Origin of the sequence: Methylorubrum salsuginis, from assembly GCF_900114375.1 — a bacterium.
Lineage (GTDB): Bacteria > Pseudomonadota > Alphaproteobacteria > Rhizobiales > Beijerinckiaceae > Methylobacterium > Methylobacterium salsuginis.
On sequence record NZ_FOSV01000007.1, the window covers coordinates 110,575 to 168,245 of the forward strand.

A 57,671-nucleotide genomic window follows, 5' to 3' on the forward strand; every position below is an offset into this window, starting at 1 on the left:
CCGCGATTCAGGCGCTGGCGAGCCTGCCCGTTGCGCCAAAGGGGGGACGGCGGTGATCCGGCTTCTCAACGTGCTGGCGATCGCCGGCCTGATCGGCTCGGCGATCTACGCCTACTCGATCAAGTACGACACGCTCTATCAGGCCGGGCAGGTCTCGAAGCTCAAGAGCGCGCTCCACAAGGAGCGGCAGGCCATCGCGGTGCTGCGGGCCGAGTGGCAGTTGCTGACGCGGCCGGACCGGCTCCAGGCGGCGGTCGAGCGGCATCTCGCCCTCGAACTGATCGGCGACGAGCATCTCGCCCGCCTGTCCGACCTGCCGGCCCGCCCCGACCGCGGCGACGAGATCGGCCGGCTGCTCGCCTCCACGGCGACGCCGACCGCGACGCCCAAGGACAAGCCGCTGACGCCCCGCGACGAGCCGCGCACCACCGGCTCCGTCGCGACCCGCACCGTCTCCACCCGCCCACCTGCCACGAGGTAGCGTTCGCCGTGTCGCACGACTCTTCTCAGGAGCCGTCCACCCAGGAGACGGCGATGCCCGATCCGGCGCTCGAGGCGCAGCCGGTCGCGATGCAGGAGGATGCCGGCCCCGAGCGCGTGGTGACGAGCGAGCCGCCGGCCTCGGCGCTCACCCGCTTCACCCGAACGATGTTCCGCCTCGCCATCGAGCGCTCGCATTCCCGCGTCGCCATCGTCGGCCTCGCTTTCGCGGCGGTGTTCGGCGCGATCTCGATGCGGCTGATCGTGGTGGCGGCGACGCCCGCCAACAACAGCGACGACCACCGCGTGGCGGCCGCCGCGACGACGGCGGTGCGGCCCGACATCATCGACCGCAACGGCGAGATGCTGGCCACCGACATCCGCACCGTCTCGGTCTTCGCCGAGCCCATCCGCATGGCCCGCACCTTCGACCGGGACGAGGCCGTGGAACTCCTCACCGCGGTCCTGCCCGAGCTGAACGCCGCGGAACTCCGCGCGAAGCTGTCGTCGAAGAAGGGCTTCGTCTGGATCAAGCGCGAGATCACGCCGAAGCAGCAGCTCGAGGTCCATCGCCTCGGCATCCCCGGCGTCGGCTTCCTGCCCGACCACAAGCGGGTCTACCCCAACGGCACGGCGGCCGCGCACATCCTCGGCGTGACCAACCTCGACAATGTCGGCATCGCCGGCATCGAGAAGTACATCGACACGCAGGGCAATCGCGCGCTGAACGAGTTCGGGCTGGCCACCAAGCAGACCGACCTCAAGCCGGTCCAGCTCTCGCTCGACCTGCGGGCCCAGTTCGCGGTGCGCGACGAGCTCGTGAAGGGCGTCGAGCACTTCAAGGCCAAGGCCGGCGCGTCGATGATCATGGACGTCAACACCGGCGAGATCATCGCGCTCGCCTCCTACCCGGACTTCGATCCGAACGAGCCGAAGGACGCGCTCTCGGACGACCGCATCAACCGGATGAATGTCGGCGTCTACGAGATGGGCTCGACCTTCAAGGCGATGACGCTGGCCATGGCGCTCGATTCCGGCAAGTACAATGTGAATTCCACCTTCGACACCCGCGGCGGCGTGCTGCATTGGGGCCGGCAGAAGATCCACGAATATCACGGCACCAACCGCGTCATCACCATGCCGGAGGTGTTCACCCACTCCTCCAACATCGGCTCGGCCAAGATGGCGCTCGGCGTCGGCGTGCCCGGCCACAAGGCCTTCCTGAAGAAGATGGGCCTGCTCGACCGGCTGCGCACCGAGCTGCCGGAATCGGCGATGCCGATCATTCCGCCGCGCTGGACCGAGATCAACACCATCACCATCGCCTTCGGCCACGGCCTCGCGGTCGCGCCCCTTCAGGCGGCGGCGGCGGTGGCCGCCATCGTCAACGGCGGCGAGCTGATGACGCCGACCTTCCTCAAGACCACCGAGGAGGAGGCGCATGCCAAGGCGACCCGGGTGATCAAGCCCGAGACCAGCGAGGCGATGCGCTTCATCATGCGCCTCAACGCGGTGGAAGGCTCGGCCAAGAAGTCGGCGGTGCCGCTCTACTATGTCGGCGGCAAGACCGGCACGGCCGAGAAGGTCATCAACGGGCGCTACAACAAGAACCGCCTGTTCACGACCTTCACCGCCGCCGCCCCGATGGACAAGCCGAAATATCTCTTCGTCACCATCATGGACGAGCCGCAGGGCCTGCCGGAAAGCGGCGGCTACGCCACCGCCGCCTGGAATTCCGGCGTGGTGACGGGCAAGATCATCGAGCGGACCGCTCCGGTGCTCGGCCTGCCGCCGAAATTCGAGGCGCCGGCCAAGCCGTTCCCGCTGATGGTGAAGCTCGGCGCGTACCACGCGACGCAGTTGGGCGGGCCGTAAGGACGGGCTTGGCGCCCTCCCTTGTCCCCGCATACGGGGAAGAGGGGTGGCGGCGACCCGGTCCGTCTGGTCGGACACCGAATGACACGCGGAACCCTCGCATGAGCCAGCCCACCCTCGGCCACCTCTTCGGGGAAGCCGGCATCGATCGCGCCGATCGGGCGGTCGCCGGCCTGACAGCTGACAGCCGCAAGGTCGTCCCCGGCGGCGTGTTCGTCGCCGTGCCCGGCACCCAGGCCGACGGACGGCTTTTTGCCGCCCAAGCCGCCGAGGCCGGCGCCGTCGCGGTCGTCGGCGAGGGCGAGCGCCCGGCCGATCTGCCCGAGGCCACCGCCTGGATCGCCGTGGCGGATGCCCGCCGCGCCCTGGCGCTGGCCGCCGCCCGCCTGTCGGGCCGTCAGCCCGAGACCGTGGTCGCCGTCACCGGCACCAGCGGCAAGAGCTCAGTCGCCGACTTCGTGCGCCAGATCCTGTCCCGCATCGGCCGCGACGCCGCGAGCCTCGGCACGGTCGGCATCGTGACGAACCGCGGCGCGTCCTACGGCTCGCTGACAACGCCCGATCCGGTCACCCTGCACGAGACCCTGGCGCGGCTCGCCGAGGAAGGCATCACCGATCTCGCCATGGAGGCCTCCTCCCATGGCATCGAGCAGCGCCGCCTCGACGGCGTCGCCCTGACGGCCGCCGCCTTCACCAATCTCGGGCGCGACCATCTCGACTATCACCCGACCGTCGAGGACTATCTCGACGCCAAGCTTCGGCTGTTCACGACGCTTCTGCCCAAGGGCCGCCCGGCGGTGATCAACGCCGACGGCGCCTATGCCGAGCGTGTCGTCGGCACCGCCGATGCCGCCGGCCACGCCATCCGCACCACCGGCCGCAACGGCGATTTCATCCGCGTCCTCGACGCCCGCACCGAAGGTTTTTCGCAGGCCCTCACGCTCGCGCACGGACGCGACACCCACGAGGTGCGGCTGCCGCTGGTCGGCGGCTTCCAGGTGGAGAACGCGCTGGTCGCCGCCGGCCTCGCCCTCTCGACGCCGGCGGGTGAGAAGGACCCGGCGGCGGTGTTCGCCGCGCTCGACCATCTCACCGGCGTGCCGGGCCGCATGGAGCGGATCGGCGAGGCCAACGGCGGCCTGTGCCTCGTCGATTACGCCCACAAGCCCGAGGCGCTGGAGCACGTGCTCACCGCTTTGCGCCCCTTCGCGACGGGCCGGCTCGTCGTGGTGTTCGGCTGCGGCGGCGACCGCGACCGGGGCAAGCGCCCGATCATGGGCGACATCGCCCAACGGCTCGCCGACCGCGTGATCGTTACCGACGACAACCCCCGCACCGAGGAGCCCGCCAGCATTCGCGCCGCGATCCTGGCCGCCGCGCCGGGCGCCGAAGAGATCGGCGACCGGGGCGAGGCGATCCGCGAAGGCGTGCGAGGCTTGAAACCCGGCGACGTGCTGGTGGTGGCCGGCAAGGGTCATGAAACCGGCCAGATCGTCGGCACAAGCGTGCTCCCGTTCTCGGATCACGAGGTTTTACGCGCCGCGATCGTCGAGGTGAACGGATGAACGCCCCCCTCTGGACCCCGGCCGCCCTCGAAGCCGCCACCGGCGGCGCGCTGCACGGCGCGCCGCGCCCGATCGGCGGCGCCTCGATCGACACCCGCACGCTCCAGCCCGGCGACCTGTTCTTCGCCATCCGCGGCGAGGCCCGCGACGGCCACGACTTCGTGCGCGGCGCCCTCGACAAGGGCGCGGGCGCCGCGGTGGTCGCGCAATCACGCGCCGAAGAATTTTCGGCATTCGGACCGGTGCTGGCGGTGCCGGAGACCTCCGACGATCCCGTCCTCGACGCGATGCGCGCCATCGGCAAGGCCGCCCGCGCCCGCACTGGGGCCGCCATCGTCGCGGTCACCGGCTCGGTCGGCAAGACCGGCACCAAGGAGGCGCTGCGCCACGTGCTCGGCGCGCAGGGCGAGACCCACGCCTCGGTCGCCTCCTACAACAACCACTGGGGCGTGCCGCTCACGCTGGCCCGCATGCCGGAATCCGCCCGCTACGGCGTGTTCGAGATCGGCATGAACCACGCCGCCGAAATCCTGCCGCTCACCGCCCAGGTACGGCCCGACGTGGCGCTGATCACCACGGTCGAGCCCGTCCATATCGAGCACTTCCCCTCGCTCTCGGCCATCGCCGACGCCAAGGGCGAGATCTTCTCCGGGCTCGCGCCCGGCGGCGTCGCGGTGATCAACCGCGACAACCCGAACTTTGCGCGCCTGCTCGCCCACGCCCAGGCCTCGAAGGCGGGGCGGGTCATCACCTTCGGCGAGCACGAGAGCGCGGATGTTCGGGCGCAGCGCATCCTGACGCGGCCCGACATCTCGGTGGTCGACGCGACCGTGATGGGCCTGCCCGTCACCTACCAGCTCGGCACGCCGGGCCGGCATGTCGCCATGAACTCGCTCGGCGTCCTGGCCTGCATCCACGCGCTCGGCGCCGACCTCGCCCGCGCCGCCCTGTCCCTGGCAAGCCTCAAGCCCCCGGTCGGGCGCGGCGAGCGCACCGCGCTCAGGATCGCCGACGGCGACGCCTACCTCGTGGACGAGAGCTACAACGCCAACCCGGCCTCGATCCGCGCATCGCTGGCGACTCTTGCCGGCATCGACACCGGTTCCAAGGGCCGCCGCATCGCCGTGCTCGGCGACATGAAGGAGCTGGGCGAAGCGGGCGAGCGCCTGCACCGCGAACTGGCGGACGCCGTGCGGGCCAACGGCATCGACCTCGTCTTCACCGCCGGCCCGCTGATGCGCCACCTGTTCGAGGCGCTGCCGATGGAGAGCCGCGGCGTCGCCGCGCTCACCGCCGACGAGGTGACCGATGCCGTGGTCGCGGCCCTGCGCCCCGGCGACGCCGTGATGGTCAAGGGCTCGAACTCCATGCGCATGGTCCGGATTGTCGAAGCGGTCAAAGCCCGCTACGCGCTGCCCCCGGACCAGCGCGAAGCCTCGCTCCAGGCGGTTCGCTGAACGCCATCGACGGTCGGGCCTTCTTGGCGCCCGCCCAACCGTGAGTCCGGAGGCGCGCCCCGCGCGGCCGAACTCGAAACCGAACCTGGCCGCGCGCGGACGGAACCGATGCTCTATCTCCTGTCGGAACTGAGCGGCACGCTCACGCCCCTCAACGTGTTCCGCTACATCACCTTCCGCACCGGCGGCGCGCTGTTCACGGCGGGCTTCTTCGTGTTCTGGTTCGGGCCCTGGATCATCTCGCTCCTGCGCATCCGCCAGGGCAAGGGTCAGCCGATCCGCGAGGACGGGCCGGCGACCCACCTGACCAAGCGCGGCACGCCGACCATGGGCGGGCTGATGATTCTGGCCGGCGCCATCGTCTCGGTGCTGCTCTGGGCGAACCCACGCAACCACTATGTCTGGGTGACGCTGGCCGTGACGCTGGGCTTCGGCGCGATCGGCTTCTACGACGACTACCTCAAGGTCACGAAGCAGTCGCACAAGGGCTTTTCCGGCAAGTTCCGGCTCCTGCTCGAATTCGCCATCGCCGGCTCGGCCTGCCTCCTGATCTCGATCTACTCGCCGGCCTCGCTCCAGAATCAGCTCGCCTTCCCGGTCTTCAAGGACGCGCTGCTGAACCTCGGCTGGTTCTGGGTGCCGTTCGCCGCCTTCGTGATCGTGGGCGCGGGCAATGCGGTCAACATCACCGACGGTCTCGACGGCCTCGCCATCGTCCCCGTGATGATCGCCTGCGGCACCTTCGGCATCATCGCCTACCTCGTCGGCAACTCCTTCACCGCAGGCTACCTTCAGGTGAACTACGTCCGCGACACCGGCGAACTCGCGGTCGTCTGCGGCGCGGTGATCGGGGCGGGGCTCGGGTTCCTGTGGTTCAACGCGCCGCCCGCGCAGATCTTCATGGGCGATACCGGCTCGCTGGCGCTGGGCGGCCTGCTCGGCTCGATCGCGGTCGCGGCCAAGCACGAGATCGTGCTCGCCATCGTCGGCGGCCTGTTCGTGCTGGAGATCCTGTCGGTGATCATCCAGGTGCTGTCGTTCAAGCTCACCGGCAAACGCGTCTTCCGCATGGCGCCAATCCACCACCATTTCGAGCAGAAGGGCTGGAAGGAGCCGCAGGTCGTGATCCGCTTCTGGATCATCGCCGTGATCCTCGCGCTCGTGGGGCTCGCCACGCTCAAGCTGCGCTGAGCTGTGATAGGAGGCGCGTCGCGCCGTCGTGAAAGGCCGATCGCCATGACCCCCGCCACCACCTTCGCCGGCCGGAAGGTCGCCCTGTTCGGCCTCGGCGGCTCCGGGCTCGCCACGGTGCGCTCGCTGCTGGCGGGCGGGGCCGACGTGCTCGCCTGGGACGACAACGCCGCCAGCCGCGACCGCGCGCGCGATCAGGGCATCGCGGTCTCCGACCTGCGCGAGGCCGACTGGTCCGGGTTCGACGCCCTCGTCCTGGCCCCGGGCGTGCCGCTCACCCATCCCGAGCCGCACTGGACCGTGCCGCTGGCGAAAGCCGCCGGAATCGCCATCATCGGCGACATCGAGATCTTCTGCCGCGAGCGCGCGGCGCGCGCGCCCGGCGCGCCCTTCGTCGCCATCACCGGCACCAACGGCAAGTCGACCACGACCGCGCTCACCGCCCACGTCCTGCGCGAGACCGGCCGCGACGTGCAGATGGGCGGCAATATCGGCACCGCCATCCTCTCGCTGGAGCCGCCGGCGGAAGGCCGCGTCCACGTCATCGAACTCTCGACCTTCCAGATCGACCTGACGCCCTCGCTCGCGCCCTCCATCGGCGTGCTCCTCAACCTCACGCCGGACCATCTCGACCGTCACGGCACCATGGAGAACTACGCCGCGATCAAGGAGCGGGTTGTGTCGAGCGCCGGCCTTGCCGTCATCGGCGTGGACGATGCCTATTGCGCAGCCATCGCGGCCCGGCGCGGCGAGCCCCGCATGCGCATCCATGTCGAGGGCCACGGCGAGGAGGCCGGCGACCTGATCGTGCAGGGGCCCCGCATCCTCGATTCCGACGGCGCCAGCCTCGCCGATCTCAGCGGCATCGGCTCGCTGCGCGGCGCCCATAACGGCCAGAACGCGGCCGTGGCGGTGGCCGTCGCCCGCGCGCTGGGGATCGAGGGCGCGGCGCTGGCCACCGGCCTCAAGAGCTTCCCCGGCCTCGCCCACCGCATGGAGGGCCTGGGGCGCCGCGGCCGGGTGCTGTTCGTCAACGATTCCAAGGCCACCAACGCCGACTCGACCGAGAAGGCGCTGCTCGCCTTCCGCGACATCCACTGGATCGTCGGCGGCAAGGCCAAGGAGGGCGGGATCGAGCCGCTGAGCCCGCTCTTCGACCGCATCGCCCACGCCTACCTGATCGGCGCCTCGAGCGACGCCTTCGCCGCGACGCTGGAGGGGAGGGTGCCCTTCACCCGCTGCGGGACGCTGGAGGTCGCGACCGAAACGGCCGCGAAGGCGGCCGCCGCCTCGGAGGCGCCCGAACCGGTGGTGCTGCTGTCGCCGGCCTGCGCCTCCTACGACCAGTTTCCGAACTTCGAGGTCCGCGGCGACCGCTTTCGCGCGCTGGTGCAGGCGCTGCCCGAAGCAGCGACCTGAGTGTTCGAGGCTTCCCGGCATCGCGCAGCGGAGCCGAAGCGATCAGGACGCGACGTTTTCCGGATCACGCATGACGGCGTCGCCCGTCCTGTTTTCCTCGGCACGCCTCGTTCGAACCGTACAGAGCGCTGGATTGCTTCGGCTTCGCCTCGCCGTGACGACGGGGGTAGCCGAGGCGATCGGCCGGACATCGCGGCGCTGCCCGGACCTTCGCCAAAGCAAATCCGGCTTTCATCCCCCGAACTTCACCGAACAGTGCATTTTCTCCGCGGGTTGCGAGAGTACAGCATCAGCACATCTCAAACGGGATTAAGACCGTCCCTCAATAAAATCTTACGGAATAATGCATCCAACCTGAGCGTTGGCATAAGAGATCGGGCATATTCCGCCCTGATCGTTCCATGCCGCATCAGGACGAGGATGATGTCTTGAAACGATTCCGGCTGCCCGCCTGCCTGCTCGCCGCCACGATCCCCAGCCTCGCCGCCGCCCAGAGCGGCCCGGTCTTCTCCGCCAACCCGACGAAGCCCCGCTTCCTCCTGCACGAGGCGCTCGGCAGCCCGGCCAACCTGCGCATCAGCGGCTCGTTCCGGCCGCGCGCCGAGGGCATCGCGAACCAATTCCGGCCCGAGACCTTCGCCCGCAACGACATCCTCAACTCGTATCTCACCACGCTCTTCGTCGAGTACGAGACCGGGCCGCTGCGCATCGGCGGCGAGCTGTTCGACAGCCGCGGCTATTTCCAGCAGCGCAACTCCTCGGCCTTCACCACCGAGATCAACGCGCTCGAACCGGGCCAGGCCTACCTCGCCCTCGACCTTGCCGACGGCGCGGGCGAGGGCACCAAGAGCAGCCTTACGGTCGGCCGCTTCACCAAGAACATCGGCTCGCGCCGCCTCGTCTCGCGCCAGCAATTCCGCAACACCATCAACGCCTACACGGGCATCTCCTACGACTGGCAGAACGCCGCCAAGGACCGCCTCACCGTGCTGTGGACGATGCCGCACACCCGCCTGCCCGACGACGCGCAGGGCATCCGGAACAACGACATCGCCTTCGACCGCGAGAGCCTCGATCTGCAGCTCTTCGGCGCCTCCTACACCAAGGCGGGCGTGCTCGGCGGCACCTTCGAGATGTACGGCTACGGCCTGCTGGAGCGGGATTCCGGCACCGGCCTGCGCTCGGTCCAGACCCGCGACCGGCGCCTGTTCACCCCCGGCCTGCGGCTGGCCCGCGCGCCGAAGCTCGGCGCCTTCGATTACGATCTGGAGGCGATCTACCAGACGGGCAAAGCCCGCGAGACGGCGGCGGCCACCGACCGCACCGATCTCGACGTGTCGGCCTACTTCCTCCACGCGGAGGTCGGCTACACCTTCGACGCGCCGTGGCGGCCACGGGTCGCGCTGCAATACGACCATGCCAGCGGCGACGGGCGAAACCCCAACCGCTTCAACCGCTTCGATACGCTGTTCGGCGCCCGGCGGTTCGAATACGGCCCGACCGGCCTCTACGGCCCGGTGCAGCGCGCCAACCTGATCTCGCCGGCCCTACGCCTCGAAGTAACGCCGAGCCCGATCTGGGACGCCTTCGTGGCCTACCGCCCGCTCTTCCTCGAAACCCCCACCGACAGCTTCGGCGCGACGCTGGTCCGCGACCGCACCGGCCGCTCGGGCCGCTATGCCGGCCAGCAGATCGAAGGCCGCATCCGCTACTGGATCGTCCCCGACGCGATGATTCTCGACACCGGCGTCGCCTACCTCATCAAGGGCGACTTCTTGCGAAATGCCCCCAACGCGCCCGACACCGGCAACACCTTCTACGGCTACCTGAACACGACGCTGTTCTTCTGACGGGATCCCAAAGGACTACGTCCTTTGGCGGGGCACCGGGGCACAGCCCCGGTTTCCCTTCCAAACCAGGGCTCCGCCCTGGACCCGCGAAAGGACGTCGTCCTTTCGAAACCTGGGACTGGCCGAGGCGACTACTCGTCGTCCGCGGCGTCCTCGGTCTCGGCTACGCCGCGGAAGCCGGTGGCCAGGACGTAGAGTTCGCTCGAATCGGCGCGGCTCGCCGCCGGCTTCACGTGGCGGACCACGGCGAAGTCGCGCTTGAGGTCGGCGAGCAGGCTCCCCTCGGTGCCGCCCTGGAACACCTTGGCGAGGTAGGCGCCCCCCGGCGCCAGGATCTCGCGGGCGAAGGCCGCCGCGGTCTCGGCCAGCCCGATGATGCGCAGGTGGTCGGTCTTCTTGTGGCCGGTGGTGTTGGCCGCCATGTCGGACAGCACGAGGTCGGCGGGTCCGCCCAGCAACTCGATCAGGCGCTCGGGCGCGGTGGGGTCGAGGAAGTCGCCGGTGATGAAGGTCGCCCCCGCCATCGGCTCGATGTCGAGCAGGTCGATGCCGACGACCCGGCCGGTCTCGCCGACCGTCTTGACGGCGACCTGCGCCCAGCCCCCCGGCGCGGCGCCGAGATCGAGCACCTTCTGCCCCGGCTTCAACAGCTTGAAGCGCTCGTCGATCTCCACCAGCTTGAAGGCCGCGCGGGAGCGATAGCCCTCGCGCTTGGCGCGGGCCACGTAGGGGTCGTTGAGTTGGCGCTCCAGCCAACGCTTCTGCGACAGCGTGCGCCCGCGCCCGGTCTTCACCCGCTGCTTCAGGTCGCCGCGCAGACCGCCCGATCCGCCTCGCCGGTCGCTCATGATGTTGGTCCTCTCACGGGGCCGTGCCTAGCGGAACGCGACCGGAGCGGAAAGGACGCTCAGCGATACCGCCCCCGGCGCCACACGCCGTCCTCGCGCATCATGTTCATCAACAGCCCCTCGCGCAGGCCCCGATCCGCGATGCGCAGGCGCTCCGAGGGAAACACCCGCCGGATCGCCTCCAGGATGGCGCAGCCGGCGAGCACGAGGTCGGCGCGGTCGCGGCCGATGCAGGGGTTGTCGACCCGCTGATCGAGGCGGGTGTCGAGCAGGTCCTCGATGGCGTCGCTGACCTCGAAGTCGCTCATCCAGAGACCGTCGACCCGGCGCCGCTCGTAGCGGGCGAGCCGCAGATGCATGGCGGCGAGTGTCGTCACGGTGCCGGACGTGCCGAGCAGGTGGAAGTAGGGCGCGGTCGCCGCCGCCGCCGCGCGGATGGCGAAGGGTGAGATGAGGTCGCCGACCTCCTCGACCATGCCTTCGAAGGTCAGCCGCGTCACCTCGGTGCCGCCGTGGCGCTCGGCCAAAGTCACCACGCCGACGGGCAGCGAATCCCAGGCGCGGATGCGGAGCGTCGGGTCGGTCGAGGGGTTGGCGGCCGCACCGTCGAGCCACGCGATCTCGGTCGAGCCGCCGCCGATGTCGAAGATGACCACCGATTCGGCGCGCGGATCGGCGAGCGCGGCGCAGCCGGTGACGGCGAGATAGGCCTCGGTCTGGCGATCGACGATCTCGAGGTCGAGCCCGACCTCGGCGCGCACGCGGGCCACGAACTCGGCGCCGTTGACGGCGAGGCGGCAGGCTTCCGTGGCGATCACCTTCGAGCGGGTGACGCCGCGGGTCTTCATCTTGGCCTTGCAGATGCGCAACGCCTCGACGGTGCGCTCGATCGCGGCCTCGGTCAGGCGGTTGGAAGTGCCCAGCCCTTCGCCGAGGCGGACGATGCGCGAGAATGCGTCGATGACGCGGAAGCCGTTGGGCGTCGGCTCGGCGACGAGCAGGCGGCAATTGTTGGTGCCGAGATCGAGGGCGGCATAGGCGTCGCGACGCCCGTAGCGGGTCGGATAGGACTCGATCGGCCGGCCGCCCACGACCGTGCGGGCGCCGTCCCGCGGGTCTTGCGGGTCGGCGGCGGGGCGGGCCGACACGGCGGCGGCGCTCTCATCCCTCATGGACGCGGCCGAGCTTCCTGAACGCACGCGGACACGGCAGCAGGCCGCACCATCGTGGCCTCGAAGCTACAGGCGTTGCCCGGCAACTGCAAAGGCTCGATCGCGACGCCCGCAGAATTTGCGTGATCGTCAGGGCGCGCCGGTGATGGGATAGCGCCGCCCCTTCCATACCGCGACGCCGGCCCGCGTCGGGCGCAGCAGCGCGTTCCACTGGATCGCCAGCGCCGTGCAGATGGCCGCCGGATGCAGCGGCACGGTGGTGGCGGGCTCGCGCACCACCAGGGTGATCGCGGCGCGCGTGGCCAGCGAGAGCAGGGCGGCGCCTCCCGCGACCCAGGCCGCCGAGGCGTTACCGACGACGAGCGCCAGGAGCAGCACCAGCCACGGCAGGACGTGGCCGCCGAACAGGAGAACCGTCCAGACCGGCAGGGCGCGCGGCGTGGCCATGCCCTCGCGGGCGTTCTTCGAGAAACCGGCCCAGCTCTGCGGCCCGTCGCGGTACATCCGGCAGGTGGCCAGCGCGTGGCCGGCGACGAGGTCGGTGCGCAGGCCCTGGCCGCGGAACAGGCGCGGCAGGCGCACGCCGTCGTGCAGCGAGGTGCGGATCGTCGCGTGGCCGCCGGTGGCGCGGTAGGCTTGCGTCCGCATCAGGATCATCTGCCCGCAGGCCGCGCCCAGCGACGGATCGGGCAGGAGGCGCATCAGGGCCATCGGCAGATAGCCGATCAGCAGGAAGTTGATCATCGGCACGGTCAGGCGCTCGCCGAGGCTCTCCATGACCTGCCGCGGCACGCCGCTGACGAGATCGGCCTTCGCGCGCGCCGCATGCGCCGCGAGACCGGCGGCGGCGTTGGGCTTCAGCGTCACGTCGGCGTCGAGGAACAGGAGATGGTCGCCGCGCGCTTCGCGGGCGAGCACCGCGCAGGCGTGGTTCTTGCCGGTCCAGCCCTCGGGCAGGTCGGGCACGGCGACGAGGCGCAGGCGCGCATCCGTCTCGGCGATGCGGCGGACGAGGGCCGCGGTCTCGTCGGTGGAGTGGTCGTCGCCGACCAGCACCTCGATCGCGATGCCGGCGCTGGCAAGCGCCGCCCGCACCGTCCCCTCGATCACCCCCGCCTCGTTGCGGGCCGGGATCAGGATCGAGACGAGGCCGGGCGCCTCCGGCTCCGGCTCGGGGGTGCGCAGGAGCGAAAGGTTCACCGCCGCGAGGCAGGCCGGCAGGGCGGCGAGCGCGAGGGTCAGCAGAGCGAGCGCCAGGATCATCGGTCAGGCTCCTGTCGGGCGGCGCGGTGCCCGGATTCGAAGCGGCGCCCGGTCAGCATCGCCCCGAGCCGCCGCCAGCCGTCATAGATGCCGCCGACGCCGCGTTTCCCTGAGACCAGCGTCTCGAAGCGCGCCGGATCGCGGGCGATGACGTCGGCGGAGAGCCGGTCGAGGGTGTCGGTCAGGGCGGCCTCCATCCGGGCGAGGCGCTCCGGCCGGGGCAGGGCGAGGAGGTCGCCCGCCCGGATCGGCGTGCCGAAGGCGCAGAACGCTTCCGCGCCGCGCTCCTCCCAGAAGGCGTATTCGAGGGCGAGCGGCAGGACCAGGGCGTCCGGCGCGATCTCGGGCAGCCGGGCGATCCCACCCTTGAGGCCGAGCGGGCGGGTTCGCACGTCGGCGAAGCGCCCCTGCGCGGTGATCCACAGGGCGCGGCCCGGCCCCGACAGCACGGCGCGGGACGCGGTCATGAACTGCGCCGCGCCGCGGCGGCTCTCGGGATCGACCGGGAAGGCGCCGATACGCTTGAAGATGCCGTAGCGCTTGAGCATCGCCTCGTCGAAGGGGGCGTAGCAGGCGCGGTCCGGAAAGAGGCGATCACCGATGACGATGAGGATCGCGGCATCCCACCACGCCGGATGGTTGCAATAGACCACGAGCGGCGTGCCGGCCTCGACGGACGCCGGCACGCCCCAGCGGGCGAGCCGCAGGGCGTTCATATGGCGGCGCACGAACCGGTCGAGGTAGCCGGCCATGAAGCGCCAGACGAAGGCCGAGCGCTCGGGGAGTTCGAGTGGGATGGGCGGAACGCCTCGTCCGGTCACGCGCTGGCGCGCAGCTCCGGCTCGGCCCGGCCGCGGATGTCCCCATCGAGGGCATCGGCGGCGATCCAGCCCGACATCATCACCATCGGCATGCCGGGGCCGGGATGGGCCGCACCGCCCGCGAGGTAGAGGCCGCGCACCTCGCGCGAGCGGTTGCCCGGCTTGAACGCGCCCATCATCCGGCCGTGCGAGGCGAGCCCGTAGATTGCGCCGTTCAACACCTTGTAGCGGTCGTGAATGTCCTGCGGGGTGAGGTGGCGCTCGACGACGATGCGCTCCTCGATGTCCGGCATGCCGCCGGTGCGCTTCAGCTTCTCCAGGATGGTCCGCCGATAGGCCGGAAACATCTTGGACCAGTCGTGGTGCGGGCGCAGATACGGCGTGTGGACCAGAACGTAGAGCGCCTCGCCGCCTTCCGGCGCCACGCTCGGATCGGTGGAGGAGGGGGCCGCCAGATAGGCGGTCGGGTCCGGGGCGGGCTCGCCCTTGCGGTAGATGAAGTCGAACTCCTCCTCCGGGTCGCGGGAGAAGACGAAATCGTGGTGGGCGAGATGATCGTAGCGCTTGTTGAGGCCGAGATAGAGCACCACGCCGGAGCAGGCCGGCTCGAAGCTCTTCTTCTCGTAGGTCTTGCCGACCTCGCCGCCGACGAGTTCGCGGTAGGTGCGCACCGAATCCATGTTCGAGATCACGGCGTCGAACGGCGTGGTGCCGGAGGCCGTCTTCACGCCGCGGATCGCGCCGCCCTGAATGTCGAGCCCGGTCACCTCGTCGGAGGATTTCAGCGTCGCGCCGAGTTCGGTCGCGAGCTTCATCAGCCCCTCGGCCACCGCGCGGGTGCCGCCCATCGGATACCACACGCCTTCCGCCGTCTGCATATGGGCGATGGCGCAGAGGACGGCGGGTGCACCGTAGGGCGAGGAGCCGACATATTGCACGAAGTGGTCGAGCATCTGCGCGAGGCGGGCATCCTTCACCTTGCCGCGGATCGTGCTCGCGACGGTGGCGTGCATGCGCAAGGACAGCACGTCGCGCAGCGTGCCGGGGTTCATGTTGGCCCGGATGTCGATCGTGTCGAACAGGTCCTGCACCGCCTTCCAGAAGAAGAACCGCTCCGAGACGCCGTGCAGATGCTCCGAGACCGCGATGAACTTCTTGTAGCCGTCACCGATGCCCTGGCCCGGGGCGAAGCGGTCCATGGAGGCCGCCATGGCGTCCACGTCCTCGATCAGGTCGATGCGGGAATTGTCGTCGAAGAAGCAGCGCCATTGCGGGTCGAGGCGGCGCAGGTCCATGTAGTCGTGGACCGACTTGCCGGCCTCGGTGAACACGCGCTCCAGCACGCGGGGCACGGTGAGGATGGTCGGGCCCATGTCGAAGCGGAATCCGCCCTCGTGCAGCACCGCGGCCTTGCCGCCCATCCAGGCATTCTTGTCGTAGACGGTGACGCGGTGCCCGCGGGCCGCCGTCACGCAGGCGGCGGCCAGACCGCCGAGCCCGCTGCCCACCACCGCGACCGAGGAACCCTGGCTCATCGAAACTCATCCCCGCCGGGGCTGAGGCGCCGGCTTACACGGCAAAGCTAGATGCGGGATGCGGCGGGTCAACGTGCCACCCGGTCGCGCTGCCCTCGGAAAACCCCTCAACGTGTGGACAGCTGCGCCAGGAAATTACCGATCTCCCGGCGGCGCCGGCCCGGATCGAGCAGATCGGGTCCGAGACCGTGGCGCCACGCGAGGCGGCTGCGGGCCGGCGTATCCTCCTGGCCCAACGCCCGCACCTCGTCGGCGTAAGCCGCGACCGCGGCCTCGTCGGCGGCGAGCCCCGCCTCGACCACGGATTCGGCGCTGAGCGTCAGCATGGCGGCGAGTTCGTCGGGATCGACCTCGGGATGGTACTGCGTGCCCCAGAACAGACCGGCGTCGTAGCGGATCTCGATGGCCTGCACGTCGAGCACGGCGTTGGCGGCGAGCACGCGAGCGCCGGGCGGGGGCGCCAGCACCGAGTCGGTGTGGATGGCGGGCGCGTCCCAGGCCGGCCCGCGCCCCGCGAGCAGGGGATGATCGGCGCCCTCAGGCGTCGGCGCAAGGCGCCGGGCAAAGCCGTATTCGGGCCCGCGCGGGTTCGGGCCGACCGTGCCGCCCGCCACCGCGGCGGCGACCTGAATGCCCCAGCACGAACCGAAGATCGGCAGACCGGCGGCGAACGCCGCGCGCATTAGGTCGAGTTGGCGCTCGACGGCGGGCCCGCCCTCGGTCAGGCGCAGGGTCGAGCCGGTGACGATCAACCCGTCGGCCTCGTGCAGCCCGAGGCCCTCGGGCAGGCAAAAATCCGCGTCGGCGGGCGCGATCAACACGCACTCGGCGTGCGGGGCGAGATCGGTCACGACATCGGCGAAGGATTCGGCGGTCGTCCGGCCGAGCATGTCGCGCCGCGTGGCGCGGCCGTCGCGGTCGTTCCCGTCGGCAATCAGCAGGCGCGGCATCGCGTCCTCGGTGCGGTGAACCCGAGCGCGGCGAAGCCCGGACCGGGGCTGTGCCAGATTCTTCCGATCCGGTCGCGGGGGCGGGGGGCCGCGGGACGATCCGCCTCAGCGGGTCCGCCGCCCCACCAGCCCCAACGCCGCCGCGAGCCCGGCCCCCGCCAGCCCGGCGAGCACCGCCCAGGCCGGCCACGCGGCGGCGGCGCCTTCGCCGAGCGCGGTCTGGTAAGCCTCGATCGCCCAGGCGTTGGGGGTGAGCCAGCCGGCCTGTTGCAGCCAGGGGGGCATGAGGAAGCGCGGCACCATGCTGCCGCCCACCGCCGAGAGCAGCAGCACGCCGAAGGTGGCGGCGAGATGCGCCTGCTGGCGCGTCGAGGAGAGGGCGCAGGCCGCGAGCGCCAGCCCGGCCGCCATGGCGGAGACGAGCGCCGAGGTGACGAGCCAGCCGAGCCAGTGACCGGAGACATCGACGCCGTGGAGCAGGGCGGCCGCCGTGAAGATCAGCCCGGCCTGGACGATGCCCTGCAGCAGCAGGAACAGGAATTTGCCGAGCACGATCACCCGCAACCCGCCGGGCCCGGCGGCGAGGCGGTCGGCCAGCCCCCCCTCGCGCTCGTCCACCAGCGAGAGGGCGCCCTGCATCGCGGCGAACAGCAGGAACACGGCGGTGATGGCGCCGGCATAGTAGCTGATGCGCTCGTTGCCGCGCCCCGAGGCGGCCGAGCGCGTCTCGACGAGGTTGGCGAAGGAGAACGGCTCCTTCTTGGCGCGCTGCTCGGCAAACGCCTCGTCGAGGAAGGCGCGCTCGTCGGCGCCGATCTTTCCCGAACGCTCCACGTCGGCGACGATGCGCGAGAGCACCACGTCGGGCAGCGCGCCGTTGAGCGCGCGCTGGAGCTGTCCCAGCGCGATCGGGCTCGCCAGCGCACGGGCCGGGCTCTCGACCAGAATCACCGGCTGGTCGGCGGGCGCGTTTCCGCTCTGCGCCGCGAGCTCGCCCCGCAGGACGAGCGCGACATCGACCTCGCCCCGGCGGACGGCCGCGACCACGCCTTCGACATCGGCGGCGCGCAGGCGCTCGACCCGCAGGCTCGGCTCGGCCTCCAGGACTGCGGCGAGGCGCTGGGTGGTGGCGGTCCGGGCGAGGTCGGCGAGCCCCAGATGGATGCGGACACGGTCGCCCAGCGCCCCGGAGAAGATCGCGGCGAAGATCGAAAAGATCACGGTCGGTAGGACGAAGGCCATCGTCAGCGCCGCGCGGTCGCGCAGCAGCGAGAGCCACATCACCCGGAACGCCGCCGCGATCACGCCGCCGCCTCCAATGCCCCGAGGGCGTCGCGGTAGAGGGTTTCCAAGCCGGGGCGGCGCACGCGGATCTCGGCGGCGGGCACGCCCCGTCCGCGCAGACTCGCGAGAAGCGCCGCGCCGTCGAGGCCACCTGCGGCGCCGTGGTCGGCCCGCCAGAGCCGGGAATCGCCCGCTTCCGGAGCGAAGCCGGCTTCGCGCAGCGCGCTTTGCGCCGCCGGGCCGGGAGCCGCCTCCATCACCGCCTCATGCTCCGGGGGCGCGGCGGCGAGCGGGCGCATCAGCGCGGCGAGATCGCCCTCCAGCCGCAGGCGGCCCTCGCTGAGGATGGCGACGCGGTCGGCGAGGCGCTCGGCTTCCGTAAAATCGTGAGTGCTGACGATGACGCCCGCCCCCGCGGCGCGCAGCCCCGCCAGCACCGCGTGGATCGCGGCGCGGGCGTCGAGGTCGACCCCCTGCGTCGGCTCGTCGAGCAGGATCAGATCGGGGGCGGCCAGCAGGCTCGCCGCGATGTTGGCCCGGCGCTGATAGCCGCCCGACAGCGTGGCGACCGGGCGCCCGGCCACCGCTTCGAGGGCGCAGCGGGCGAGCACCGATTGGACCGCCTCGCGGCGGGCGGAGCGGGACAGCCCGGCGAGGCGGGCGAACACGTCGAGGTTCTCGGAGACGCTCAGGCGCGGGTAGAGCGCGATTTCCTGCGGCACGTAGCCGATATGCCCGCGTACTGCGCGATCCCCGTGCGGGTCGCCGCCGCGCACCCGAATGCCCCCGGAATCCGGCGCGAGCCGCCCGGCGAGCAGGCGGATCAGGGTGGACTTGCCGGCGCCGTTCGGCCCGAGCAGGGCCAGGGTCGTGCCGGCCTCCACGGTGAGGTCGAGGCCGCGCAGGGCCGGCCGGCCGCGGAAGGCGAGGGCGGCCCCCTCGACGCGCACGAGGGGCGGTGGGACGTTCACGGAGTGGATCAGCGCCGGGGCAGGGCGCGGGCGAGGCGCACCCGCAGGGCGCTGCCGGGCTCGGCGAGGGTGAAGGCGGCTTGCGAAAAATCCGGCCGGGCGCGGCGCCCGACGGCACCGGAGAAGCCGTAGGGCTCCAGCGGCAGGCCGAGCTGTGTCCGCCCGAGGCGTCCGTCACCGTCGAGGTCCTGGAACGCCGCCACCGCCCAGGTGCCGGCGGGCACGTCGCGGAACAGGAAGCGCTGGGCGCCGCCCTGCGCCGGGGCGTCCTGGCCCTGGCGGCAGCCGGCTTCCGTCAGGCTGCCCTGGCAGAGGGTGACGTAGACCGCGCCGGCACCCGGCTCGGCCCCCTCGACGATCACCTCCACGCTCGCGGCGGAGGCCGGACCGGCGAGCACCAGCCCGGCGATCAGGACGACGGCCGCACGCATCAATGCGGCTCGCCGGTGGCGAGCGGCGAGGTCGAGGGCAGCTCGGCCAGGATGGCGGGGGCCTTCTCGCGGGCCAGATCCTCGATCAGCAGGCGGGCGGAGATGCGCGCGCCCTCGTAGATCACCGGCAGGCCCGAGCCCGGATGCGTGCCGCCGCCGACGAGGTAGAGCCCCGGCCCGAAACGGTTGTGGGGGCGGAACCACAGCATCTGCAGCAGGTCGTGGGCGAGGTTGAAGGTCGCGCCTTCGTGCACCGCGAACTCATCCTGCCAGCCGCGGGGATCGATGACGCGCTCGTAGCGGATGCGGTCCTCGATGTCGTGCAGGCCGAGCAGCTTCAGCCGCTCCAGCACCAGCTTGCGATAGGCCGGGCCGACGCTCTCCCAATCGACATCGGATTTGAGGTTCGGCACCGGCACCAGCACGTAGAGGGCGGTGTGGCCGGGGGGCGCCATGCCGCCGTCGGTGAAGCCCGCATGCTGCACGTAGATCGAGGGCTGCATCGGCAGGATGCCGCCGGTGATCTCGTTGATGTTGCGCTCGTATTCCTTGGACAACAGGATCGTGTGATGCCCGAGGCTCTCGGGCATTTTCCCCTCGATGCCGAGATAGAGCATAAAGGTCGAGCAGGAGAGGCGGGCCTTGTCGATCTTGGCGTCGCGCCAGCGCGGGCGCCGCTCCTCCGGCACGAGGTCGCGGATGGTCTTGGCGAAGTCGCCGTTGATCATCACCGCGTCGGCCTTCAGCGTTTCGCCGCCGACGACCACGCCGCAGGCGCGCTTGCCCTCGAACAGCACCCGCTCGACGGATGTGTTGAGGCGGATGTCGACGCCCATGCGGCGGGCCAACCCCGCCATCGCCTCGGAGACCGCGCCGCAGCCGCCGACCGGGTGATACACCCCGTGCTCGTATTCGAGGAACGAGAGGATCGTGAACAGGCTCGGGCAGCGGAACGGGCTCATCCCGAGATATTTGGTCTGGAACGAGAAGGCGAGGCGCACGCGCGGGTCGGCGAAGTAGCGGCGCAGATCCTTGTCGACGCTACGGCCGGGATGGAGATGGGGGAGGGCGGCCAGCATGGCCGGGCTCGCCATCGACAGGAAGTTGTCGAACGGCTGCTCCAGCACCGGCTTGAAATAGTCGAGCTTGGTCCGGTTCTCGGCGAAGAACTTTTCCACGTTCTCGGCGTCGTCGGGCGCGAGGCGGGCGATCTCTTCCTTCAGCCGGGGCACGTCGCCGGTGGCGCGGATCTGGCCCGAGATGCCGTCCTCGCCCTCGAAGACGAGGTTGTATTGCGGATCGAGGCGTTCGAGCTTGACGTGGTCCTCCAGCCGCTCGCCGCAGGACTCGAAGATGTCGGCCAGGATCTGCGGGTAGAGGAAGAAGGTCGGGCCGATGTCGAAGCGGTAGCCGCCCGGCGCCTCGACGGTCTTGGTGCGCCCGCCGACGACGGAATCGCGCTCGATCACCGTGACGTGCAGCCCCGCCTTGGCCAGCAGCAGCGCGGAGGCGAGCCCGCCGGGGCCGGCCCCGACGACGACGACGCGGCGCCCGGTGAGCGCCCGCAAACCTTCCCGCGACTGAAGCAACGCCCCGAGGCTCCCATTCTGGTCCGTGTGCCGGCCAATCTTGGCCTTAACCGCGCGCCCGGCAAGAGGTGCGGATTGTCGCGCGCAGTCTCGCCCTCAGGCGTTCTCGCCGGAAGCCTTAACGGCGGCGCAGCGGCACCACCGCGGCGGCGCCGATCTGGGGGCCGGTCTCGGCGTCGAGATCGGGTACGGCGATGATCGGCGAGCCGCGCAAGTCGCGCCGCATCACGATGGCGCCGCGCTCTTCCAGATAGGCCAGCATCCGCCGGGCGCGCCCCGCCGAGGAAGTGCCGTAGGCCTGGGCCAGCGAGGCATCGGAGGGGCAGGGCGCGCCCTCGAGGGCGGTGCGGGCGATGAGCAGGAACAGTCCGGCAAGGTCGTCGGGCAGCCCTGTGGCAATCGCTTGCGCCCGGTCCCATTCCGGCCCCTCGGCGATGGCGCCGCCGACACCGGCGCGGGCCACCGCGAGGCGGCGCTTGAACTCGGACAGGCTCATCGCCTCGCCGCCGATCCGGCGGATGCGGCAGCGTACGGTGAAATCCTGATAGAGCGTCGCCGGGGTGCAGGCGGCGGCGTCCGAATCGGCCAGCACCGAGGCCAGAACCTCGGCCATCGCGGCCTCGCGTTCGGCCGGATCGAGGGGTTCCGCTTCCGAAAAATCCTCGCGCAAAGGCGGGCGGTAGCTCGCGAGCTGAACCAGCACGTCGGGGCTCGCGGGCCGGGCGGGCTTGGGCCGCGGCGCGGGGAGGGGTCTGGCTTCCTCGCCGGGCGCGGCGGTGAGGATCAGGGCGCGGGCGGCCTCGCCCATCTCGGGCAGCGGCAAGAGGGCGGGCGCCGAATTGCGGCTCTCGGTCTCGGTCGCGCCGACCGCGATCGGCAGCGGGCGCTTGGAGATCGCCGGCCCGAGGCCGACGAAGTGGCCGCGGGCGAGGTCGCGGAACATCTCGGCCTGGCGGCGGTCGAGGCCCAAGAGGTCGGCGGCCCGCGCCATGTCGATGTCGAGGAAGGTGCGGCCCATCAAAAAGTTCGAGGCTTCCGCCGCGACGTTCTTGGCGAGCTTGGCGAGCCGCTGCGTGGCGATGATGCCGGCCAAACCGCGCTTACGTCCGCGGCACATCAGGTTGGTCATGGCGCCGAGCGAGAGGCGACGGGCCTCGTCGGACACCTCGCCGGCGGCGGCGGGGGCGAAGAGCTGGGCCTCGTCCACGACGACGAGCATCGGATACCAGAGCGAGCGGTCGGCATCGAACAACCCGCCGAGGAAGGCGGCGGCGGCCCGCATCTGGTCCTCGGCATCGAGCCCTTCGAGCGACAGCACCACCGAGACCCGGTGCTCGCGCACGCGCGCGGCAATCCGCAGCAATTCGCTCTCGTTGCCGTCGGCCTCGACCACGACATGGCCGTAGCGCTCGGCGAGCGTGACGAAATCGCCTTCCGGGTCGATGATCGCCTGCTGCACGAGGCCGGCGCTCTGCTCCAGCAGGCGGCGCAGCAGGTGCGACTTGCCAGAGCCGGAATTGCCCTGGACGAGCAGGCGGGTGGCCAGCAGTTCGGTGAGGTCCATCACCGCCGGCCGGTCGCCGGCCCGCCCCAGGTCGATTTCGTAGCCCATTCGCTTCCCCGCTGGCGGCGCCCCGCTCCCTTAACACGCCGGCTTAACGATCGGTCGCCAGGGGAGGGCGGTCGTCCACAGGCCGGCGTCATACCCATCGGCGATGATCCTGACGCATCGCCGATGGCCCCCGCGACGGCGGGGCGGCGGGCGTCCGCCGGACGCACGGAGCAGGACCATCGGTCCTGTTCCGGGCTGCTTGGTATCAGATGCCGGCCAGCCGCTCCGCCGCCAGCCGATGCAGCGCGATCGCCCCGGCGGTGGCGACATTCAGCGAATCGAAGCCCGGCGCCATGGCGATGCGGATGCGGCGCGCCCGGGCCATCACGCTCTCCGGCAGGCCCGGCCCCTCGGTGCCGAGCAGTAGCAGCGCGCGGGGCGGGGGCTCCAACGCCTCCAGCGTCTCGGCCCCGCCGGGCGTGAGCGCCAGCGGAGTGAGGCCGTGGCGCTCGGCGAGGTCGATGAGGGCGGTGCCGCTCGGCGCGCGGGCGAAGGGCACGGTCAGCGCCGCGCCGGCCGAGACACGGATCGCCTTGCGGTAGAGCGGATCACAGGTTTCGGCGTCGAGCAGCACCGCGTCGGCGCCGAAGGCGGCGGCGTTGCGAAACAGGCCGCCGACATTGTCGTGGTTGGTCAGCCCGACGAGTCCGAGAACGAGCGCCGGGGCAGGGGCCGGCGGGATCAGCGCGTCCGGCGCAGGGTCGGCGCCGCGCAGGCCCACCGCCAGCACGCCGCGGTGGATCGGAAAGCCCGTCACCGCGCTCATCACGTCCTTGCCGGCGAGGTAGACCGGCAGATCGTCATCTCGCAGGAACGGCGCCAGACCGGGCCAGCGCTCGGGTGCCAGCAACACCGATTCGGCCCGGAACCGCGCGCCTCCGGAAAAGAGCAGCCGCAGGGTCACCTCGCCCTCGACGATGAAGCGGCCCTGGCGCCCCACGAGATCGCGCTCGCGCATCGCGCGGTAGGGCGCGAGGCGCGGATCCTCAGGATCGTCGAGGGAAATCGGCGCGGGCAAACGCTCAGGCCGGGCGGCCGCCGCCCATGCGCATGGCGAGCGGGTCCGCCTCCTCCTTCTTGGGCACTTTCACCAGGGCCTCGCCGTCGAGCACGACCTCGGCACCGACGGAGCAGGTGCATTTCAGGCGGGCGCGGCGGCGTTCGGGGATCAGCTCGGCCACCTCGACCTTCACCTCAACGGTGTCGCCGATGCGCACCGGCGCGCGGAAATTCAGGGTCTGCGAGATGTAGACCGCGCCCGGCCCCGGCAGGCGGGTGCCGAGCACCGCCGAGATCAGGCCGGCGGTGTAGAGACCGTGGGCGATGCGGGTGCCGAACGGGGTGCGGGCGGCGAAGTGCTCCGAGAGATGGATCGGGTTGCGGTCGCCGGTGATCTCGGCGAAGCCCACCACGTCGGAGGAGGAAATCTCCTTCATCAGGATCTCGGTCAGCCCGACTTCGAGATCCTCGAAATAGAGCACGCGCAGTTCGGGCAACATCTGGAGCCTCCCCAAAGTCCGGCCATGGTCCGGAGAACCGCGCGACGGGTCGTGCGGCAAAGCTTTCGCCTCGCACAGCTGCGGGCGCAAATCCAGATGCCCGTATGGCGGAGGCCACCCGCGCCGGTTCGCCCCCCTCGACAGCGGCCGGGCTCCGGGGCAAGCAGCGGCTCCTTCCGTCGCCCACGAGAAGCCGCCTCGTGCCTCGTCCGATCCCCACGCCGTCCTTGCGCCCGGTCGTCGCCCGCGTGGCGGCGCTCAACCTCGGCTATTTCGGGGTCGAGATCACGGTGGCGCTGGCCATCGGCTCGGTGGCGCTGATCGCCGACAGCCTCGACTTCATGGAAGACGCGGCGATCAATCTGCTGATCTTCGCCGGCCTCGGCTGGAGCCTGCGCAACCGGGCGCGGCTGGGCACGGCCCTCGCCTTCATCATCCTCATGCCCGGCCTCGCCACGGCTTACGCGGCCTACGAGAAATTCGCGGACTTTTCCGCCCCCGCCCCCCTGCCCCTCACACTCACCGGGCTGGGGGCGCTGCTGGTCAACCTCACCTGCGCCCTGATGCTCGCCCGCCACCGCGACGGCCATGGCAGCCTGACGAAGGCCGCCTACCTCTCGGCCCGCAACGACGTGGCCGCCAATATCGCGATCATCGTGGCGGGCCTCATCACCGCCGCGACCCTCTCGCCTTGGCCCGACCTCGTCGCCGGCCTCGGTATCGCCGTGCTGAATGCGGATGCCGCCTTCGACATCCTCAAGGCCGCCCGCCGCGAGCGGCAGGCCGCTGCGATCGAGCCTCGCGCCTGACCTCTTCGACGGACCGTTTCGTGCTGCGCCTCTTCCCCCTCTCCGACCTCCACCTCGAACGCCGCCGGCCCGAGGCGATCCCGCGGCCCACCGTGCCCTTCGACGTGCTGGTCTGCGCCGGAGACCTGCACGAGGGCCATCCCGAGAGGGGCGTGGACTTCCTCGTCGCGCTCGCCGAGGGCCGGCCGATCGTGCTGGTGCCGGGCAATCACGAGCATTACGCGCCGACCGGGGACGAGCGCACCGCGCCGGAACTGCTCGCCGCCCTCGAACGCGCCGTCGCCGCGCGCAACGGGGAGGGGGCGCGCATCCACCTGCTGCAGGGCGGTCAGGCGACGGTGATCGAGGGCGTGCGCTTCGTCGGCACGACGCTGTGGAGCGACTGGTCGCTCGCCGGCCGCTGGCTCACCGCCGACACGCCCGAGCGCCCCGCCGACCCGGTCGCCTATGCCGCCGCGCGGATGACCGATCCGGTCACCGGCTCGCGGGAATACCGCGGCTCGATCCGGAAAGCGGACCGGACGGCGTGGTCGCCCGAAGACGCCATGGCGGCGCACAGGGCCGAGAAGGCGGCCTTCCTCGAAGGGCTCGGCGCGCCCCATGCCGGCCCGACGGTGGCGGTCACGCACCATCCCCCGAGCCCGCTCGCGGCGGATGCCTTTCGCGACGCGCCGGGCGTGCCCTGGTGGGTGCCGGCCTTCTACGCCACGACCGTGCTCGACGATCTTGCCGAAGGCGAGCGGCCCGACCTCTGGTTCTCGGGCCATTTCCACGCGGGACACGACATGCGGATCGGGCGCACGCGCTGGATCGCCAACCCGGTCGAGGGGAAAACGTTTCGCGACGACGTCATCGCCGAGGTCGGCTGAAACCCGGATGCCGTTCCGCGCGTAGGGTTCTCCGGCCCGCTCTTGCAGGCCGCAACGACAGGAACCCGGAGATCGTCCCGTGAACGCCTTCATCGCCGTCGTCCTCGTCTGCGCCAATTCCGTGCCGCAGGAGGCCTGCACCGACGACCGGGCGAGCGAGGTGCGCAAGGTGCGCGTCGCCAACGAACTCGGCTGCACCAACGGCTGGCAGGAGATTATCGCCCGCACCGATCTGCGCGACGAGGTCGGCAAGACGAGCTACCTCAAGACCGAGTGCCGCCGGGTGAAGGAAGCGCAGTAGGTTTCGCAGGGCCAGCACTCGCGGCGACGGTCCGGCTGCCGGCCTCGAGCGACCGGCCAAACGGCCGCTCCTTCCGCGAGCGATCGGGGTATCGGTCGCCTCCGACAAAGAATCTGCTATTCAGGCGCTCACGGCCCCGTGTGGCCGATCCGATCGTGCCGTTCGAGAGTGAGATGCGCCCGAAGTCCGGTTCCGGCCTTGCCGCCATGCCCGCCGTTCTCGGGCTGCTGGCTGCCCTCGCCGCCGCGCCGGCGCAGGCCGCCACGCCGCCGGCGCAACCAGCGGAGGGGCCGGGCGGGGTCGGCGACAAAACCGCGACGATCGCCAAGCGGGCGGTCGGCAAGGCGAGCGCCGCCTCCTTCGTGTTCCACAAGGCCGGTCCCGCCCCCTCGGGCGGACGGCCGGTGGCGGTGTTTCTCCATGCCTGGGGCGCGCCCAATCCGCAGGCCTACGGCGCCTGGATCGATCATCTCGCCCGCAACGACTGGCTGGTGCTGTTCCCCCGCTTCCAGGAGGTGAACCGCACAAAGCCCTCCGATGCCCCGGCCATCGCGGCGCGCCTCGTGAAATCCGCGCTCGCCGACCTCGCCAACGATGCGGATGCCAAGCCCGACACCGGCCGGATCGCCCTGATCGGCCATCTGGCCGGCGCGCCGCTCGCCGCCCACATCGCGGCCGAGGCCGCGCAGAACGGCCTGCCCGCCCCGAAACTGGTCTTCGCGGTGATGCCCGGCGGCATCGCCCGGGACGCCAAGTCCCGCGGCATCCCGCTGGGGGAGCTGAACACCATCGATCCCGGCACGATGCTGGTCACGATGATCGGCGACAAGGATGCACGGGCCGCCGACGCCGCCGCCCGAAAGATCTTACGCGACGCGACCTCCGTGCCCTCGGAGCGCAAGCTGTTCGTGCGGGCGCTCTCGGACGATCACGGCTTCCCGGCGCTCACCGCGACCCTCGCGGCGCCCGCGGGGCTCGACGCGGCCTACGATTCGGGGGCGATCAAACTGCCCCCGGACCCGCCCGGCGAGAAGCCGCCGCCGTTCCGCTGGTCGGCCGACATGGCGCTGTCGGGCGAACAAACCCAGCTCGTCGCGCAGATCAACAACGCGCGCGCCGACAGCCTCGACTTCCTGGCCTTCTGGCGCAGCTTCGACATGGCGGCGGCCGCCGCCTTCACGGGCAAGGACGCCGCCAGCCTCAAGGCCAACCCGGCCTTCAGCGACATGCAGCGCTGGAGCGACGGCTGGCCGGTGAAGCGCCTCGGCGTCGAGGTGCCCAAACCCCACGCGCCCCCGAGCCCCGACGCCGCCGCGCGGCGCTGATCCATTCCTATCGCAAACGAGTTCCTGGTTGCCGATGAAGCTGTTCCACTCGCACTCCTCGCCCTTCGTCCGGAAGGTGATGGTGGTCGCCCACGAACTCAGGGTGGCCGAGCGCATCGAGTTGCTGCCGAGCAAGGTCCATCCGGTCGAGCGTGACCGCTCGGTGCTGGCGCAGCATCCGCTCGCCCAGGTGCCGACGCTGATCGACGACGAGGGCCGGGCGCTCGCCGACAGCCGGGTGATCTGCGAGTATCTCGACGCGTTCGCCGACGGCAGCCTGTTTCCCCGCGAGGGCGCGGCGCGCTGGCGGGCGCTCAACGAGCAATCGGCTGCCGACGGCGTGCTCGATGCCGCCCTGCTGATCCGCTACGAGCTGACCGCCCGGCCGGAATCCGAGCGCTCCGCCGCCTGGATCAAGGGCCAGAGCGCCAAGATCGAGACCACCTTGGCGTGGTTCGAGGAGCGGGCCGGGGAGCTGGGCGGGCGCGTCGACATCGGCACCATCGCGCTGGCCTGCGCGCTCGGCTACCTCGACCTGCGCTTCTCCGACATCGCGTGGCGCGACGACGCCCCGGAACTGGCCGCATGGTTCGCGACCTTCGAAGAGCGCCCCTCGATGGTGGCGACCCGCCCGCCCGCAGGCTAGAGGATCGTTCTGGATATCGGATCCAGGACGACCCTCTCCGTGATTGTGCCGCATCGGCTTTGTCCGAAAGCCGGTTCCCACCTTTCGGGCCGATGCTCAAAGGCGGGGTGATGCGCGGCGGCAACGGCGAATCCGGCCCGGCCCTTGCTAAGCTTTGCCGGCTCTCGCCGGACGCTTCGTCATGCCCGATTTCGTCGCCGCCCTGTTCGCCTCCGCCCTGTTCTGCCTCGCGCTGCTGGCCCTCAACGCCCTGACCCGCCTGGCCCTCCAGGCGCATCTCGCGCCGGATGGCTTCGCGGAGGGCGGGTTCCTGCAATATGGCGGCGCCCTGGTCCTGGCTGGCGCCGCCTACCGCCGGGCGGTTCGGCCCCGCGGCGCCCTCGACAGGGAGTGACCGCGACGCCGGTTCGGGCCCCCGAGAGAAATGTACGGAAAGTTACATTTTTCCCGGCACAAGCGGGCTCCCGGCACGTTCCTTCAAGACATTCACGAACCTGTGAGGTTCCGAAATGTCAGATCAAGCCATGCCTTTCACGATCTCCGCCGCCCTGCACGGGATGCCGCGAACGGCGACCCGTTGCAATCCGGCGAGCGCCATATGCCTCGCCGACGATTGGGCCGAGGATGGATGTTCGGACATCCGGATCTCGGACCGGGAGGGCATCCCGCAATCCCTCGCTTCCTTCAGGTCCAAGCTGCCGTTGCGCAGGCGGATCGAGCGGCGCCGGCTCGGGCTCTGGATGCCCTGACGCCGAACAGTCCCGACGACCTATGTCCTGACGGAGCCGCCGACCGCGGCGGCACGCGTCACCACGAAGTCGAGCCGGAACAGGATCAGGCCCTGAGCGTCGGTGACCTCCATGCGCCATTCCTCGCCCAGCGAGACGAGGTCGGCCTCGTCCTCGAAGAACTGCCCGGTGAGCCGGACCGCCATGCGCCGCGCCTGGGCGACGTCGGCGAGTTCGATCCCGTCCGTGTCGATGATCGAGCGGCCGTCATGAATGTGGAAATGGTATCGCGGCATCGCGCGCAAGGATCCCGGAGCGTCTGAGGCGGGAGCGCGCAGGCTCTCACTCACAGGCATGCCGAGCCTTGATCCTGCGATTGTCCTCTATCGTACAGAACCGTCCGCCGATCCGCTGTCACCTTTGATGGGTCGGCCCCCTCGTCCACCGAGCCGACGAAAAAGGCGTGCCCCGCTTCCGGGACACGCCTTTCGCGACCGTTCGCGCCGCGAGGCGAGCGGCTAAAGCATCGTCCCGGATATCGGATCCGGGACGATGCTCTCCGTTATCGTGCCGCATCGGCTTTCTTCCGAAAGCCGGTCCCCACCTTTCGGGCCGATGCTCTAAAAGTAAGACTTCAGCACGCCGCGACGGCGCACGTCGAGCGTGGCGCAGTGGAACGAACCGCCGAACGGGCCGTAGCTGAGGAACGGCGCCGGGATCGGGTCGAAGCCCCAGTCCTTCAGCGCCTTGATCAGGGTCGGCTGGCTCTGATCGACGACGATCTTCTTCTCGTCGATGGCGAGCACGTTGATCGAGGTCCAGGGCGAGCACATCGAGATCTTGCTCATGAAGCCCGAGACGGGGTCGGGGCGCGGCGCGATCAGCACGTCCCACTTCTTGAGCACGGCCGGCAGCTTCTCGACGTCGATGTAGTCGGGATTGACCAGCACCTTGCCCGGCGCCAGCGGCATGAACGACGAATCGATGTGCATCGGCTGCGGGCAGCGGCTCTCGATCTCGTGGATGCGGAAGCCGGGGCCGAGATGGCGGCGCAGCCACTCGATGCCCATCAGGTTGGTCACGTTCGAGCGCGTCACGAACAGGTCGCGGCCGCAGCGCACGAAGTCGGCGGCGTCGAACACCGGCTCGAACTCGTTGACCGTGAACTGCATCGGCTCGCCGGCCTTCAGGTTCGGCACCCGGTAGTCGTAGTTGTAGAGGTCGTCGGTCAGCTGCGGACGCGGCGCCGAGGTCCAGCGCGCGCCGGCGCGGAAATACTCCTTGAAGAGCGAGCGGTAGGCGTCGCCCTCGAAGTAGCGCGAGCGCCAGCACATCGGGCTCTCGATGATCTCGTCGCCGATGACGAGGTACGGGTCGCGCGGGCAGGCGACGCAGAAGCCCCGCGAGGTCCAGCGCGGCGCCTTGAACTTCTTCGAGAAGTCGACCGTGTCGGGGCGGCGCACCTTCACGCCTTCGCCCGCCAGGATGTTGATGAAGTTGTCCAGCTCCTGTTGAGCCAGCTTCTTCATGAACTTCGGGTATTTCCAGCCGGAGGCGAAGCGGTAGAACGGCTGGGCCGCCCGCGGCAGGTTGAAGATCACGGTGAGGTGGTGGGTCGGGATCGTGGCGCCGTCGAGCGAGCCGACGATCACTTCCTCCAGCGGGTCCCACTCGTTCCAGGCCATCACCGGGCTGCGGGGGGCCGGAACACCACCTTGCACACCACCCTGCGCGTTCTGACCGGCATAGCCCCGCGTCGACGGGTCGTCGATCAGGGCGGATTCCGCCGTGATCTGCGGCTCGCGATCCATTCTCGGCTCCATAGAAGCGGCGTCCGGCGACAATCGTCGCTGATGTCCACCGCGGGCGCCGCTTTGCTCCCCGGTGTGTCAATCGGGTGATAGACAGGGCAGGGTAAAGCTGCAACCTGCCCAGACCCTTCCCGCTGCCGCCACGCTTTCGAAGTCCGGGCGCGGTGGGATTTCGACAACACAAGCCCCTCGACGAAGATCCGCGAAGGTCGAAAGAGGCTGATGAAGCGTCTTACCACACTGGCGTCGATCGCAGGACTGGTCACGGCGCTCGCGCTGTTCCTGTCCTCCGGCGTGACGGATGTCGCCGGCGCCCTCGTCGGTGCGGGCTGGGGCGCGCTCGCCGTGGTCGTCGCCCGCTTCGTCGCGGTCGCCTGGGCGGGGTTCGGCTGGCACGTCGTGTTCCCCCGCGGCGCCGGGCCGACGCTCCGCGACTGCATCCAGCTCCGTTTCGTCCGCGAGGGCATCAACACGCTGCTGCCCGTGGCCCAGGTCGGCGGCGACCTGATCGGCGCCCGGCTGCTGACGCGACGCGGCACCCCCGGCGGCATGGCCGGCGCCAGCATGTTCGTCGATCTGATGACCCAGGCGCTGACCCAGCTCCTGTTCACGGTGGCCGGCCTCGCCCTCCTCATCCATTTCACCGGCGACGGGCCGGTGGTGCGCACGGTGGCCGGCGGCGTCGTCGTCGCGATCCCGGCGCTCGCCGCCTTCTACGTGATCCAACGCCGGAGTGGGCACCGCCTGATCGAGGGCGCGCTCTCGCGCTTCGCCGCCGCCCGCGAGTGGCGGGCGCTGGGCGCCATCGACGTGCTCTACGACAACCTGCGCCGCCTCTACGCCAACCACGCCCGCGTCGGCGCCGCGATCCTGATCCACCTCGTCGGCTGGATCATCGGCACGCTGGAGGTCTGGGTCGCGCTCAACGCCATGGGCCACCCCGTCACCTTCGTCGAGGCGCTGGTGATCGAGAGCCTCGCCCAGGCTGTGCGCGGCGCCGCCTTCGTTGTCCCCGGCGCCATCGGCGCGCAGGAGGGCGGGCTGATCGCGCTCTGCGCCCTGTTCGGGATTCCGGCGGAAGCCGCGCTCGCCCTCTCCCTCGTCAAGCGCGTCGCCGACCTGGCGGTCGGCCTGCCGAGCCTCGCCCTCTGGCATGGGATGGAACGCGGAACGGAAGCCGCCCCGACCGACGCCGTGAGCACCGGGCTCGCCGCGATCCGGACTCGGCTCGGCCGCCGCCCGCGGGACGCCGCGCATTCGAGCCCGTTGCCGGCCCCGCTCGCGGCTCCCCTTGCCGCGCCACGGGCGACCGCCTACGGCTTCCCCGCCGGCCGTCCGGCCGTCCTCGCCCCCGACAACGAGCCCGGAGCCTTCCAGAAGTGCGCCTGAACCGCCGCACCCTTCTCGCCGCCGTCGCGGTCTTCGCCCTTGCGGGAGCGCCGCGCGACCTGCGGGCCGCCGAGGACCCCGCCGTCGCGCCGATCACCAAGCTCTACGCCAAGTTCGAGGAAGCGCTGAAGAACGGCGCGGGCGACCTCAAGACCCGGCTGGCCACCGTCGGCGACACGCTCGCCGCGACCTTCGACACCAACGCCATGGTGGCGACCGCCGTCGGCCCGAAGTGGAAGACCTTCAAGCCGGAGCAGCAGGCGGCGCTGACCGAGGCGTTCGGCAAGTACTTCGTCACCCTCTACGCCAACCGCCTCTCCCAGGCCGCGGGCGGCAAGTTCGAGATCAAGCCGCAGAGCGAGGTCCGCGGTCCCAACCGCATCGTCGCGACGCGCGTCTCCAACAAGGACGGCGACGATTCGGACGTCGATTACGTCGTCAACGCCGACAACCGCGTGCAGGACGTGCTCCTCAACGGCAATGTCAGCGAAGTCGCCTCCATGCGGGCGGGCTTCGCCGAGCCGCTCAAGACCGGCGGCGCCGAGGGCCTCGTGAAGTTCATGCGCGAGCGCACGGACGGCATGCTGGCCAAGGGTGCGAAGTAACCGGCAGCACGTCAAGCCGGCGCCCGCCGGAGACCGAGCCTCGCGGCTCAATCCCCAAAAACTCCGCTCCGGCGGCCCGACAACAAAGACAAGAGCGACGGCGCGCCATGGACCTGACCGAGATGACGGCCTGGATCTCGTCGCTCTTCCTCGTGCCGGCGCTGGCCGGTTGCCTCTACGCGCTGCTCGCCGCCGTGCTCGCCGGCCGCTTCGCCGCCCGCGAGGCGCCGGCGCTGCCCGCCGACGCCCCGCGCCCCGGCGTCAGCATCCTCAAGCCGCTCTGCGGCATCGAGCCGGACCTTTTCGAGAATCTCGAGACCTTCTGCCGCCAGAGCTATGCCGGCCCGGTCCAGATCGTGTTCGGCGTCCAGAACGCCGCCGACCCGGCGATCGCGATCGTCGAGCGCCTGCGCGCGGCCTATCCGGCCCTGCGCCTCGATCTGGTGATCGATGCGAGCCAGCACGGCTCGAACCGCAAGGTCTCCAACCTCATCAACATGTCGAGCCTGATCGCCCACGAAACCGTGGTGCTGGCCGACAGCGATATGTCGGTGCGGCCGGACTATCTCGAGCGCGTCGTCGCCGAGCTGTCGCGCCCGGGCGTGACCGGCGTCACCTGCCTCTATCACGGCGAGCCGGCGGAGCGGGGTCTCTGCGCCCAGCTCTCGGCACTGGCCATCGACGTGCAGTTCGTCCCCAACGTTCTCGTCGGCACCAGCCTCGGCCTCGCCAAGCCCTGCTTCGGCTCGACCATCGCCATGACCCGCGAATCGCTGGAGCGGATCGGGGGCTTTCGCGCCTTCAAGGACGATCTCGCCGACGACTACATGATCGGCGAGGCCCTGCGCCGCGACGGCGGCACGGTCGCGATCCCGACCTTCACCATCGGGCATGCCTGCGTCGATACCGAGCTGTCCGGCCTGTGGCGGCACGAGCTGCGCTGGAACCGCACCATCCGCAACGTCGATCCCGCGGGCTATGCCGGCTCCTTCGTCACCCACGCCTTCCCGCTGGCGCTCGTCGCCGCCCTGATGCCGGGCGCCGGCAACGCCGCGCTCGCCGTGGCCGCGCTCGCGCTCGCCTGCCGCGTCCTGCTCTGCCTGCGCATCGAGCGCGCCTTCGGCCTCGCCCCCCACGCCTACTGGCTGTTGCCGATACGTGACATGCTGTCCTTCATCAACTTCACCTGGAGCTTCGTCTCGGGTGCGGTGACATGGAAAGGTCACGATTACCGTGTGGTTGCGGACGGTACGCTGATCCCGGAACACGGCCTCGGTCACGAGACCGGCGCCACCTCCGTCTGAGCTTCGCTCAAACTCACCGTTATTGCTCAACGCCCGAGCCTTGAGGCCTTGAACCCCATGCGCACGCTCTTCCTGCAGGCCCCCACCTTCGACGGCTTCGACGGCGGCGCGGGCTCCCGTTACCAGGCCAAGCGCGAGATCAAGTCGTTCTGGTACCCGACCTGGCTGGCCCAGCCGGCCGCCCTGGTGCCGAACTCCAAGCTGATCGACGCCCCGCCCCACAACATCAAGCTCGACGAAGTCGTGGCCCAGGCCAAGGATTTCGACCTCGTGGTGCTCCACACCTCTGTCCCGTCCTTCAAGTCGGACGTGAAGTGCATCGAGGCGCTGAAGAAGGCCAACCCGAAGCTCATCGCCGGCCTGATCGGCGCCAAGGTCGCGGTCGATGCCGCCGGCTCGATGGCCCAGGCCCCGGTGGTCGACTTCGTCGCCCGCAACGAGTTCGACTTCACCGTCAAGGAAGTCGCCGAGGGCGTGCCGATGGCCCAGATCAAGGGCCTGTCCTATCGCGACGAAAACGGTGTCGTGGTCCACAACGAGGACCGCGAGATCATGACGGACATGGACCAGCTGCCCTTCGTCACGAGCGTCTACAAGCGCGACCTCGAGATGGAGAAGTACTTCATCGGGTACCTCAAGCACCCCTACATCTCGTTCTACTCGGGCCGCGGCTGCAAGAGCCGCTGCACCTTCTGCCTCTGGCCGCAGACCGTCGGCGGCCACACCTACCGCACCCGCTCGGTCGCCCACGTGATCGAGGAGATCAAGTACTGCCTCAAGGAATTCCCCCAGACCAAGGAATTCTTCTTCGACGACGACACCTTCACGGACAACCTGCCGCGTGCCGAAGAGATCGCCCGTGAACTGGGCAAGCTCGGCGTGACGTGGTCGTGCAACGCCAAGGCCAACGTGCCGCGCGAGACCCTGAAGGTCCTCAAGGAGAACGGCCTGCGGCTCCTCCTCGTCGGCTACGAGTCCGGCAACCAGAAGATCCTCAACAACATCAAGAAGGGCATGCGCGTCGAGGTGGCGGAAAAGTTCACCAAGGACTGCCACGACCTCGGCATCGCCATCCACGGCACCTTCATCGTCGGCCTGCCCGGCGAGACCAAGGAGACGATCCAGGAAACGATCGCGTTTGCCAAGCGCATCAACCCGCACACCATCCAGGTGTCGCTGGCCGCGCCCTATCCGGGCACCTTCCTCTACAAGCAGGCGGTCGAGAACGGCTGGCTCGATGTCGAGAACGCCGAGCTGGTCGATGAGAACGGCGTCCAGATCGCGCCGCTCCACTATCCCCACCTGTCGCACAACGAGATCTTCTCGGCGGTCGACGAGTTCTACAAGAAGATCTACTTCCGCGCCCCGAAGATCGCCTCCATCGTCAGCGAGATGGTCCGCTCGCCCGACATGATGAAGCGCCGCCTGCGCGAGGGCGTCGAGTTCTGGCACTTCCTGCGGGATCGCAAGGCTGCCGCGTAACGCTTGCTGCGAGGCGTTCGAGAAACGAAGAAGGCCGGGCCGCGAGCCCGGCCTTCTTCGTTTCCAGGGCGCCGCCCTGGACCCGCGAGAGGGCTTGCCCTCTCGACACCCGATACGGGAGTTGCGCTTGAAGCGATTGGTCGTCACCGCCGACGATTTCGGCCTGAGCCGCGAGGTCAACGAGGCCGTCGAGCAGGCGCACCGCGACGGCATCCTCACCGCCGCGAGCCTCATGGTCTCCGCCCCCGCCGCTGCCGACGCCATCGAGCGCGCCCGGCGTATCCCCTCGCTCCGGGTCGGCCTCCACCTCGTGCTGGTCGAGGCATGGCCGACCTTGCCGCCCGCGCAGCTCCCCGATCTCACCGATGCCAAGGGCCTGATGCGCGCCGATATGGGTCGCCTGGGCTTCGACCTCGCCGCGAAACCCGCCGCACGCCGTCAGCTCGCCGCCGAGATCACCGCGCAGTTCGAGGCCTACCGGGCGACGGGCCTCCCCCTCGATCACGTCAACGCCCACAAGCACTTCCACGTCCACCCGCTCATCGCGGGCGCGGTGCTCTCCATCGGCAGCCGTTACGGCATGCGGGCGCTGCGCGTCCCGCGCGAGCCCCGCGACCTGCTGCGCCGCGCCGAGCCCGGCGCTCGGCCCCGGCCCGCCCTCGACATCGCCCCCTGGTCGGCGCTGCTGGCTGTGCGCGCCCGCCAAGCCGGCCTGCTCATCCCCGACCGCACGCTCGGCCTCGCCTGGTCCGGCGCGATGACGCCGGCCCGCGTCGCCGGCCTCCTGCGCCACCTGCCGGATGGTCTGACCGAGCTCTACACCCACCCCGCCACGGCGGGCGGCTTCCCCGGCGAGGCCCCGGGCTACGCCTACGCCGCCGAGCGCGACGCCCTCGTCGCCGCTGAATCCGTGGCCCTCGCGGCCGGGCCGGACATCACCCGCGGCGGCTTCAGCGACTTCGGCTGAAGTGCAAGACGGCCACATCGGACGCGGCCGCGCCCAACTTCAAGCCCCCCTACAAAACACAACCGAATCTGCAATATTTTACTGATTTTAATTGATATCGCTGTCGCCACATCAATATCACAGGTGTTTAAAAGCCTAACTACCTTGCCTCCGGCACAAGGAAGTTCACCGTTGCCCCGGACATGTTCGGCATCGGGGAACGATCGGAACGGAGGGCGCAGCGGGACGCCCACGTCCTGCAAGCCGGAGCGAGCGCCGGAGCGCGACAAGGTCTCACTGGGACAAAGTCAGACCGATCCACCTTAATATTCTTATTAATCCATCCCTAAACAAACAATGTCTGGTTCATTACGTAAAGTTCACGCAACACCGGCCGGGGAGCGACGTTCTTCCCACAGAGCCGAGGCCGACGATCACGAAGTTGGACCGCCGAAGCCGGACAGGCTCTCATCAGGAGATCCGGTCATGAAACGTCACACGCTCCTTGCCAGCATCCTCGTCGCCACCACCGCCCTGGGCGGAGCGGCTTTTGCGGCCGAGCACACCGCTCCGCCCGCCGCCGCCCAGGCCCCCCTCACCGAAACGCCGGCCCAGAAGGCGGTGGATCGGGACGTCATCAAGCTCTCCGCCGACGGCGCGGCGGCCCTGCGCGACATCGGCAGCACCCGGCTCGCCCTGTTCGAGGCCAACCCGGCCCAGGCCAAGACGCTGATCGAGCGAGCGCGAACCGCGCTGGACAAGGCCGGAACCGACGACGCCGTCTTCACCAAGGCCGAGGCCGCGCTGAAGCAACCGGCGGGCGCCAAGGCGCCGGAGCAGGCCGACACCAAGGCCGTGGCGTGGCTGCCGGTCGACAGCCAGATGACGCTGGGCGAGGACTTCGTGGCGACGCCGCAGAAGAATGCCGCCATCGCCGAGGCCAACCGGAGCCTGAAGGCCGGCGACCAGAAGGGGGCCGCCGAGAAGCTGCGGCTCGCCGGCGTCGACGTGAACACCACAGTCGCCGTCCTGCCGCTCGCCAAGACGACCGAGGACGTGCATCGCGCAGCCGGGCTGATCGAGCAGGGCAAGTACTACGAGGCCAACGCCGTCCTGAAGCAGGCCGAGGGCCGGATGCGCTTCGACGTCGCCGACATCGTGATGGTGCCGGACAAGCTCGCGGCGAACCAGAAGGCCCTGCCGGCGAAAGCGGAGGCGGCGCAGCACGACCGGAAGGCTCAGGCCATGGCGGCCCCGTCCGACACGGGTCCGGCCGCCACCGGCTCGCACGCGACCCCGGACAACGCTAGGGCCGCAACGACTCAGCCTGCCCCGAATACGGGCAAGGCGCCCTCGTAAGCGCCGCGCCGGCCTGAACGAAGAAGCCCGAAGGCCTCATCGGCCTTCGGGCTTCTTCGTTCGGACGCGTCGGCGTTTCGGGAAAAGCCTACTTCACCGCCGCCGTCTCGCGGGCGACGGTGCCGCCGGGCGGGAGGGCCGCCGCGTCGCCTTCGGGGCGGTTGGCGTCGGGCTGCTTCGGCGGAGGGCCGAGGAAGGCCGGCACCACGAAGAAGGCCGCCAGCAGGGTGAAGAACAGCGACAGGGCAAGCAGTTCGCCCATGCTCGCCGTGCCCGGATGGCTCGACAGCATCAGCGAGCCGAAGGCGGTGCCGGTGGTCAGCGCGGAGAAGAAGATCGCCCGCGTCAGGCTGGAGGCCAGCATGTCGACGACGCCCGCCCGCCACGCGATCACGTAGTAGATGTGGAAGGCGACGCCGACCGCGAGCATCAGCGGCAGGGCGATGATGTTGGCGAAGTTCAGCGGCATGCCGATGACCTTGAGCGCCATCAGGGTCCACAACGTCGCCAGCACCAACGGCCCGAGCGTCATCGCCACGTCCCAGGGTTTGCGCAGAGCCACCGAGAGGATGATGAAGATCAGCACGAGCGCGGTGATGCCCGCCTGCACGAAGGCGCCGAGGATCGTGTAGCTCGATTCCGTCGTGGCGATCGGCGCGCCGGTGGCGTGCGGATCGACCGTCTGCACCTCCTTGGCGAAGCGGCGCAGCACCTCGTCGTTGTTCGAATCGCCCTTGGGATGCACCTCGATGCGGGCGCGGCCGTCGGCGGTCACCCACTCGGCCTTGAGCTGCTTGGGCAGGTTGTCCAGCGTGATCTTCTTCGGATCGAGCAGGCCGGAGAGGCGGCTCATCAGCGTCTTGAGATCGGTGGTGAGCGCCACGCTCGCGGCCTCGCGCTTCTCGGCCGGGGCCGAGGCGAGGGTCTCCAGGGTGGCCGAGAGCCGATCGGCGGCCTTGTTGCCGGGCTCGGAGCCGCCCGCGATGGTCTTGAGCGCCGCTGCGGTCTCGCGCAGGGCCTTCACGTTGTCGGCGTCGGTCGGCGGCGGCGGGCGGCGCGACGGGTTGAGCGCGGGCGCGAGCAGCTGCGCCGTCTCCTGGATGGTGGCGAGCTTCTGGTCCTGGTCGCGCGGCACGAAGGTGTCGATCGAGTGGACCTCCGCCACCGTGTCGAGCTTCAGGAGCCGCTGGCTGAGCGCCGGCACGGCGGCGACGTCGGGCGCCAGCACGTCGATGGTGTTGGGGCTCGTCGCCGGGTCCTTGATCAGATCGAGATAGGTCGCGATCGACTCCACCTTCGGGCTGCGCAGGTGCATCGGGTTGGAATCGAACGGCAGCTTCAGCAGCAGCGGGATGCCGGCGACCGTGATGAGGCCGACGAAGATCAGCACCCATTTGCGGTGCTCGATGATCCAGTGGTCGACGCCGGCCATCCACGTGGTCTCGACCGCCCGCTTCTCGCCGCGCGGGTTGAACACCGCGATCAGCGCCGGCAGCAGGGTCAGCGAGAACAGGTAGGCGACGATCATGCCGACGCCGGCGATCAGGCCGAGTTCGGACACGCCGCGGAACTTGGTGGGCAGGAAGGCGAAGAAGCCGGCGAGCAGCGACACCGCGGCGAGCGTCAGCGACCAGCCGACGCCGCGCGAGGCGGCGCGGATCGCGGTGTCGCAATCGCCGGTCTCGTAGCGGTCGGCGCGGTAGCGCACGGCGAACTGGATGCCGAAATCGATGCCGAGCCCCACGAACAGGGCGGCGAAGGCCACCGAGATCGGGTTCAGCTCACCCACCATCGCGAGGCCCAAAGCCGCGGTGACGACGAGGCCGGCAAAGGTGGTGATCAGCACCGCGACCACGAGGGGCGCCGAGTGGAGCGCGAGCGCCAGGAACAGCACAATCGCGGCGGTGGTCAGCGAGTAATTGAGGAAGGCGTCGTCGGCGAGGGTGGCGAACTCGTCGTCGGCCACCGCCACCGGGCCGGTCAGGCGGATGCGCAGGCCGTGGGCGGAATCGATGTTCTGCTCGGCGGCAATCCGGCGGATCAACTGGGTCGCCTCGCGGCCGGGTTCCAGCGCGTTGTAGTCGAGCACCGGCTGGATCATCACGAACTTGCGGGTGTCCGTGACCTGGGTCTTGCCGCCGGCCAGCAGCGTCTGCCACGACATCCGGGCGCGCTCGCCCGCGAGCACCTTGCGCAGGGTGTCGTCGATCTGCGTCATCGGCTGGGCCAGGTCGTCGATCTTGGCGTCGCCGCTCTTCACGCCCTTCACGCCGAGCGAGAGCACCCGCATCACGCCGCGTAAGGACGGGTCGGCGGCGAGCGGCCCGAGCAGGCCCTGCTGCTCGATCAGCCGCTGCGTCGTCTGCTCCAGTTCCTGCTGCGACATCAGCAGAAGGCCGTTTCGGTCGAAGAACGGGCCGCCGTCGGGGCGGTAGACCGTCTCGATCTCCGAGCGGTGGGTCTTGAGGGCGTCGGCGAAGCGGGCGGCGGCCTCCTCGGCGATCTCGGGCGTCGCCCCGTCGATCACCGCGGCGACGAGATTGGTGCGCTGGGGGAACGCCTTCTCGAAGGCGATCTCGTCCTGGCGCCACGGCACGCTCGGATCGATCAGCCGCTCCACATCGGTGTTGATGCGGAACAGATGGGCGGCCGCCGCCACGCCCGCGACCGTGAGGATCGCCGCCGTGACCAGAACCAACCAGCGGCGCCTGACGGAAAACGCGACGAGACGTTCGATCACGTAGAACCCTGCCTGCCCTGACGATCCGGCCTGTCCCGCAACGCATCGGGAGGCGTCCTGCATCCCGGCAGGCGGCCATTGCCGGATCGAATTCGGATCGTGAGCCCTGGAACGAGCCCTCGGAACGGAAGTGACCGGGCGGACCCGGGCGACACGAATCGGGCCCGATGCGGAGCAACGGGCATCCGTGCCTTTGGGGCGCTACGTACCGGCCCCGGTCCCGGAATGCAACGGAAGCGCAAAATCGTGACCCGGCTCGCCATCCCGCCCTCCGTGCGGTGCGATACCGCACCGCACCCGGATCGGGGGATGAAACAAGCCGGTACGCGCCCGATCCTACGGCCAAGCAGTCAAACATCCGCCGCAGAACCGCGAAAACAGCAGGCCATTCTGGCTCCGCAGCCTTCCGCGCGGTCCTCCTCGCCCTCCGGGCCGAGGATGGGGAAACCGGCTTGCCACAGTCAGGCTTTTTACGCGCCGCAGGGCGCCGAATCCGAACGGTTCCAGCCTACATCACTGGAATTCCAGTCCTTCTTTCGCTAATCAACCCGGCAAAGTCTGGGGCCAGAACAAAGGAGCCGCACCTTGGGAATTCCCATCCGGTACGTCGCGAAGATCGGCGGCTACATCCTCAAGCAGCACCTCACCGGGCGCAAGCGCTACCCGCTCGTCATGATGATGGAGCCGCTGTTCCGCTGCAATCTCGCCTGCGCCGGCTGCGGGAAGATCGACTATCCCGACGAGATCCTGAACAAGCGCCTGCCCGTCGACGAGGCGCTCGAATCCGTGCGCGAGTGCGGGGCCCCCGTGGTCGTGATCGCGGGCGGTGAGCCGCTTCTCCACAAGGATCTGCCGCAGATCGTCCAGGGCATCATCGCGCAGAAGAAGTTCGCGATCGTCTGCACCAACGCCCTGCTCCTCGAGAAGAAGATCAAGGACTACAAGCCGTCGCCCTACTTCACGTGGTCGATCCACCTCGACGGCGACAAGGAGATGCACGACCAGTCGGTGTGCCAGCGCGGCGTCTACGACAAGGCCGTGGCGGCGATCGCGAAGGCCAAGGAAATGGGCTTCCGCGTCACCATCAACTGCACCTTCTTCAACAACTCGTCGGCCGACAAGATCGCCGACTTCTTCGACTCGGTGACCCGCATGGGCATCGACGGCATCACCGTCTCGCCCGGCTACGCCTACGAGCGGGCGCCGGACCAGCAGCACTTCCTCAACCGCAAGGCGACGAAGGAGCTGTTCCGCGGCGTGTTCCGCCACGGCAAGGAGAAGGGCCGCGAGAAGTGGACCTTCCAGCAGTCCGGGCTGTTCCTCGACTTCCTGGCCGGCAACCAGACCTACCACTGCACGCCCTGGGGCAACCCGACCCGCACGGTGTTCGGCTGGCAGAAGCCCTGCTACCTGCTGGGCGAGGGCTACGCCGCGACCTTCAAGGAGCTGATGGAAGAGACCGACTGGGACGCCTACGGCACCGGCAACTACGAGAAGTGCGCCGACTGCATGGTCCATTCGGGCTACGAGGCGTCCTCGGTGGTCGATTCCGTCAGGAAGCCCTGGAAGCCCGTGCTGCACGCGATCCGCGGCATCAAGACGGACGGCGAGATGGCGCCGGAAATCTCCCTGGAGAACCAGCGTCCGGCCGAGTTCGTGTTCTCCCGCAACGTCGCCCAGAAGCTGTCCGAGATCAAAGCCTCAGGCGTCGACACCAAGCGCGAGACCCAGAAGCGCGCGAGCGCGGCTTAAACCGCGGAACGCCTCGCCCGAATCGCGGGCGAGGCGCACCACTTCGCCGACCCTCGCCTCGCGCCGCGCGAGCGCGGCGAGAACGGCCAGGATGTCCGGATCGCCGTTGGGCTTGAGGGCGTTGGCCGCAAATGCGGGCAGCGCCCGTTCCGCCGGGTCGCACACGACGCGGATCGCCGCGAAGGGAAGGCCGTGCGCCGCGGCGTAAGCGGCCGCCACCTGACTCTCCATATCGACCGCCGCCGCCCCGGTGCGCGCCCTGAGCGCCGCCTTGGCCTCCGGCGTCATCACCGCGGTCTCGACGCCGGCAAGATCGGCCACGATCATTCGGGAGCCGAGGCCGGACAGACGGCGGCGAAGACCGGAAACGAGGGTCGCAGAGGCGGGATGCCGCTCCAAGCCGGCTTCGGCCGCGACCCAGACCGCCTCGGCCACGATCACGTCGCCGGGTGCCAACGCCGGATCGAGCCCGCCCGCGATACCGAAGCTCACCACCGCCCGCACAGTCTCGGCCGGACGCGCCGCGAGGAACGCCCGCAACCGGTCCGGCCGGCCGCCGGCCTGGACCGGTTCGACGCCGGGACCGGCGGCGATGCGGGCCTCGCGGGCGAGGCCCGCCACCGCAAGGACGGCGGCCACTTCGCGCGCGGGCATGGCGGGTTTTACTGCGTAACCCGGTAGATCGAGGCGGCGGAGCCGACCGGGGATGCCACCGTCGAGATCACGCTGAGCACCTTCGCCACCTCGGAGAACGGCGCATTCGATACGTAGAGCAGGTCGCGGTTGCGCATCCGGAACGTCTGGGTGAGGAACAGGCTCTGCGGATCGCGCATGTTGACCCGGTACACCACCGGAACCTGCGGTGAGCTCAGCAGCGGCGAGTTCGGCCGAAGCCGCCGCACCACACCCGCCGGCTCGTAGCGGAAGATGTAGACGCCCTCCGGATTGGCCCGGGCGTCGCTGAGGCCCGAGGCGCGGGCGAGCGCCTGCGCCATGGTCAGCCCCTCCGCGCCGAACGGAACCTCGGTGGTGTTGCCGACCGCGCCCACCGCCAGGAAGGTCTGCGGATCGCGCACCAGCGTCAGCGTGTCGTTGGCCCGCACGAAGATGTTCTCGCGCGGGTTGGCCACGATCGTGCTCATCGGCACCGTGACGGTGCGGCCGCCCCGCGACAGCCGCACGAAGGTCTCGGAGACCGAGGTGCGCACGCCGCCGGCGAGCGCGATCACGTCGAGCAGCCGGTCGCCGCGGCCGGTCAGCGGCACGCGCATGCCGGCCGCCGACTCACCGGTCACGGTGACGGATTGCGAGACCGGCTTGGTGACGGTGACGAGCACCTGCGGCTGGATCGCCTTGCCGGCCAGCTCGCTCTCGATCAGCGTCTGGACGTCCTGGGTCCGCCGGCCCGCGACCTTGATGCGGCCGGCATAGGGCACCGAGATCGCCCCGTCGGGGCCGACGATCTGCTCGGGGATGAAGGCGGATTTCGAGCCGGCGGAGAAGCGGTCGGCCACGAGCGGGCCGGAGAACAGGCCGCCGGAGCCGGCTTCCCACACCTGCACGGCCACCGCGTCGCCGACGCCGATCAGCGGCTCGGCCGCCGGGCGGTTGTCGCCGAAGGTGACGAGCAGGCTGTCGAGGGGGCGGGTGCGCAGCGCCTCGACGATGGCTGGATCGATGTCGACGATCTCGTAGCGGGCAAACAGGCCTTCGGCGGTGGCGATGTCGGCACCGCCGTCGATCGCCCGCGCGGTCGGCCCCGAGGTCGGAAGCACCGAGCACCCCGACACCGCGAGCGCGGTGAGGAGGAGAGTTGCAGTGACGCGCATTCAGGTTCGCCTGACGGTTTGTCTCACCGTGTGCCTAACCCGAAAGCAGCCAAGCTGTCCGTGGCGATGCCGCCACACCGTCCCCCGGACCGCACCCTACGCCCGCCAATCCCCGTTGCTCACACCTTTCCTCAGAGTCCGATCATCCGCATCGGCCGTCTTCGCCGAAGCGCGCCCGATCGATGTCCCGGGAGCACGACCCGAGCGTGCCCTTCGGGCGAGGACGGCCATTTGCCGAGCGCGGCACGATTGGGCTAGGCGGAGCGCACAGCCGATCCTCCCGGCCGATCTCAGGGCCGTTCCACAAGGCAGGGATGTCGAAGCCCTTCAGCCACACACCGCCCGGCGTGTCGGAACCGCGTACCGGCGGCGTCGCGCGGCGGCACGTCTTCTATGTGCCGGGCTACGATCCCGAGGCGCGCAGCCGCTACCGGCTGCTGTTCGTGCGCGAATTGACCCGCTACGCCAAGGTGTTCGGGCAGGCCAAGCGCGAGATCGGCCGGGCCGAGGCCGGGCCGCTCCTGAGCCGGGGGGGACCTGAGGAGCCCCTCGTGCAGGCTTGGCGGGTCGCGGCGCATCGGCAGACGATGGGCGCCGAGACCACCTACGAGGTGCTGTTGTGGGACGACCTAGTCGCCCGCGACTTCGCCCGATCGAAATTCGTCAGTTCCGTCCTGCTGCTCGCGGGCACCGCGCACGCCATCGCGGCCGGCAAGCTCGTCAGCTTCTATAAGCTCCACTGGAAGTACGGGAACGTCATCCTCTATCCCTTCGTGATGCTGCTGATGCTCGCCGCGGTGGCGGGGGCGGTCGCCATCACGGTCGACGCCGCCTTGGGCGAGGGCGGGGCGCTCGGCCTGAGCCTGCCCGCGCTCGTCACGGTGCCGGCAGGCCTCCTCGCGGGGTTGGCGCTGCTCGCCGCGATGGAGGCTGCGCTCAACCGCATCTTCTTCTGGCAATTGCTGAACGACTGGGTGTTCAACTGGCAGCACGGTCAGGGCTGGCGCGCCGACTACGAGCGGCGCCTCGACGCCTTCGCCGATCATGCCCTGGCCCGCTTGGCGGCGCTGGCTCGTGAGGAGACCCCGCCCGACGAGATCCTGATCGTCGGCCATTCGTCCGGCGCGCTCACAGCCGTCGAGATCGCGGCCCGGCTGATCGCCCGCGATCCGCTTCTCGGCAACACGGACGGCCCGAGCCTCGGGCTCGTCACCCTCGGCTCCGGCCTGCCGCTGGTGGCCTTGCAGCCGCGGGCGCGGCGGCTCCGGGCGGAGATCGCGAGCCTCGTCACCGACCGACAGCTGGTCTGGGTCGATTACGGCGCGCCGCAGGACTGGATGAACTTCCCGGGCTTCAACCCCGCCGCCGAACTCGATCTCGGCTTGCGCCCCGACGCGGTGGTGGCCAATCCGATCATCCGCTCGGCGCGCTTCCGCGAGATCATCTCGCCCGAAACCTACAAGCGGGTGCGGTTCCGACCGTTCCGGATGCACTTCCAGTTCCTGATGTCGAACGATCGGGCCGGGGAATACGACTTCTTCGACATGACGCTCGGCCCCCGCCGCCTGCTCGACCGCGTCCTCGACGCGGAGCGGGAGGACCGCGCGCGCGACCTCGCGGCGGCCCCGCATGGCTGAAGGTGGAGCGGGCCCCCTCGTGCTGGTGGTCACGGGCGTGTCGGGCTCCGGCAAGAGCACCGTCGCTTCGCGCCTCGCCGACCGCCTCGGCCTGCCCTTCGTCGACGGCGACGACTTTCACGACGCCGGGAGCATCGCCCAGATGCGCGCGGGCCACCCCCTCGACGACGAGGCCCGCGCCCCGTGGCTCGCGCGCATCCGCGCCTGGATCGACCGGCGGATCGAGACGGGGGAGGGCGGGGTGGTGGCCTGCTCGGCGCTCAAGCGCGGCTACCGCCGGACGCTGACCGACGGTCGAGGCGCGGTGCGCATCGTCTTTCTGGAAGGGAGCCGTGACCTGATCGGCCGTCGGATCGCGGCTCGGCGCGGCCATTTCATGCCGGCCGCCCTGCTCGACAGCCAATTCGCGACCCTGGAACCGCCGGGAGCGGACGAGACGCCGATCATCGTGGGCATCGCGGACGGTCCCGACGCCATCGTGGCAGCGGTCGTGGACCGGCTCGGGCGCCCCCTCGGGGACCTCGGCGGATAGGAGCCCGCATGGATACCCCGTCCGGCATCGCCCTCGTCGTCTCGGACGTCGACGGCACCTTGGTCGCCACCGACAAGAGCCTGTCCCCGGCCACCGTCGCGGCGGTGCGCCGGCTCGATGCGGCGGGTATCGGCTTCACCCTGGCGTCGAGCCGTCCGCCGGTCGGGCTCGAGGCGCTCGTCGCCGCCCTCGACCTGCGTCTGCCGCTGGGTGCCTTCAACGGCAGCACCGTCTGCGGGCCGGACCTCGCCATCCTGTCCGAGGTGCTGATCCCGGAAGCCGCGGCGCGGGAGACGGTGGCGCGCTTCGCGGCGGAGGGAATCGATGCGTGGGTCTTCGCCCGCGGCGCGTGGCACCTGCGCGATCCCTCCGCGCCCTATGCCGATCTGGAGCGCCGCACCCTGCAGGCCGAGCCGACGGTGGTGGCCGATCTCGCGCCGCTTATCGCCGACGCCGCCAAGATCGTCGGCGTCAGCCGGGATCACGCCCGCCTCGCGGAGATCGAGGCCGCGCTCGCCGCCGACCTCGGGGACCGCGCCGCCGTGCATCGCTCGCAGGCCTACTATCTCGACGTGACTCCGCCCGGCACCGACAAGGGTGGCTTCGTGCGCGATCTCGGTCGGCGCCTCGGCATCCCGGCGGAGCGGATCGCGACGCTCGGCGACGCCGGCAACGACGTGGCGATGTTCCGCGCGAGCGGGCTCTCCATCGCCATGGGCAATGCCGACGCGGCGGTGCGGGCGGCGGCGCGCCATGTGACCGCCGACAACGATTCGGACGGCTTCGCCCGGGCGATCGAGCGATTCGTTCTGGGCGCGGTGTGAAACCGCACAGGTTGCAGAAGGGGGCACGACCTCGACCTCAGCTGTGCCATTCGTGCGACAGGAGAGGGGAGAGGGGGCCGGTCGGGGCGCTTGGGCGCCGCAAATCCACGTTCCCGCCTCATTTCGACCCGACCCCTGGGCGCACAAACTGAGCCGTACAAAAAACCACGGGTCTCCCATGCGCCTCATCCTCGCCGCCCTGCTTGCCGCCGCCGTACCGGCGCCGGCCTTCGCCCAGGTGGCGCAGAATTCGGCGGCGCAGGATTCGGTGTCGAGCCGCGACAACATCGACGCGCTGATCGCCGAGCATGCCCGGGCCTACAAGGTGCCCGCCGCCTTCGTGCATCGCGTGGTCAAGCGCGAGAGCAACTACAACGCCCGCGCCAAGGGCGGCTCGGCACTCGGCCTGATGCAGATCAAGCACGCGACCGCCCGCGGCCTGGGCTACAGCGGCGACGCGGCCGGGCTCTACGATCCGAACACCAACCTGAAATACGGCATCGCCTATCTGGCGGGCGCCTATCGCGCCGCCCAGGGCGACCTGGAGCAGGCGTACCGCTACTACAATCGCGGCTATTACTACGTCGCCAAGCGCCTCGGCATCGAGGCGGACGTGCCGCAAGAGGCGGCCCCGGCCACGACGGTCGCCGCCGCCTCTTCCGCCAAATCCGCCAACGGCTTCGACGGCTTGTTCGCCCTGCGCGGCAGCGCGCCCGCCGCCGGCACGCAGGCGCTGGCCTACGCCGCCCCCGGCACCGTCCCGGCCGACGCCATCGAGGTGCCGCTGCCGCCGCGCCGGCCCGCCGCCCTTTCCGGCGCCGCCGAGCCGGCGCAAACGCCGGTTCAGGTCGCCGCGGTCCAGGCCGCCGCCGCGCCCGTCGCCTACACCGCCGCGCCCGCTCCGGTTCAGGCTGCTGCCGCGGTCCAGCTGAGCGATGCCGTCGAGGTTCCGCTGCCGCCGCGCCGCCCGTCCGAGACCGTTCTGGCTTCCGTCGCGCGCCCCGTGACCGTCGCCCGCAAGGCCCCCGCCACCCCGGTCATGGAAGCCGCGGCCATCGCCGCCACGCCCTGATCCGACCCCTCCGCCAGAGGCACAGGACAGCGCTCCGGAACGACTAGCCAGTCGGCATCGGTGCCGCTATACAGCCCGCCTCGAATCTCCGTCACGCACGTGGTGCCGTCGGCGATCCTCACAAGAGGATCCCTCGGGCGCCCTATTAGCCTGAGGTATCCCCATGGCCGTTCCGAAGCGAAAGACTTCCCCCTCCCGCCGCGGCATGCGCCGCTCCGCCGACGCCCTCAAGGCCCCGACCTATGTCGAGGACAAGGACTCGGGCGAGCTGCGCCGTCCGCACCACGTCGATCTGAAGACCGGCATGTACCGCGGCCGTCAGGTCCTGAAGGTGAAGTCGGCGGAAGCCTGATACGATTCGGCGCCCGAGGCGCCGGGTCGATCCGAGAAGAAGCGGGGCGTCAGCCCCGTTCGAAGGCCGCGGCCCGCGCGTAGAGCGCGACCGCGGCCTTCGTGCGTTCTGAACGCGCCGGGCGAAGGCCCGGATCGACGCTGACGATCAGCTGAGTCAGAAATTCCGCGAGCGGACGCCCGCCTCGGACCCGTGGCGACGGGCCGGACGGCGCAGCTGTGGCCAGCGCACGGCCGACCGCGCCCGCCCCGGCACGGTCGGTTTCCGTTTCGGCACTGCCTTGCGTCCCGGATCGATCCATCGCCGCCCCTTCGGTCCCCGCACGGGTTTTTCGTGCAAGACCGAGGCCGACGTTAACGGGATCTTAACCTCCTGTCGCGGGACCACGCCGGCAAATACGCCGACGCAGCGACCGCCGACGCACCTGCCGCCCAGCGGCACCCCACGCTCGAAAGAAGAGGGCAACCGTGCCGAGTTGGTCGGACGCTGCTCCTTGCCCGGCTCACAATCCGGAATCGTTCTAAACTGCTTGACCGCTCTCTGGAACCGCTCTAATTAAAAACTCGAAGGCGCGCCGGTTCCGAGCCGGGCGCCGCGGATACGATCGGAGAGAGCCATGTCGAGCAACACCAGCGCCGCCTGCCAGAGCTGCCGCTTCTTCGACGAGCACAAGACCAATGCCGGCCAGGGCTCGGGCGACGAGGGCCTGTGCCGCTTCAACCCGCCGGTGAGCCAGCCGAAGCCGCAGGGCCATGGCCTCTGGCCGGTGGTCGCCGCCAAGGACTGGTGCGGCCACTTCGCCGCCGACATGACCCCGGCGGAGTGACCGGGCCGACACGCCCGGACGGACCGTTTTGCAGAGGGGCCGGCGCAGACGCGCCGGCCCCTCTCGCGTTTCGCATCCGGCGACGGAGGCCGACCGGGAAATCGGCGCGATCGCTCGAGCGATGGCCCGGCGAGAATTGCTCCGGGAGTGCCGTGAAGCGGTCATGATCCGGTCACCTTCCCGTTCGATGGCTGCGGCCAGAAGGCAACGGGCCACGAAAATCGGGCCTACCGCCATCCGGCCCTGAGGCCGGAAGCCATGTCGGGACGAGCGGCGCCGCCCGCCGTGCCGGAACGGGGATGACTGCATGACCTTTGGACCGATCGTTGCCCTCGCCTCCGCTCGCACGGCGTTTCGCGCGGGCGTGCTCGCCGCCAGCACCGCTCTCCTGGCGACCGTCGTCGCCGCGCCGGCCCTGGCCGCCCCGCATCGCGACCCGTCGGGCACGTGGCTGACCCAGGACGGCAAGGCGCGCATCCGCGTCGAGAAATGCGGCCCGCAGGAGAAGAACCTGTGCGGCTACGCCGTCTGGCTGAAGGTGCCCAACAACGACGAGGGCAAGCCGCGGGTCGATTTCCGCAATCCCGACCCGAAGAAGCGCACCCGCGCCTCGCTCGGCCACCAGCTCATCCTCGGGCTGAAGCTCAACGAGGATGCCCGCTACGAGGGCAAGATCTACAACGCCGAGGACGGCAAGTTCTACGACGTGACGATCTGGTCGGAGGAGCCGGAGGAGCTGACCGTCAAGGGCTGCCTCATCGCCTTCCTGTGCCAGTCGCAGACGTGGAAGAAGGTCAACGACCTGGCGCCCGGCCAGCTCGCCGGCCCGACCAACGGCCCGAACGGCCCGCGCCCCGATGCCGAGTGGGCGCCCAAGCCCGCGGCCGCCGCCGCGAACGGCCCCACCGCCACCGGCACCGCCGGCCCGGCTCCCGCCGGCAAGCCCGCGCCGAAGCCCGCCGCCCCGAAGGCCGCCCAGCCGGCTGAGTGATCGCGACCCGCCCCGCCGGGCGACGGCGGGGCGTCACACCGTCGGCGCGGCCACGCGCTGGCGCAGGCCCGCGATGACCGCCTTGAGCATCTCGGCGCTCTCGACCGCCATCCCGCCGGGCAGGCGCGCGGCGTAGATGCGCTCGTGGACGTAGGCGAGCTTGGCGATCACCGCGGGCGTCAGCGTGAACGGGTAGAGCGGCGGCTGGCCCATGGAGCGGTTGAGCGAGTTGACCGCGTAGGTCAGCGGAATCCACGCCTCCACCACGCGCTGGAAGTCCGGCGTCTCGTAGGGGTCGAAATCGACCGTGACGGCGCTCGGCCGCTCGGCACCCGTCCGGTGCTTGGGCCGCACGCGGATCTCGAAGGCGTTGGCCGTCTCCAGCGTATCGACGATGTGGAGATAGTGGGCGAAGGTTTCGGCGAAATCCTCCCACGGATGGGCGGTGGCGTAGGCCGAAACGAACGATTCCTCCCAATGCGGCGGCGGGCCGCCGGCGTGATAGCGCTGCAAGCTGAGGCCGTAATCGACGCTCTCGTCGCCGAACAGCGCCCGGAACATGGGCAGGCTCGCATCGAACCGCACCAGCAGGTTCCAGAAGTAATGGCCGATCTCGTGGCGGAAATGCCCGAGGAGCGTCCGGTAGAACTCACCGAACAGCTTGCGCCGCCGCTCGCGCTCGACGTCGTCGGCCTCGGCGATGGAAAGCGTGATCAGCCCGTCGAGATGCCCGGTCATGACGGGCGGGCCGGGCGACTGCGTCTCGGCCGGATCGACCAGGAAGTCGAAGGCGAGGCCGTCGGAATACTGCGCCCGCGTCACCAGCGGCAGTTCGAGCCGCAGCAGCGAGTAGAACAGCCGGTGCTTGGCCGCCTCGATCTGGCGCCAGCGCTCGACGTTGGCCGGCACGGTGAGGTCCGGCACCACCCGGTTGTGGCGGCAGGTGACGCAGTAGGGATCGTCGATCTCCTCCGGCACCAGCCAGTTGCAGGCGTCGTGGGCCGCGTTGGCGCAGAAGCGATACTTGCGGCCGGGATGGGCGTAGGCGCGAAACAGGGGTCCGCGCCCGTCCTCGCCGCAGGGCTCGAGCGCCGAGACCGCGTGCCGGTCGCAGACATAGCCGAGCCGCCGCTCGCAGCTCTGGCAGACGGTGCTCTCGAAGCTGACCGGCTGGTCGCAGGCCTGGCACTGGAAGATCTTCATGGATGCGGCTCGCGCAGCGGGGCGGATCGTCCGGCCGCGCCGGCCCCCACGGGACCTAAGCGGCGGCTACTAGTACGGTTCCGGGAAGATCGCTCGAAGCGATCATCCTGATACCAGTAAGGCCTCAAACGCCCGCGTCCGCGGGCTTGGGCCTCTCGCTCCGCAAGAGGATCGTCCTGGATATCGGATCCGGGACGATCCTCTACGCCCGAGTGCCGCATCGACTCTTTCCGAAAGCCGGTTCCCGCCTTTCGGGCCGATGCTCTGGACGGCCTCGGCCAAGGCCGAGGCCCGCTGCGCGGGGCGCTCTTCGCGCCCGGCCACACGGAAGGCCCCCAAGCACGCCGCAGGCCCAAAGCACGCTTCTTGCTTTTTCCGGCGTGCCTCGCCCCGCCGCGGTCGTATAAGCGCGGGGAAGCCCCTTGAGGCCGCGCGAGGCCGTTCGAGACCCGACGAGACGTCCGGAGATTCCGTGTCGATCCAAGCCGCCCTGCACCACGTCACGCATTACCGCTACGATCGACCGATCGCGCTCGGGCCGCAGACGATCCGCCTGCGCCCGGCCCCGCACACCCGCAGCCGGGTGCCGGCCTACGCCCTGAAGGTCGTGCCGGAGAACCACTTCATCAACTGGCAGCAGGATCCGAGCGGCAACTGGCTCGCCCGCCTCGTCTTCCCGGAAAAGACCACCGAGTTCCGGGTCGAGGTCGATCTCACCGCCGACCTCGCGGTGATCAACCCGTTCGACTTCTTCGTGGAGGCCTACGCCGAGCGCCGCCCCTTCGCCTACGACGACGACCTGAAGACCGCGCTCGCCCCCTACCTCGTCCTCGACGACGCGCAGGGGCCCAAGATCGACGCCTTCCTCAAGCGGGTGCCGGAGGAGACCCACACGGTCACCTTCCTCGTGGCGCTCAACGAGCTGGTGGCCCGCGAGGTCGCCTACGGCGTCCGCATGGAGCCCGGCGTGCAGACGCCGACCGAGACGCTGACGCTCAAGAGCGGCTCCTGCCGCGATTCGGCGTGGCTGCTGGTGCAGGTGCTGCGCCGCCTGGGCTTCGCCGCGCGCTTCGTCTCGGGCTACCTGATCCAGCTCGTGCCGGACACCACCACGGTCGACGGCCCGAAGGGCACCGCGACCGACTTCACCGATCTCCACGCCTGGGCCGAGGTCTACCTGCCGGGCGCGGGCTGGATCGGGTTCGACGCCACCTCCGGACTGCTCACCGGCGAGGGCCACATTCCGCTGGCCGCCACGCCCCACTATCACGGCGCCGCGCCGATCTCCGGCCTCGCCGAGCCGGCCGAGGTCGATTTCTCCTACGCGATGAAGATCACCCGCGTGGCGGAAGCACCGCGCATCACCAAGCCGTTCTCGGAAGACGTCTGGGCGGAGATGGACGCGCTCGGCGCGCGCATCGACGCCGACCTGACGGCGCAGGACGTGCGCCTGACCATGGGCGGCGAGCCGACCTTCGTCTCGATCGACGATTTCGAATCGCCCGAGTGGAACGTCGCGGCGGTAGGCCCGACGAAGCGCGGCTTGGCCGACCAGCTGATCCGCCGCCTGCGCGACCGCTTCGCGGCGGGCGGCATGCTGCATTACGGCCAGGGCAAGTGGTATCCGGGCGAGAGCCTGCCGCGCTGGGCCTTCGCGCTCTACTGGCGCAAGGACGGACAGCCGATCTGGAAGAACGCCGACCGGATCGCCGCCGAGACCGGCCCGAAGGACGCGACCGTGGTCGACGCCAAGGCGCTGGTCGGGGCGCTGGCCGAGCGGCTCGGCCTCGCCCGCTTCGTCTTCCCGGCCTACGAGGACGCGGTCTACTGGAAGAGCCGCGAGAGCGAGCTTCCGGTTAACGTCACGACATCGGCGCCCCAGACCGGCAGCGTCGAGGCCGATGCCCGCTTCAAGCGCGTGTTCGAGCGCGGCCTCGATCAGCCCGTCGGCTACGTGCTGCCGCTCGCCAACCTCGCGGCGGGCGAGGGCAGGGCCTGGATTTCCGAGGCCTGGACATTCCGCCGCGGCGGCGCCTATCTCAGCCCCGGCGACTCGCCGATGGGTTTCCGCCTGCCGCTCGGCTCGCTGCCCTACGTGCCGCCGGATTCCTATCCCTACTACCATCCGCAGGACCCGCTCGAGGAGCGCGGCGACCTGCCGAGGGAGCCCGGCGCGCCGCTGCCCAAGGGGGCCGACCGCGCCAACGGCGCCGGCATCGAAGGGGTCGCCGTGCGCACCGCGCTGGCGGTCGAGCCGCGCGACGGCGTGCTGTGCGTGTTCATGCCGCCGCTGGAGCGGGCCGACGACTATCTCGACCTCGTCGGCCACTTGGAGAAGGCGGCGGAGGCGGTCGGCCGAACCCTCCACATCGAGGGCTACGAGCCGCCCTACGATCCGCGCCTCTCCGTCATCAAGGTCACCCCCGATCCCGGCGTGATCGAGGTGAACGTCCACCCCGCCGGCTCCTGGCGCGAGGCGGTGGACATCACCCGCGGCCTCTACGAGGAGGCGCGCCAGACCCGGCTCGGCGCCGAGAAGTTCATGATCGACGGGCGCCATACCGGCACCGGCGGGGGCAACCACGTCGTCCTCGGCGGCGCGAGCCCGGCCGATTCGCCGTTCCTGCGCCGGCCCGACCTGCTCAAGAGCCTCGTGCTGACGTGGCAGCGCCACCCCTCGCTGTCCTACCTGTTCGCCGGCCTCTATGTCGGCCCGACGAGCCAGGCGCCGCGCATGGACGAGGCGCGCCATGACGGTCTCTACGAGCTGGAGATCGCCATGGCGCAGGTGCCGGGGCCGGGGGAGGCCAACATCCCGCACTGGCTGGTGGACCGGCTGTTCCGCAACATCCTGGCGGACGTGACCGGCAACACCCACCGGGCCGAGATCTGCATCGACAAGCTGTTCTCCCCCGACGGCCCCACGGGGCGCCTCGGCCTCCTCGAATTCCGCTCCTTCGAGATGCCGCCGGACGCGCGCATGAGCCTCGCCCAGCAGGTGCTGCTGCGCGCCATCGTGGCATGGCTCTGGCGCGAGCCGCGCACCGGCGGCTGTGTCCGCTGGGGCACGGCGCTCCATGATCGCTTCATGCTCCCGCATTTCCTCTGGGCCGACTTCCTCGACCTGCTGGAAGACTTGGCCGCAGGAGGCTACCAGTTCGATCCTCAGGCCTTCGTGGCGCAGCGCGAGTTCCGCTTTCCCGTCTTCGGCCGGGTCGAGCAGGGCGGCGTGAGCCTCGAACTGCGTCAGGCGCTGGAGCCCTGGCACGTGCTGGGCGAAGAGGGGACCGCCGGGGGCACCGTGCGCTTCGTGGATGCATCCGTCGAACGGCTTCAGGTGAAGGTCGAGGGCTTCGTCCCCGGCCGCCACGTGATCGCCTGCAACGGCCGGCGGCTGCCGATGACGCCGACCGGCGCCGTGGGCGAGGCGGTGGCGGGCCTGCGGTTCAAGGCGTGGCAGCCGGCCTCCTCGCTGCACCCGACGATCCCGCCGCACGGGCCGCTGACCTTCGACATTCTGGACTCGTGGAGCGGCCGTTCGCTGGGCGGCTGCCGCTACCATGTCAGCCATCCGGGCGGGCGCAACTACGAGAGCTTCCCGGTCAACGCCTACGAGGCGGAAGGGCGGCGCCTGGCCCGGTTCGAGGCCATGGGCCACACCCCCGGCCGGGTCGCGATGCCGCCGGAGGAGCGCACCACCGAGTTCCCGCTCACCCTCGATCTGCGCACGCCCGCCCCGCGATGAGTGCTCTGGCCGCCTTGGTGGACGGGGCCGCGCGCCCCGATCCGGCCTCGGCGGCCGAGGATGCGGCGTCCCGTATCCGACGTTGGACGGAGGGCTATGCCCCGCGCCCCGGCCTCGCCGACGAGCTGGTCGGAGCCGACGGCGCGTTCCACGGCGCCTATCCGCGCTTCCTCGACCGGCTCGGCCGCCTGGACGACCGGGAGATCGCCGCCCGCTTCCTCTCCGCCGAGCGGCATATCCGCGACGCGGGGATTTCGTACCGGGTCTACGGCGACAAACAGGAGCATCCCTGGGCGCTCGGGTCGCTGCCCCTCGTCATCGGCGCCGCCGACTGGGCCGCGCTGTCGGCGGGCATCGTCCAGCGCGCGGGCCTGATGGAGCGCATCGTCGCCGACATCTACGGGCCGGGCCGGCTCGTGGCGGACGGCCTCCTGCCGGCCGGCGTCGTCGCCGGCAGCCCCGAATATCTCCGCCCGGCCCATGGCATGACCCCGCCGGGCGGGCGCTGGCTGCCGATCTACGCCGCCGATGTGGGCCGCGGCCCCGACGGGCGCTGGCAGGTGCTCGCCGACCGCACCCAGGCGCCGTCCGGCCTCGGCTACGCGCTCGAGAACCGGATGGTGCTGGCCCGTGCCTTCCCGGACCTGTTCGCCGACCTCCATGTCGAGCGCCTGCCGGGCTTCTTCCAGGCGTTCCGCTCCGGCCTCGCCGCGGCCTGCGAGCGCAGCGACCCGCGCATCTGCCTGCTGACCTCGGGGCCCTACAGCAGCACCTATGTCGAGCAGGCGGCACTCGCCCGCTATCTCGGCTTCCTGCTCGTCGAGGGCGACGACCTCGTGGTCAGCGACGGGTTGGTCCATGTCCGCACCGTCGCGGGGCTCAAGCGCGCCGACGCCCTGTGGCGCCGGATCGACGCCGACTATCTCGATCCGCTGGAACTGCGCACCGATTCGCGCCTCGGCGTGCCGGGCCTCCTCGAAGTGCTGCGCCGGGGCGGGGTGGTGATGGGCAACATGCCGGGCTCCGGCGTGGTCGAGTCGGCGGCGCTCAGCCCCTACCTGCCCGGCATCGCCCGCGCGCTCACCGGCGAGGATCTGCGCCTGACCGGCCCCCGCACATGGTGGTGCGGCGACCGGGAGGGTCTCGCCCATACCCTCGATCATCTCGACGCCTTGACGCTGCGCCCGGCCGCGACCGCCGTGCGCGGGCCCGAGCGGGACGCGCTGCTCGCCCCCATCGCCTTCGGCGCGGCCCGCGAGCGGGCGCTCGCGGCGCTCAGCGAGCGTGCCTTCGACTGGGTCGCCCAGGAGCCGGCCCCGCTCTCGACCATGCCGTCCTGGCAGGACGGGACGCTGGTCGCCCGGCCCTTCGTCATGCGGGTCTTCGCCGCCGCCACCCCGGACGGCTGGCGCGTGCTGCCCAGCGCCTTCTGCCGCGTCGCCGAGCGCGAGGACGCCGATCCCAGCGAGATGCGCGCCGGCATCCGCTCGGCCGATGTCTGGATCCTGTCCGATACCCCCGTGGATACGCCGAGCCTCGTGCTCTCGACCCCGCCGCGCATCCGCCGCATCGCCGGCCACCTGCCGGCGCGCGCCGCCGACAACCTGTTCTGGCTCGGGCGCTATCTAGAGCGGGCGGAAGCCGTGATCCGCCTCGTCCAGGCGCATCTCGGCGGCTTCGGCGAGGCCATCACCGCCGACCCCTGCGCCGCCGAGGACGCGCCGACGGCCCGCCGCATCCGCGCGCTCCTCACGGAATGGCACTGCGTCGAGGCCGCCGACCTGCCGACCGCCGTGCTGGCCCAGGAGGCGCTCAGCGGGCGCAAGTCCTACGGCTCGGCCCTCAACCATGCGCTGGAGGCCCGCCGCACCGCCGCCTCCCTGCGGGAACGCCTGCCCGCGGAAGCCTGGCGCTCGCTGGCGGATCTGCGCGACACCCTCATCTTCAGCGAGGTGTTCACCCCCACCGAGGCGCAGCTGCGCGGCCGGGCCGAACGGGCGCTCGGCCATCTCGCGGCGCTCACGGGGCTCGCCCACGAGAACATGAACCACGGTGCCGGCTGGCGCTTCGTCGATATCGGCCGGCGGATCGAGCGGGCGATCAACACCTGCGGCTTCGCCAGCGTCTTCTGCGGTCGCGACGCGAGCGCCGAGGATCTCGGGGTGATGCTGGCGCTGGTCGATGCGCAGATCGCCTACGGGGCCCGCTACCTCACCGGCGTCAGTCGCGACGCGGTCTGCGACATGGGCGTGCTCGACCCCTACAACCCGCGCTCGGTCGCCTATCAGATGACGGCGATCGTCGCCCATCTCGACGCGTTGCCCGCGCTCGCCGCCGACGGCCTGCCCGAACCGCATCGCCGCCACGCCCTGACGCTCGCCGGCACCTTCCAGACCGCGCAGGCCGCGGAGATCGACGGGCCGGCCCTCGAAACCCTGGCCGAGGAGTTGGAGCGCCTCGCCGACGGCATCGCCGGCCGCTACTTCCCCAGCAGCGCCGAGGCGCTGCGGCCCGAGAAGCTGACGGGTCTCGCGTGATCTACGGCCTGCGCCACCTCACCACCTACCGCTACGCCCGCACCGTCCGCTCCGCGCGCTGCACCTTACGCCTGCGCCCCCGCGACGGTGACGGGCAGCGGGTGCTGGACAGCACCGTCGCGATCACGCCCGCCCCGCGGAGCCGCCTGGAACGGCGCGACTTCTTCGGTCTCGACACGATCAGCCTCGTCCTCGACGAGCCGCACGAGACCTTCGCGGTCGAGGCGTTTTCGCGCGTGGCCGTC

General features: G+C 70.5%; 50 protein-coding genes (2 of these 50 only partly in view). 31 read left to right on the forward strand and 19 right to left on the reverse strand.

The annotated features are described in order from the left end of the window. From rsmH to BM140_RS10945, 8 genes are all read left to right on the forward strand, one after another. A protein-coding gene (gene rsmH, locus BM140_RS10910; protein ID WP_091945485.1) for a 16S rRNA (cytosine(1402)-N(4))-methyltransferase RsmH crosses the window boundary here: on the forward strand, positions 1–56 show its 3' end. 982 nt of this gene lie to the left of the window's left edge; only the last 56 of its 1,038 coding nucleotides appear in the window; the start codon falls outside the window, past its left edge; the stop codon is at positions 54–56. Continuing rightward, positions 53–481: a cell division protein FtsL gene (gene ftsL, locus BM140_RS10915; RefSeq protein ID WP_091945487.1), complete on the forward strand. Its 429-nt coding sequence runs from the start codon at positions 53–55 to the stop codon at positions 479–481. The genes rsmH and ftsL overlap by 4 nt, the downstream gene beginning before the upstream one ends. An 8-nt stretch (positions 482–489) precedes the next feature. Continuing rightward, positions 490–2,355, forward strand: a complete 1,866-nt coding sequence (locus BM140_RS10920) for a peptidoglycan D,D-transpeptidase FtsI family protein (RefSeq protein ID WP_091945490.1) — start codon at positions 490–492, stop codon at positions 2,353–2,355. A 101-nt stretch (positions 2,356–2,456) separates the two neighbouring features. Beyond that, the gene (locus BM140_RS10925) at positions 2,457–3,920 is read left to right on the forward strand and encodes a UDP-N-acetylmuramoyl-L-alanyl-D-glutamate--2,6-diaminopimelate ligase (protein WP_091945493.1); all 1,464 of its coding nucleotides are present in this window, start codon (positions 2,457–2,459) and stop codon (positions 3,918–3,920) included. After that, the gene (locus BM140_RS10930) at positions 3,917–5,377 is read left to right on the forward strand and encodes a UDP-N-acetylmuramoylalanyl-D-glutamyl-2,6-diaminopimelate--D-alanyl-D-alanine ligase (RefSeq protein WP_091945496.1); all 1,461 of its coding nucleotides are present in this window, start codon (positions 3,917–3,919) and stop codon (positions 5,375–5,377) included. The genes BM140_RS10925 and BM140_RS10930 overlap by 4 nt, the downstream gene beginning before the upstream one ends. 108 nt (positions 5,378–5,485) lie before the next feature. After that, on the forward strand, positions 5,486–6,568 hold the full coding sequence (gene mraY, locus BM140_RS10935) for a phospho-N-acetylmuramoyl-pentapeptide-transferase (RefSeq protein WP_091945500.1): 1,083 nt from the start codon (positions 5,486–5,488) through the stop codon (positions 6,566–6,568). 45 nt (positions 6,569–6,613) lie between these two features. Beyond that, a complete protein-coding gene (gene murD / locus BM140_RS10940; RefSeq protein WP_091945503.1) occupies positions 6,614–7,987 on the forward strand; it encodes a UDP-N-acetylmuramoyl-L-alanine--D-glutamate ligase in 1,374 nt (457 codons plus the stop codon). Positions 7,988–8,388: 401 nt separating this feature from the next. After that, complete coding sequence (locus BM140_RS10945) at positions 8,389–9,837, forward strand: alginate export family protein (RefSeq protein WP_091945506.1); 1,449 nt, start codon at positions 8,389–8,391, stop codon at positions 9,835–9,837. A 131-nt stretch (positions 9,838–9,968) separates the two neighbouring features. On the opposite strand, the gene BM140_RS10950 is transcribed toward BM140_RS10945, so the two are convergent. From BM140_RS10950 to croR, 13 genes are all read right to left on the reverse strand, one after another. Further along, positions 9,969–10,685: an RlmE family RNA methyltransferase gene (locus BM140_RS10950; protein WP_091945509.1), complete on the reverse strand. Its 717-nt coding sequence runs from the start codon at positions 10,683–10,685 to the stop codon at positions 9,969–9,971. 59 nt (positions 10,686–10,744) lie between these two features. Next, the gene (locus tag BM140_RS10955) at positions 10,745–11,857 is read right to left on the reverse strand and encodes a Ppx/GppA phosphatase family protein (RefSeq protein WP_091945512.1); all 1,113 of its coding nucleotides are present in this window, start codon (positions 11,855–11,857) and stop codon (positions 10,745–10,747) included. A gap of 129 nt (positions 11,858–11,986) precedes the next feature. Next, positions 11,987–13,120 carry a glycosyltransferase family 2 protein gene (locus tag BM140_RS10960; protein WP_091945515.1) on the reverse strand — a complete coding sequence of 378 codons (1,134 nt, stop codon included), beginning with the start codon at positions 13,118–13,120 and terminating at the stop codon, positions 11,987–11,989. Continuing rightward, on the reverse strand, positions 13,117–13,872 hold the full coding sequence (locus BM140_RS10965) for a lysophospholipid acyltransferase family protein (protein ID WP_165616438.1): 756 nt from the start codon (positions 13,870–13,872) through the stop codon (positions 13,117–13,119). The genes BM140_RS10960 and BM140_RS10965 overlap by 4 nt, the downstream gene beginning before the upstream one ends. A 65-nt stretch (positions 13,873–13,937) precedes the next feature. Then, positions 13,938–15,476, reverse strand: a complete 1,539-nt coding sequence (locus BM140_RS10970; RefSeq protein WP_091945521.1) for a phytoene desaturase family protein — start codon at positions 15,474–15,476, stop codon at positions 13,938–13,940. Positions 15,477–15,583: 107 nt separating this feature from the next. Continuing rightward, a complete protein-coding gene (locus BM140_RS10975) occupies positions 15,584–16,426 on the reverse strand; it encodes a type 1 glutamine amidotransferase (protein WP_091945525.1) in 843 nt (280 codons plus the stop codon). Positions 16,427–16,531: 105 nt separating this feature from the next. After that, positions 16,532–17,731 (reverse strand): ABC transporter permease, encoded by a 1,200-nt coding sequence (locus BM140_RS10980; RefSeq protein ID WP_091945528.1) that lies wholly within the window; start codon positions 17,729–17,731, stop codon positions 16,532–16,534. Continuing rightward, positions 17,728–18,681, reverse strand: coding sequence for an ABC transporter ATP-binding protein (locus BM140_RS10985; protein WP_091945530.1), 954 nt, complete (start codon positions 18,679–18,681; stop codon positions 17,728–17,730). The genes BM140_RS10980 and BM140_RS10985 overlap by 4 nt, the downstream gene beginning before the upstream one ends. Before the next feature lie 8 nt (positions 18,682–18,689). Beyond that, entirely contained in the window at positions 18,690–19,112 is a 423-nt protein-coding gene (locus BM140_RS10990) for a DUF2141 domain-containing protein (RefSeq protein WP_091945534.1), read from the reverse strand. Then, on the reverse strand, positions 19,112–20,701 hold the full coding sequence (crtI, locus tag BM140_RS10995) for a phytoene desaturase family protein (protein WP_091945537.1): 1,590 nt from the start codon (positions 20,699–20,701) through the stop codon (positions 19,112–19,114). The genes BM140_RS10990 and crtI overlap by 1 nt, the downstream gene beginning before the upstream one ends. Before the next feature lie 118 nt (positions 20,702–20,819). Beyond that, complete coding sequence (locus BM140_RS11000) at positions 20,820–22,313, reverse strand: helicase HerA domain-containing protein (protein ID WP_091945540.1); 1,494 nt, start codon at positions 22,311–22,313, stop codon at positions 20,820–20,822. Positions 22,314–22,518: 205 nt separating this feature from the next. Then, positions 22,519–23,331, reverse strand: a complete 813-nt coding sequence (locus BM140_RS11005) for a TrmH family RNA methyltransferase (protein ID WP_091945542.1) — start codon at positions 23,329–23,331, stop codon at positions 22,519–22,521. A gap of 4 nt (positions 23,332–23,335) precedes the next feature. Next, positions 23,336–23,812 (reverse strand): 3-hydroxybutyryl-CoA dehydratase, encoded by a 477-nt coding sequence (croR, locus tag BM140_RS11010; protein WP_091945545.1) that lies wholly within the window; start codon positions 23,810–23,812, stop codon positions 23,336–23,338. Between the two features lie 200 nt (positions 23,813–24,012). Here croR and BM140_RS11015 point away from each other — a divergent pair, with 200 nt between their 5' ends. The 6 genes from BM140_RS11015 to BM140_RS11040 all read left to right on the forward strand — a co-directional run bounded on the left by BM140_RS11015 (position 24,013) and on the right by BM140_RS11040 (position 28,156). Next, entirely contained in the window at positions 24,013–24,621 is a 609-nt protein-coding gene (locus BM140_RS11015; RefSeq protein ID WP_091945548.1) for a cation efflux transmembrane domain-containing protein, read from the forward strand. Positions 24,622–24,641: 20 nt separating this feature from the next. After that, the gene (locus BM140_RS11020) at positions 24,642–25,490 is read left to right on the forward strand and encodes a metallophosphoesterase (RefSeq protein ID WP_091945551.1); all 849 of its coding nucleotides are present in this window, start codon (positions 24,642–24,644) and stop codon (positions 25,488–25,490) included. Between the two features lie 79 nt (positions 25,491–25,569). Next, positions 25,570–25,791: a hypothetical protein gene (locus BM140_RS11025; RefSeq protein ID WP_091945554.1), complete on the forward strand. Its 222-nt coding sequence runs from the start codon at positions 25,570–25,572 to the stop codon at positions 25,789–25,791. A 173-nt stretch (positions 25,792–25,964) separates the two neighbouring features. Beyond that, a complete protein-coding gene (locus tag BM140_RS11030; RefSeq protein WP_091945739.1) occupies positions 25,965–27,116 on the forward strand; it encodes a dienelactone hydrolase family protein in 1,152 nt (383 codons plus the stop codon). Between the two features lie 34 nt (positions 27,117–27,150). Further along, positions 27,151–27,762: a glutathione S-transferase gene (locus BM140_RS11035; RefSeq protein WP_091945557.1), complete on the forward strand. Its 612-nt coding sequence runs from the start codon at positions 27,151–27,153 to the stop codon at positions 27,760–27,762. Between the two features lie 181 nt (positions 27,763–27,943). Further along, positions 27,944–28,156 carry a hypothetical protein gene (locus tag BM140_RS11040; protein ID WP_091945561.1) on the forward strand — a complete coding sequence of 71 codons (213 nt, stop codon included), beginning with the start codon at positions 27,944–27,946 and terminating at the stop codon, positions 28,154–28,156. A gap of 375 nt (positions 28,157–28,531) precedes the next feature. On the opposite strand, the gene BM140_RS11050 is transcribed toward BM140_RS11040, so the two are convergent. After that, positions 28,532–28,786: a DUF6894 family protein gene (locus tag BM140_RS11050; RefSeq protein ID WP_091945567.1), complete on the reverse strand. Its 255-nt coding sequence runs from the start codon at positions 28,784–28,786 to the stop codon at positions 28,532–28,534. A gap of 324 nt (positions 28,787–29,110) precedes the next feature. Next, entirely contained in the window at positions 29,111–30,301 is a 1,191-nt protein-coding gene (locus BM140_RS11055) for an amidinotransferase (protein ID WP_091945569.1), read from the reverse strand. A 222-nt stretch (positions 30,302–30,523) separates the two neighbouring features. On the opposite strand from BM140_RS11055, the gene BM140_RS11060 reads away from it, so the two are divergent. The 6 genes from BM140_RS11060 to BM140_RS11085 all read left to right on the forward strand — a co-directional run bounded on the left by BM140_RS11060 (position 30,524) and on the right by BM140_RS11085 (position 37,386). Then, positions 30,524–31,690: an HpnL family protein gene (locus BM140_RS11060; protein WP_091945572.1), complete on the forward strand. Its 1,167-nt coding sequence runs from the start codon at positions 30,524–30,526 to the stop codon at positions 31,688–31,690. Further along, complete coding sequence (locus BM140_RS11065) at positions 31,681–32,295, forward strand: MlaC/ttg2D family ABC transporter substrate-binding protein (RefSeq protein WP_091945575.1); 615 nt, start codon at positions 31,681–31,683, stop codon at positions 32,293–32,295. The genes BM140_RS11060 and BM140_RS11065 overlap by 10 nt, the downstream gene beginning before the upstream one ends. Before the next feature lie 107 nt (positions 32,296–32,402). Beyond that, complete coding sequence (gene hpnI, locus BM140_RS11070) at positions 32,403–33,599, forward strand: bacteriohopanetetrol glucosamine biosynthesis glycosyltransferase HpnI (protein WP_091945578.1); 1,197 nt, start codon at positions 32,403–32,405, stop codon at positions 33,597–33,599. 57 nt (positions 33,600–33,656) lie between these two features. After that, positions 33,657–35,081, forward strand: a complete 1,425-nt coding sequence (gene hpnJ, locus BM140_RS11075) for a hopanoid biosynthesis associated radical SAM protein HpnJ (protein WP_091945580.1) — start codon at positions 33,657–33,659, stop codon at positions 35,079–35,081. 127 nt (positions 35,082–35,208) lie between these two features. After that, complete coding sequence (gene hpnK, locus BM140_RS11080) at positions 35,209–36,048, forward strand: hopanoid biosynthesis-associated protein HpnK (protein ID WP_091945742.1); 840 nt, start codon at positions 35,209–35,211, stop codon at positions 36,046–36,048. A 465-nt stretch (positions 36,049–36,513) separates the two neighbouring features. Continuing rightward, the gene (locus BM140_RS11085; protein ID WP_091945583.1) at positions 36,514–37,386 is read left to right on the forward strand and encodes a YfdX family protein; all 873 of its coding nucleotides are present in this window, start codon (positions 36,514–36,516) and stop codon (positions 37,384–37,386) included. A gap of 88 nt (positions 37,387–37,474) precedes the next feature. Here BM140_RS11085 and BM140_RS11090 read toward each other — a convergent pair whose 3' ends face one another. Beyond that, positions 37,475–40,126, reverse strand: coding sequence for an MMPL family transporter (locus BM140_RS11090; protein WP_091945586.1), 2,652 nt, complete (start codon positions 40,124–40,126; stop codon positions 37,475–37,477). 585 nt (positions 40,127–40,711) lie between these two features. On the opposite strand from BM140_RS11090, the gene hpnH reads away from it, so the two are divergent. After that, positions 40,712–41,878 (forward strand): adenosyl-hopene transferase HpnH, encoded by a 1,167-nt coding sequence (gene hpnH, locus BM140_RS11095; RefSeq protein ID WP_091945590.1) that lies wholly within the window; start codon positions 40,712–40,714, stop codon positions 41,876–41,878. Here hpnH and BM140_RS11100 read toward each other — a convergent pair. Continuing rightward, a complete protein-coding gene (locus tag BM140_RS11100; RefSeq protein WP_091945592.1) occupies positions 41,828–42,532 on the reverse strand; it encodes a phosphorylase family protein in 705 nt (234 codons plus the stop codon). The two genes, hpnH and BM140_RS11100, sit on opposite strands and share 51 nt — an antisense overlap. A gap of 8 nt (positions 42,533–42,540) precedes the next feature. Further along, positions 42,541–43,707, reverse strand: a complete 1,167-nt coding sequence (locus tag BM140_RS11105) for a polysaccharide biosynthesis/export family protein (RefSeq protein ID WP_091945595.1) — start codon at positions 43,705–43,707, stop codon at positions 42,541–42,543. Between the two features lie 314 nt (positions 43,708–44,021). Between BM140_RS11105 and BM140_RS11110 the strand changes: the two genes are divergently transcribed. The 7 genes from BM140_RS11110 to BM140_RS11145 all read left to right on the forward strand — a co-directional run bounded on the left by BM140_RS11110 (position 44,022) and on the right by BM140_RS11145 (position 49,941). Continuing rightward, complete coding sequence (locus BM140_RS11110; protein WP_091945597.1) at positions 44,022–45,344, forward strand: hypothetical protein; 1,323 nt, start codon at positions 44,022–44,024, stop codon at positions 45,342–45,344. Further along, complete coding sequence (locus BM140_RS11115) at positions 45,337–45,876, forward strand: gluconokinase (protein WP_091945599.1); 540 nt, start codon at positions 45,337–45,339, stop codon at positions 45,874–45,876. The genes BM140_RS11110 and BM140_RS11115 overlap by 8 nt, the downstream gene beginning before the upstream one ends. Positions 45,877–45,884: 8 nt before the next feature. Further along, positions 45,885–46,700, forward strand: coding sequence for a Cof-type HAD-IIB family hydrolase (locus BM140_RS11120; RefSeq protein ID WP_091945601.1), 816 nt, complete (start codon positions 45,885–45,887; stop codon positions 46,698–46,700). Between the two features lie 178 nt (positions 46,701–46,878). After that, positions 46,879–47,772 carry a transglycosylase SLT domain-containing protein gene (locus tag BM140_RS11125; protein ID WP_091945604.1) on the forward strand — a complete coding sequence of 298 codons (894 nt, stop codon included), beginning with the start codon at positions 46,879–46,881 and terminating at the stop codon, positions 47,770–47,772. A gap of 163 nt (positions 47,773–47,935) precedes the next feature. Beyond that, positions 47,936–48,124: a 50S ribosomal protein L32 gene (gene rpmF, locus BM140_RS11130; RefSeq protein ID WP_091945606.1), complete on the forward strand. Its 189-nt coding sequence runs from the start codon at positions 47,936–47,938 to the stop codon at positions 48,122–48,124. Positions 48,125–48,740: 616 nt separating this feature from the next. Continuing rightward, positions 48,741–48,950, forward strand: a complete 210-nt coding sequence (locus BM140_RS11140; RefSeq protein WP_091945612.1) for a hypothetical protein — start codon at positions 48,741–48,743, stop codon at positions 48,948–48,950. 307 nt (positions 48,951–49,257) lie between these two features. After that, positions 49,258–49,941, forward strand: coding sequence for a DUF2147 domain-containing protein (locus BM140_RS11145; protein ID WP_091945615.1), 684 nt, complete (start codon positions 49,258–49,260; stop codon positions 49,939–49,941). A gap of 33 nt (positions 49,942–49,974) precedes the next feature. Here the strand turns inward: BM140_RS11145 and BM140_RS11150 are convergent, their stop codons facing one another. Then, positions 49,975–51,144, reverse strand: coding sequence for a zinc-binding metallopeptidase family protein (locus tag BM140_RS11150; RefSeq protein WP_091945618.1), 1,170 nt, complete (start codon positions 51,142–51,144; stop codon positions 49,975–49,977). A 472-nt stretch (positions 51,145–51,616) separates the two neighbouring features. Between BM140_RS11150 and BM140_RS11155 the strand changes: the two genes are divergently transcribed. The 3 genes in view from BM140_RS11155 to BM140_RS11165 are tightly spaced (each overlapping or abutting the next) and all read left to right on the forward strand, a layout consistent with a single transcriptional unit that may run on beyond the window. Next, positions 51,617–54,889 (forward strand): transglutaminase family protein, encoded by a 3,273-nt coding sequence (locus tag BM140_RS11155; RefSeq protein ID WP_091945621.1) that lies wholly within the window; start codon positions 51,617–51,619, stop codon positions 54,887–54,889. After that, positions 54,886–57,426: a circularly permuted type 2 ATP-grasp protein gene (locus BM140_RS11160; RefSeq protein ID WP_091945624.1), complete on the forward strand. Its 2,541-nt coding sequence runs from the start codon at positions 54,886–54,888 to the stop codon at positions 57,424–57,426. Before BM140_RS11155 ends, BM140_RS11160 begins: the two co-directional genes overlap by 4 nt. Further along, a protein-coding gene (locus BM140_RS11165) for a transglutaminase family protein (protein WP_091945627.1) crosses the window boundary here: on the forward strand, positions 57,423–57,671 show its 5' portion. It continues 642 nt past the right edge of the window; 249 of the gene's 891 nt are visible here — the first part of the coding sequence; it begins with the start codon at positions 57,423–57,425; the stop codon falls past the right edge of the window. The genes BM140_RS11160 and BM140_RS11165 overlap by 4 nt, the downstream gene beginning before the upstream one ends.

What these genes read in the sequence shown, in the direction of transcription:
- hpnJ (WP_091945580.1), top strand. Translation starts at nt 33,657, where the DNA reads ATGCGCACGCTCTTCCTGCAGGCCCCCACCTTCGACGGCTTCGACGGC.
- hpnI (WP_091945578.1), top strand. Translation starts at nt 32,403, where the DNA reads ATGGACCTGACCGAGATGACGGCCTGGATCTCGTCGCTCTTCCTCGTG.
- BM140_RS11030 (WP_091945739.1), top strand. Translation starts at nt 25,965, where the DNA reads ATGCGCCCGAAGTCCGGTTCCGGCCTTGCCGCCATGCCCGCCGTTCTC.
- BM140_RS11055 (WP_091945569.1), bottom strand. Translation starts at nt 30,301, where the DNA reads ATGGATCGCGAGCCGCAGATCACGGCGGAATCCGCCCTGATCGACGAC.
- BM140_RS10955 (WP_091945512.1), bottom strand. Translation starts at nt 11,857, where the DNA reads ATGAGGGATGAGAGCGCCGCCGCCGTGTCGGCCCGCCCCGCCGCCGAC.
- BM140_RS11115 (WP_091945599.1), top strand. Translation starts at nt 45,337, where the DNA reads ATGGCTGAAGGTGGAGCGGGCCCCCTCGTGCTGGTGGTCACGGGCGTG.
- BM140_RS10950 (WP_091945509.1), bottom strand. Translation starts at nt 10,685, where the DNA reads ATGAGCGACCGGCGAGGCGGATCGGGCGGTCTGCGCGGCGACCTGAAG.
- BM140_RS11000 (WP_091945540.1), bottom strand. Translation starts at nt 22,313, where the DNA reads ATGGGCTACGAAATCGACCTGGGGCGGGCCGGCGACCGGCCGGCGGTG.
- BM140_RS11160 (WP_091945624.1), top strand. Translation starts at nt 54,886, where the DNA reads ATGAGTGCTCTGGCCGCCTTGGTGGACGGGGCCGCGCGCCCCGATCCG.
- BM140_RS11120 (WP_091945601.1), top strand. Translation starts at nt 45,885, where the DNA reads ATGGATACCCCGTCCGGCATCGCCCTCGTCGTCTCGGACGTCGACGGC.
- BM140_RS10975 (WP_091945525.1), bottom strand. Translation starts at nt 16,426, where the DNA reads ATGCCGCGCCTGCTGATTGCCGACGGGAACGACCGCGACGGCCGCGCC.
- BM140_RS11050 (WP_091945567.1), bottom strand. Translation starts at nt 28,786, where the DNA reads ATGCCGCGATACCATTTCCACATTCATGACGGCCGCTCGATCATCGAC.
- BM140_RS11100 (WP_091945592.1), bottom strand. Translation starts at nt 42,532, where the DNA reads ATGCCCGCGCGCGAAGTGGCCGCCGTCCTTGCGGTGGCGGGCCTCGCC.
- BM140_RS10960 (WP_091945515.1), bottom strand. Translation starts at nt 13,120, where the DNA reads ATGATCCTGGCGCTCGCTCTGCTGACCCTCGCGCTCGCCGCCCTGCCG.
- BM140_RS11105 (WP_091945595.1), bottom strand. Translation starts at nt 43,707, where the DNA reads ATGCGCGTCACTGCAACTCTCCTCCTCACCGCGCTCGCGGTGTCGGGG.
- BM140_RS11085 (WP_091945583.1), top strand. Translation starts at nt 36,514, where the DNA reads ATGAAACGTCACACGCTCCTTGCCAGCATCCTCGTCGCCACCACCGCC.
- BM140_RS10990 (WP_091945534.1), bottom strand. Translation starts at nt 19,112, where the DNA reads ATGCGTGCGGCCGTCGTCCTGATCGCCGGGCTGGTGCTCGCCGGTCCG.
- BM140_RS11125 (WP_091945604.1), top strand. Translation starts at nt 46,879, where the DNA reads ATGCGCCTCATCCTCGCCGCCCTGCTTGCCGCCGCCGTACCGGCGCCG.
- BM140_RS10945 (WP_091945506.1), top strand. Translation starts at nt 8,389, where the DNA reads ATGCCGCATCAGGACGAGGATGATGTCTTGAAACGATTCCGGCTGCCC.
- croR (WP_091945545.1), bottom strand. Translation starts at nt 23,812, where the DNA reads ATGTTGCCCGAACTGCGCGTGCTCTATTTCGAGGATCTCGAAGTCGGG.
- BM140_RS11110 (WP_091945597.1), top strand. Translation starts at nt 44,022, where the DNA reads ATGTCGAAGCCCTTCAGCCACACACCGCCCGGCGTGTCGGAACCGCGT.
- BM140_RS11145 (WP_091945615.1), top strand. Translation starts at nt 49,258, where the DNA reads ATGACCTTTGGACCGATCGTTGCCCTCGCCTCCGCTCGCACGGCGTTT.
- BM140_RS10930 (WP_091945496.1), top strand. Translation starts at nt 3,917, where the DNA reads ATGAACGCCCCCCTCTGGACCCCGGCCGCCCTCGAAGCCGCCACCGGC.
- murD (WP_091945503.1), top strand. Translation starts at nt 6,614, where the DNA reads ATGACCCCCGCCACCACCTTCGCCGGCCGGAAGGTCGCCCTGTTCGGC.
- BM140_RS10965 (WP_165616438.1), bottom strand. Translation starts at nt 13,872, where the DNA reads ATGGCCGGCTACCTCGACCGGTTCGTGCGCCGCCATATGAACGCCCTG.
- BM140_RS11040 (WP_091945561.1), top strand. Translation starts at nt 27,944, where the DNA reads ATGCCCGATTTCGTCGCCGCCCTGTTCGCCTCCGCCCTGTTCTGCCTC.
- BM140_RS10925 (WP_091945493.1), top strand. Translation starts at nt 2,457, where the DNA reads ATGAGCCAGCCCACCCTCGGCCACCTCTTCGGGGAAGCCGGCATCGAT.
- BM140_RS11140 (WP_091945612.1), top strand. Translation starts at nt 48,741, where the DNA reads ATGTCGAGCAACACCAGCGCCGCCTGCCAGAGCTGCCGCTTCTTCGAC.
- rpmF (WP_091945606.1), top strand. Translation starts at nt 47,936, where the DNA reads ATGGCCGTTCCGAAGCGAAAGACTTCCCCCTCCCGCCGCGGCATGCGC.
- BM140_RS11150 (WP_091945618.1), bottom strand. Translation starts at nt 51,144, where the DNA reads ATGAAGATCTTCCAGTGCCAGGCCTGCGACCAGCCGGTCAGCTTCGAG.
- BM140_RS10970 (WP_091945521.1), bottom strand. Translation starts at nt 15,476, where the DNA reads ATGAGCCAGGGTTCCTCGGTCGCGGTGGTGGGCAGCGGGCTCGGCGGT.
- BM140_RS11060 (WP_091945572.1), top strand. Translation starts at nt 30,524, where the DNA reads ATGAAGCGTCTTACCACACTGGCGTCGATCGCAGGACTGGTCACGGCG.
- mraY (WP_091945500.1), top strand. Translation starts at nt 5,486, where the DNA reads ATGCTCTATCTCCTGTCGGAACTGAGCGGCACGCTCACGCCCCTCAAC.
- BM140_RS11035 (WP_091945557.1), top strand. Translation starts at nt 27,151, where the DNA reads ATGAAGCTGTTCCACTCGCACTCCTCGCCCTTCGTCCGGAAGGTGATG.